This is a genomic window from Bradyrhizobium sp. 195 (assembly GCF_023101665.1).
In the GTDB taxonomy this organism is placed as follows: Bacteria; Pseudomonadota; Alphaproteobacteria; order Rhizobiales; family Xanthobacteraceae; genus Bradyrhizobium.
Genome location: NZ_CP082161.1, coordinates 680594 through 737023, shown reverse-complemented (window position 1 = coordinate 737023; position 56430 = coordinate 680594). Strand labels below are relative to the sequence as shown.

The window sequence follows — 56430 nt, the reverse complement described above, 5'->3', positions numbered from 1 at the left end:
GCGTGTTGCTTTGCACCTCGCGACGCCAATCCGCTGTAGAGCCAAGAAGCGCTTGGCAGCTGCCCTGCGCACTCAACTGGCAAGCCCAATGTCAGCACACTGCGCAAGCCGAAGCCATTTCTCGGAAAGGAGAAGCCATCTCTGCTTTTCGATCGAGCTAATAGCCTTCAGGGCATGCTCGCGGCATTCTTCGGCTTGCTTGCGAAATATAGCTGCGTCCGTCATCAGCAGACCGCCTCACGTTTGGTTCATTTTGGCAGCCACTCAAGCGGCCTCCAGCGGAGGCTTGCCGCGCAGGGGGCAAGCCAGTGAGCACCGCCGGTTCTGAAGACCGCGCAGACCAACGTGCCCAACGCGGGGAGCGCCGTCCTTAACAATTGTTGATGTAATCGAAATTATCAGAGCTCGTGGCCCCGCGGACGACGAGTCGGTCGGAGTCCAAGCGGCCTGAGCCTTAGCGATTCACCACCAGTGCCGGTGCCAACCCTGGTGCCCAGCAGCGCCGGGCGAAGTAAACAGACGGCGGCGGCGGATAGAAGGCGTACGCGCCATAGAAGTTGGGCGCCACCTGCAGCGGCCCCAAGGATTGCAGATCCAGCGCACCCCTTCCACTCCGGCGCCGGATTTTGCGAGCTGCTGCGCATGGGGCAGACCGTTGGGCATGGCGAAGGCCACCGGGGTGAACCCTACGCTTCCCACCAAAGCTACAAGGCGTAGACAAGCGGTCCGGAACTTCATTGGAGTCCCTCCCTCGAATCGTCTGCGCGACGAACGCGAAAGCTCTGCGGAGACTTCAGAATGGCCTTCAGTTTTCATCTGCCTGGTCGCCGCCCCAAACACGGCCAACTAAACCTCGCGACCGGGGAAACTGGTCTCATCCAGCCAATCGTTCGACCCAGCCTTTCAGCAGGTTCGCCTCGGCCACTCCGGCATGGCGGGCAGCCACTTCGCCGCGGTTCAGCGCGAAGAGGGCCGGAATGCCTTGGACACCATAGTCGCGCGCCGCCTGCGGATTGTCGTCTACGTTTATTTTGACGAACCGAGCTCGGGGCTCGAGGCTCCGGGCAGCCTGCGCGAAGATAGGTGCCATGGCTTGGCACGGACCACACCACGGTGCCCAGAAGTCGACGATCACGGGCACATCGGAATTGGCAATGTGCTTTCGCAAGCGCGCGGCATCGAGCTCGACCGGGGCGCCCTCGAAAAGCGGCGCATGGCAGCGGCCACACCTGGCTTTCTCTGCCGGCCGGCTTGTCGGTACGGCGTTGATGCTGTCGCACTTTGGGCAAACGACACGACGTTTTTCCACGGTCATCTCCATCTATCCTGTGTTGCGGGCTGTTGCTTGGGATCTGGTTATGAAGAGCAGCCGTTGCCAGCCTGGACAGGGTGGCGCGATTCACTCGCGCTCCTATATTAATCGCAAGCGGCGGCGCGTCCGCGCTCGCCCGCCTCCTGAACAGACTGAACAGAAAGGAAAGATCTTACGACGGAGCACAGCCATGGATACGCATGCAGGTCCACTGGACGTTCGTTCCAGCCGCTTAGAACAACTGGAGGGGGACTTCGCCGCCCTCGCACCCCAACTTGCGCAGGGGCCCGAGAAGCAGGCTATCTCGACGCTGCACGGAATGGTGCAGGAGTTGTGGCGCGCAGTGGGGGCTTCCGGTCCCGCGCAGGCCAGACCAGGCCCCAACATCGAGGACATCGTTGAATTGCATCAGCACGCCCCGGCTATGGAAGGTGATGCCGTCAGCACGCCCCTCGAGATTGGCCAGGTGGCGCCCGAATTCGCCCTCCCCGACGCAAACGGTCGTACGGTGCGCCTGTCCGATTTCCGTGGCCGGCCGGTTGTCTTGGCGTTTTATCCGCTCGACTGGAGCCCGGGCTGCAGTCGACAGCTCGATCTGTACCAGCAAGAGATCGAGGAGTTTCAGCGCAGGGGTGTCGAACTCGTCGGCATCTCCGTCGACAGTCTCTACAGCCACGGCGCCTGGGCGGCCGTTCGGGGACTGAAGTTCCCCCTGCTTGCCGACTTCAACCCCAAGGGCGAAGTCGCCAAGCGATACAATGTCTGGCGAGACAAAGACGGATTCTCCGAGCGGGCGCTGTACGTCATCGATGACACGGGCGTCATCCGCTATGTCCATGTCTCGCCCAAGCTCCAGCACGTGCCCGACATCTACGAGCTGCTGGAGGTCCTGAACGGGCTGAACACCCGCAAAGCTGCTTAAGGAGGCTAAGTCATGTACACGACGACTTCTTCACGATCCGGATATCGGCCCAACATCGGCGAAATCGTCATCTATGGAAGCCGCTGGTGCGGCATCACCATGATGGTGCGCAGGCATCTCGACAGGGCTGGCGTACCTTACCGTTTCGTGGACTGGGATAGCTATCCGCAGGTCCGCGACCAGCTCGAATGGCTGGCCGGCGGCCGCATCGGCAGCCCGACGATCACGGTCGGCGGCCAGGTGCTCGTTCAGCCCTCCTTGCGCGAACTCGACTGGGCGCTGACCCGCGCCGGATATCGCTGAGCAGCGACAGGGCGATGCGTCGGCGCCGGGCCCCTGCCTTGGCGCAGCGGGGCTCGGCGTGGCGCCCGCTCAGAAAGCCGCATGCAATTAATTATTGATCCAGTTAAACGCGACAGGAGACGTGCGCCGCGGGACCGATCGAACCCGAGGAACATCCGGGTACAGCCCTCGTTATGAGGCAAAATTCGCCGCTAGACAGAGGAGCGACGCGGCTAGGGGTTGAAGACGCAAATCAGGGATATCTACCATGCCAAAGGCAATCGGCATTGATCTTGGTACAACGAATTCCTGTGTAGCCGTGATGGAGGGAAGCAGCGCTAAGGTGATCGAGAACGCCGAGGGCGCGCGCACCACCCCGTCGATGGTTGCGATCACCGACACGGACGAAGTACTCGTCGGGCAGCCGGCGAAACGCCAAAGCATCACCAATCCCGAAAACACGATCTTCGCGATCAAGCGCCTGATCGGCCGGCGCTACGACGATTCCTTCACCCAGAAGGACAAGGACATGGTCCCGTACCGGATCATAGCCGGACCGAACGGTGACGCGTGGGTGGATGTCAGAGGGAAAAAGTACAGTCCCAGCCAGATCAGCGCGTTCGTCTTGACGAAGATGAAGGAAACCGCGGAGGCCCACCTGGGAGAGAAGGTCGAGCAGGCGGTCATAACGGTGCCGGCCTACTTCAACGACGCCCAGCGCCAGGCCACGAAGGACGCAGGCCGCATCGCCGGCTTGGAGGTCATGCGCATCATCAATGAGCCCACTGCGGCGGCACTCGCTTACGGACTGGAGAAGAAGGCCACCGGCAAGATCGCGGTGTACGATCTGGGCGGCGGCACGTTTGACATTTCGATCCTCGAGGTGGGCGACGGCGTCTTCGAGGTCAAGGCGACGAACGGCGACACCTTCCTAGGGGGCGAAGACTTCGACAAGCGCATTATCGACTATCTGGCGGATGAATTCAGGAGAGAAAGCGGGATCGAGCTGCGGAACGACCGCCTGGCGCTACAGCGTCTCAAGGACGCTGCGGAGAAGGCCAAGATCGAGCTGTCCAGCAGCACACAGACCGACGTCAATCTGCCGTTCATCACCGCGGATCAGCACGGACCCAAGCACCTCAACATCCGGTTGACCCGAGCCAAACTGGAAGCGATCGTCGACGACCTCATCCAGAAAACCATCCCACCATGCCAGGCTGCCCTGAAGGACGCCGGTCTGGAGCCTGGTCAGATCGATGAAGTCGTACTGGTCGGCGGCCAGACCCGCATGCCCAAGGTGCAGGAGACCGTCCAGGCCTTGTTCGGGCGCGAGCCCCATAAGGGCGTCAACCCCGATGAGGTCGTGGCCATCGGGGCCGCCATTCAAGCCGGCGTGCTGCAGGGCGACGTGAAGGACGTGCTCCTGCTCGACGTCACTCCCCTGTCCTTGGGAATCGAGACGCTCGGCGGCGTGATGACCAAGCTGATCGACCGTAACACCACCATTCCCGCGAAACGCAGCCAGGTGTTCTCGACTGCAGAGGATAATCAGAGTGCCGTCACTGTGCGTGTGTTCCAGGGCGAACGCGAGCTGGCCGCCGACAACAAGCTGCTCGGCCAATTTGACCTGGTGGGAATTCCACCCGCTCCCCGTGGCATGCCGCAGATCGAGGTCACTTTCGATATCGATGCCAACGGCATCGTGCATGTTTCCGCGAAGGACAAAGCGAGCGGCAAGGAGCAGTCCATCCGCATCCAGGCGTCCGGCGGACTGAGTGAAGCGGACATTCAGCGGATGGTTCGCGAGGCCGAAGCGAACGCCGAGCAGGATCGCCGGCGGAAAGAGCTGGTGGAGACGCGCAACCAGGCCGATGCCGCAGTCTACCGGATCGAGAAGACCATGCAGGAGTTGGGCGAGCGCATACCAGCCGCCCTGAAGGCTGAAGTCGGGCAGCTCATCACCCGGGTCAAGGACGCCTTGCAGGGCGACGATATCGGCCGGGTTCGGGAAGCTGTCGCCCAGCTGGAGAAAGCTGCGCAGCGTCTTGCGGAAATCCAGCAGCACGGTAGCGGAGCAGCCAGCTCGCAATCCTCCGGAACATCCGGCGATCGGGGAGACGCCGACGTGATTGATGCCGAATTCGAGGAGCTGGATGACAAAGATCGCAAGACGGGATGAGGCACTGCGGCTCTCAAAGCTCCTCTAGCCGCTTAACAGATCCGCGATAGGAGGTCCGGATGCAGGGGAACGTCACGGGCGAGCAGGCGCCGCCTGTCTATGAAGCCAAAGAGCGCGATTCTCTTCAGGCGGAAAATGCCGCCCTGCGTGATCGGCTGCTGCGCGCGCTGGCGGATGCCGAGAACACTCGCCACCGCGGCGAGCGCATGGCGAAGGATGCCCGCCAGTACGCCATCGCCGACTTCGCTCGCGAGCTCCTGACGGTGCTCGATAATCTGCATCGTGCCATTGCTGCCGCCGAGCAGCGACGCGCCGATATGACCGATGACTCTTCCCTGCTCGAAGGAATTAAAGCCACCGAGAGGATTCTGACCTCAACGCTTGAGCGGTTTGCTGTCCGCCGGGTCGAGGCGCTCGGAGCAAAGTTCGATCGTGCCCTGCACGAAGCCGTAATGCAGGTGGAGGATGATGAACACAATCCGGGCACCGTCATGCAAGTTCTCGAGGATGGCTATGTCATCCACGAGCGGCTGCTGCGTCCGGCCCGGGTCACCGTTGCGAGGCGACGGCAGGAACGAGCCTCGCATTCCGAAGCTGTCAAACCTCGAGACCACGACGGATTCCACCATTTCGAGACGTGAGAGGAGAAGGCGTTGGCCACCGACCCCTACGAAACACTGGGCCTGAAGAAGGACGCCTCGCAGGAGGAGGTCCAAAAGGCCTATCGCCGGCTGGCCAAAAAGCTGCACCCCGACCTTAATCCAAGCAACAAGCGGGCAGAGGAACAATTCAAGGAGGTTTCGGCCGCCTACGACCTGCTCAGCGATCCCGACAAGCGAGCGCGTTTCGACCGAGGAGAAATCGATGCCTCGGGAGCCGAGCGACCGCGGTACCGTTCCTATCGGGACTTTGCCGAAGGTGCAGGAGCCTCGGCCTATAGCAGCGACGCCGGCTTTTCCGATCTTGACGACGAAGGGGATTTGTTTGGCGAACTGTTCCGCCGGCGCGGACGATCCGGAGCCGCCGGCGCGACTTTCCGGATGAGAGGAGAGGACGTCTACTATCGCATGGAAGTCGACTTCCTTGATGCGGTGAACGGCGCAAAGCGTCAGATCACGCTCCCGGATGGCTCTGCCCTCGAAGTCACCATTCCGCCCGGGAGTCGCGACGGTCAAATACTGAGGCTTCGCGACAAGGGACGCCCGGGTCACGGTGGCGGACCCGCCGGGGATGCCCTGATAGAATTAGAGGTGCACGGACACCCGCTGTTCACGCGCAACGGCGACGACATCCATGTCGAATTGGCGATCCCGCTTAAAACAGCGGTGCTCGGCGGCAAGATCGAGGTGCCGACTCCGACAGGAATGGTCACGATGACGGTGCCGAAATGGTCCAACACCGGAACGGTCCTGCGACTCAAGCAAAAAGGCGTTCGGCGCTCCAACGGCACGCGAGGAGATCAATACGTCACGTTGAAGATCATGTTGCCCGAAAAGCGCGACCTGGAACTTGAAAGGCTGATATCGAGCTGGACCGCGGGGGCAAGTCATGCAGCGTGAACCGATGAGGCCTGGCATGGAGATCAATGAATTTCTCGTTCACGCGCGACTCGACCGCGAGCACCTCCACAGCTGGGTCGAGGCGGGCTGGCTTGCCCCCAGCAGCCAAGGTGAGGAATGGCTGTTTGCCGAGATCGACGTCGCCCGTGCCCAGCTGATCCGAGATCTGAAGAGCGACATGGGCGTCAACGACGAAGGCATTGCGATTATCCTGGACCTATTGGATCAGCTGTATGGCCTGCGCGGAACGTTGCGCGACATCGCGTCGGCCATTGCCGCACAGGATGAGCCGGTACGTCGACGTGTCCTGGCGCAAATCCGGGGTGCGCCGCTCAAGGCGTGGTCCCGGGAAAGCATGGACAGGGAACGCCTCGTTTAGCCGAATTCCCGGGCGGCCTATGCGGCGATAGGCCCGTGCCGTCCGGTCGCAACCGCAACCCGGGCCAGCTCGCCCGCACCTTATCGCCGAGCCTCTAAGAGGCCTTGCGACTGCGGATGTACGGCGTCGCGATAGAGCCTTTTCTGCCGGAACGCCGGCTCACATAGCAACCCTGCACTCGAAGCGACGTTACTGCCCGCAAACCGCCCGACCCCTGAGGCGCCCGGCGCAATCGGAAAGGCGGGCTCGTTTGCCTCGACGGAAAGGACTGTCCTATGGCCGGCAATCTTAAAGCGCGACTGTTCTGCACCTTGTTCGCGAGTACTCTTGGTGTCGCAATCTGCTCGACGACGCTGCCGGCTCACGCACAGCAGGCGCCAGTTCCGACCGACTTCACCGCCGTCGTGAAACAGAAAGCCCCCGCGGTGGTCGCGATTCTCACGAAACAGATGATCGAAGACGAAGCGCGCCAGGTTCCGGACGATCTGCCCCTTGGCGAGCTATTTCGGCGGCGGTTTGGCGAACCTCGCGCACGCGAGCGGACGGCGCTAGGTTCGGGTTTCATCGTCAGCCCCGAGGGGCACATCGTCACGAACAATCACGTCGTGGATAACGCCAGCGAGATCCACGTCCGCTTCGCGGACAAAACCGACGTGGCGGCGAAGCTGGTCGGTCGTGATCCATCGACGGATATCGCGGTGCTCAAGATCGAGCCGCGGCCCAACATGGCTGTAGCGGCGTGGGGTGATTCCGACAAGATGGAGCCGGGGGCGTGGACGATCGCGATCGGCAGCCCCTTCGGACTCGGTGGCACGGTGACCGTCGGGGTCCTCTCGGCGCGGGCACGCGACATTCAAGCTGGGCCCTACGATGATTTCCTGCAGACGGACGCGTCAATCAATCAGGGCAATTCCGGAGGTCCGCTGTTCAACGCGGCAGGCGAGGTCATCGGTGTCAATACGGCGATCCTTTCGCCGCTTGGAGTTAACGTGGGCATCGGATTTGCTGTGCCGTCGCGGACGGCGCAGACCGTCGCGGACCAGATCATCCGCACGGGAAAAGTCGAACGCGGCTACCTCGGCGTCCGACTGCAGGAAGTGACGACCGGAATCGCACAGGCGTTAGGCCGTTCCGATACGAAGGGCGCCCTCGTTGCATCCGTTGAGCCGGGTAGTCCCGCGGAGAAGGCCGGGATCAAAATCAGGGACGTCGTCACCCGCGCTGATGGTCAAACCATCGCCGGACCGCGCGACCTGTCGCGCGCCGTCGCGCGGACCAAACCGGGATCGCCGTTGAATCTAACGGTGGTCCGAAACGGCAACACGGAGGAACTCACGGTCGCGCTCGGCCGGCCTCAAGAGGACCGGCGGAGCGGAATGAGCGATTTGCAGGACTCGGGTAGGACGAGCAAACGACTTGGATTGAGTCTCGTGCCGATCCCGGAGGCGGCGCGGAAGCAGCTGGGCACGGACACGGCGGGTTTGATGGTCGGCGATGTGGAGCCCGGTAGTCCGGCTTTGTTGCCAATGCCTCGGCAGGATTGGCGCGATCACCAGGCAAGAAGCTTGGATCCACGTTGCTTTTAGGAGGATGTGGTTATGAAAACTACGTGTCATCTCGCAAAGGGCGCTTCGTTAGAGCGCATTATGGGCCGCACTCTGCGGCGCTCAGCCCGGCGCATCGCTGCGCAATCCAGGATTCGCAGCGTCGGGCCAATTTCCGCGATGGCTGAATCTGGCGCGCGAGCGTGGCGCCCCTTGGTTTCAGCTTTACTAGCGCTGGCACTGCTGCTGAGCGCAACAGAATTGGCCGGCGCACAACAAAAGCCTTTGAAGCGGCCTGACGGTGCGAACGCAGTCGTTCAGACCTCGTCGCCCGAACGAACGATGCGTGGCCGGACTACCAGAACGAAGCGTAACATCAGTATGGACACGTTCCGGGCGGAGGAAATTGTTCCCGATATCTGTAGGGGCTGCTCCTCGTGAAAATGGGCGATCACGATTAAATTGGGCGACGTGCGTGCGGCGCGATATCCATCGGCCGCGCGCACCCTCGACCAAGCGCCGGCCGCAACTAAAGCAGCCTTACAAGGACGGCAGACGCATCGTCCGGCTGCCGAGTTGTCATCGAACTTGATCTGGCGCGCTTGGGCGCACGCGGCCGGCCCAGACATCTCTCAAGCGACCGCCTTCAAACAGCCTTTCCAGCCCTTGCGAAATCCTGGGCTTCAATCCCATTTTCTTGCTGCAAGCAGCTACCCAGCGCTACCAATCGGAGCAAGCGAGAGCTACCATGACCAATTGGCAAGACGACCTGGTCGATACAGCGCTTCTGGAGTCCTTCCCAGCCAGCGACCCGCCGAGTTTCGTCGCCCGCGGGGTGGCCATTGGCGCGCCTCAACGAGGCGATGCCGCCCCGGATGGAATGCTCGGAGCCAAGCGTCGAGGCATCCCAATGCCGGACAGAACGAAATCAGCGCCCCATACCGACGTCTCAAAGCGGCGCTGGCCAGCTACCAGGCGCATCGGGTCGAAGGCGTTTGGCGGAACGAATGCAGCGCTTTGACCTTCGCAGATCTGCACGTACCGAGCTTGTCAGGACGGCTCAAAGCACTTGTGCATACAGGGAGGATGGAGATGAGGATTGCGCAGATTGCACCACTGTTTGAAAGCGTCCCACCGCGACTTTATGGCGGCACGGAGCGGGTCGTCCATTACCTCACCGAGGAGCTCGTCAAGCAAGGACACCAGGTCACTTTATTTGCGAGCGGAGATTCTATCACGTCCGCCGAGCTGGTCCCGTGCACGCCGAGAGCCTTGCGGCTCGACCCTGATGTCCGGGATTCGGTCCCTCACCAGATGCTGCAGCTCGACAAAGTTCGCGAGCGCGCCGACGATTTCGACGTCCTCCACTTCCATACCGACTATCTGCACTTCCCCTTATTCCGAGCAGAAGCCGGCCGCACGTTGACCACCCTGCACGGCCGCCAGGACCTAGCCGACCACCTGCCGTTCTACGCGCACTTCGCCAAGATGCCGCTCGTCTCCATTTCAGATGCGCAACGCGCGCCACTCCCCCGCGCAAACTTCGTGGCGACGGTCTATCATGGCCTGCCGCTTGACCTTCACACGCCGACTTTCGCTCCCCGAGGTTGCTATCTGGCATTTCTCGGCCGGATTTCTCCGGAGAAAGGACCCGACCGCGCGATCGCCATTGCGCGCGCGGCGGGGATACCGCTGAAGATCGCAGCGAAAGTCGACAAGGCCGACGAAGCCTATTTCCGGGAAGTCGTCGCGCCGATGCTGAATGGACCGGGAGTGGAATTTATCGGTGAGATTAACGAGAGCGAGAAGACTGAATTCCTCGGCCAGGCCGCTGCGCTGCTCTTTCCTATCGACTGGCCTGAGCCGTTCGGGCTGGTCCTGATCGAAGCGATGGCCTGCGGCACACCGGTACTCGCCTTCCGACGCGGCTCGGTTCCGGAGATCGTCGAAGATCGGCATACGGGGCGGGTTGTCTCGACCATGGAGGAGGCTGTGCAGGCGATCCCGGACGTACTGGCCCTGGACCGACGAAGCGTTCGCGCCCGGTTTGAGGAGCGCTTTTCCGCTTCGCGGATGGCCACCGATTATCTGAGGCTCTACCAGAAGATGGCCCGCACGCGTGCAGGCCCGGAAGGCGGGTTCTCGGCGCTCGCCGCGCGCTCGCTCTCGATCGCCGAGCCTGTCGGGCGTGTGACGGCGCCCCGACCGCGGTCCGAGGCGAATTGAGGATCGTCCATTCACCAGGCGCCGCCTGCCCCAGGTCTGCAGTCGCTCATTTTGCCGCGCACATTCCAAGCGCAAGAAGATTAGCCGGTAGATGAAAGACAGCGCACGTCCGTGGCATGCAAACCGGTCAGCCCCGCGCGGCCAAGGTGCGGCGGGCGTCGGCGCTCAGACGCGTGAAGCCAAAGCGCTCGTGACGTCGTCGACCAACTCAGGGCTTTGCCGCAGATTTTTGCTGGGCATCACATGTGATCGATGGCGATGTCTCAGCGCTTCCCAGACCTCGGACAGTAGCCGGCACTTGAAACTCGCAACTACTATCCTAGTTCGTTTGAGGCGAGATGACCAGGCGCTGCTTCCTTCGGTAAGTCCTGTCCGGAAGACGGCGCACAGGCGTGCCGTACGGCTCACAATTCTTCGGGAGGACGATATGAGCGCGAAGGAAGTCCGATTCTCAACCGACGCCCGCGAAAAGATGCTCCGAGGCGTTGATGTTCTTGCCAACGCGGTCAAGGTGACACTGGGACCAAAGGGCCGAAATGTCGTGCTCGAAAAGAGTTTCGGGGCTCCCCGCATCACTAAGGACGGCGTCACGGTGGCAAAGGAAATCGAGCTTGAAGACAAGTTCGAGAACATGGGCGCGCAGATGGTCCGCGAGGTCGCATCGAAGACATCCGACCAAGCCGGCGACGGCACCACGACGGCAACAGTGCTGGCGCAGGCAGTCGTGCGGGAAGGCGCCAAAGCCGTCGCGGCGGGCATGAACCCGATGGATCTCAAGCGTGGGATTGATCTGGCAGTTGATAGGATCGTTGAGGAACTGCAGAAGAATGCGAAGAAGCTGACCTCAAACGATGAAATCGCACAGGTCGCGACGATCTCGGCCAACGGAGACCGGGAGATCGGACAGTTTCTTGCAGATGCCATGAAAAAGGTGGGCAACGACGGTGTCATCACGGTGGAGGAGGCCAAATCGCTCGAGACCGAGCTTGAGGTCGTCGAAGGCATGCAGTTCGACCGCGGCTATATCTCCCCTTATTTCGTGACCAATACGGAGAAGATGCGGGTCGAGTTGGACGATCCCTATATCCTTGTCCACGAGAAGAAGCTCTCAAGCCTACAACCCATGCTGCCACTGCTCGAGGCGGTCGTCCAAAGCGGAAAGCCGCTGCTGATCATAGCGGAAGACGTGGAGGGCGAAGCTCTTGCTACCCTTGTTGTGAACAAGCTGCGCGCCGGACTAAAGATCGTAGCTGTCAAAGCACCAGGCTTTGGCGATCGCCGCAAGGCCATGTTGCAGGACATTGCCATCCTGACCGGGGGCAATTTCATCAGCGAGGATCTTGGCACCAAGCTCGAAAAAGTCCAACTCAACATGCTCGGGCGCGCCAAGAAGGTCGCGATCGACAAGGACAATACCACGATCGTCAGCGGCTCGGGTAAGAAGTCGGAAATCGAGGCGCGCGTCAGACAGATCAGGACGGAGATCGAGGACACTACCTCAGACTATGATCGCGAAAAGCTACAGGAGCGGTTGGCCAAGCTTGCCGGCGGAGTAGCCGTGATACGTGTTGGAGGCGCGACCGAAGTCGAGGTGAAGGAACGCAAGGACCGCGTTGACGACGCCATGCATGCAACGCGTGCCGCGGTCGAGGAAGGGATCCTTCCAGGCGGCGGAGTGGCGCTGCTCCGCGCCGCAGCCGCGCTGGAGAAGCTCAAGGCGGCAAATGACGATCAGCGGCATGGGATCGAGATCGTCAAACGAGCAGTCGCTTGGCCGGCGCGACAAATTGCAGAAAATGCGGGCGAAGAGGCTTCACTCATCATCGGACAGGTCCTCGAGAACAAGGATTATGCTTGGGGCTTCGACGCCCAGACAGGGGAATACGGCAATCTGTTTGCGAAAGGCATCATCGATCCGACCAAGGTCGTTCGATCAGCACTGCAGGATGCAGCTTCGATCGCCGCCCTGTTGATCACGACGGAAGCCATGGTGGCGGAGGCGCCGAAGAAGACAGACGGTGCTGGCCAGAGCGCTCCTACTGGCGCAGCAGACATGGCTCCTTGAGCCGAAAACGAGCCGCCCAGTGCAGGGCTGTTGCAGCTTTCGCGCCCACGTCACGGTCACGAGCATGGTTACGGAAACAATATTGGGAGTTGTCCTTGCCAACCTTCTCGGCACGGCCGCGTCGCTGCCGTTCTTGGCCGGATATGACCTATTCTTGCAATCGTACCGAACGGGGCCTTCCCGCAGACCCGGTGTCTTTTGCAGCACGCAGTAGCTCGGCGTCAGCGGCCCATGCCGTGAAGTATGCGCAGGTGGTCGGCTGCAGAGCCTGCTCGCGCGTACACCAGTCCATAGGTTCTTGCATTCGCAACCCAGATTCATGATGCGCGCTCTACCCAGTCGCGGCTGACTTAGGCCGCTCCGAAGGCGCCAAGGCCGAAAAGGCCGTGCCGTTCCTGATCACCTGCCGTGGAATGGGTCCGTTCTGAAGGACGTCTTAGGAACGGATAGCTGGCCGCCCGATTGTTCCGTGGCTGCGATTACCGAGATGGTGCCGCCAACACCCAGAATTCGCATGCGGCCGGATCAGGCATTACGTCATGAATGACGACCTCGACAAGCCAGTTCAGAAACTGCCAATGACAAGGCATGGCTACGGTCCTTCGACAAGAACTGGGGCACCTTGTTCAGGTGGAGCGTCCCCGCATTGCCGAACGCATCCGGGAGGCGATCGCGGACGATGCGAATCTGGCTGAGAATGCAGAGTATCAGGCCGCTAAATCAGAGCAGGACGTCAACGAGGCCCGTATTGCGGAAGTACAGAACAAGCTCGCTCGGGCTGAAGTGATCGACATTTCGGAACTCTCGGGCGATATGGTCAGGTTTGGTGCCACCGTGACGGTCGTGGACGAGGACACCGGGGATGAACGGCGGTGGCAGATCGTTGGTGAACCCGAGGCCGACGCCGCACGGGGTAAGATCTCCATTTTTTCGCCGCTTGCTCGCGCGCTCATCGGAAAGACGAAAGATACAACCGTGGAGGTTCTGACGCCTGGCGCGGCGAAGGCCTACAGGATCACCAGCGTGGAATGGCGCTGAGCTGAGTGCCGAGGCTCGTTCGCCCGGGCGCTGATGCCCCAAGGCGAGGCTTTGTCGCTGGAGGGCAACCTGGTCCCGCGGTCGCCGCCGATCGCGGTCACCACTTCAGCAAACCGCCTCAGGATCGCATCGTGCTGGTGGAAGGCCATGGCGTCGAAGGCGACGCCCACGCCGGCGCGCACGTCCTGCAGCGCTATCTCGCTCGTCGCCAACCGCGCTTACCCAAGCTCCGGCAGGTTCACCTGATCCCATCCGAGCTCTTCGCGTCCGTCCTCGAAGCTCGCTTCGAGGTCGCAGCGGGGGACCTGGGCGAGAACATCACCACCGCAGGCTGGACCTCGAGCGAACGCCGCTCGGGGCCGTTATCGAGCTCGGACCCACAGCGATGATCGAGCTGACCGGCCTCCGAACGCCGTGTCCTGATCGACCGCTTCCGAGCAGGTCGAAACGGCAGGTGCTCTCGTCGGCGGAAATCGGCGCTCCATTCTAATGTGGGGTGCTGGGACCGGTGGGGCCGGCGGTGCGGTCGCGGCCGGCGACATTGCGCAAATCCGGCTCCCGTCGTCTTCATTTCGCGCGTTGCCACCTCTGTAGGACACCTCAAGACGCGTTGGCCCTCGCGCGTTCGCGCGCCTCGCGACGACGTTCGCGGCGTTCGCGCCGCCGCTTGGCGCGGTCGGCGGGCTGCCGCAGGGGAGGAACCTGCGTCGGAGCGACTGTCGCAGTAGCATCCTCGACCAACGGCGCCCGGATCGGCTCGGGCGCAGCGGTTCGGGCCTCCATGAACTCGATCACTGCCCGTCCCTTGGACGTGATCCTCCAGCCACCGCTAATGCGTTCGACCAGCGCTTGGGAAAAGATGTTGAGATCCGGACTCGGGCGGCGAGGCGGCTGGTCCGGTCGGCCCATTCGCGACCACTGGTCGCCAAGATGGCCATGTCGCGCTTGAGGTCCTCCATGACCGCAAAGCCATCTGGATAGCTCACCAGGATCTTGAGGACCGTCACTTGGAAGTTCATGCCCGCCTCCGCGCGATCAGCGCCACATCGTGGGCGCGTCGGAGAGAGCTTCGCGTCCGATTTGCTTGAGTTGGTCCCGAGATGTGTCTCCCCTGGTCACGGTTTCCAGAATTTTCGAGGCCACATGGGTACGGGTGCCGGTCCCGGCCCGGGAAACGCTTTCGCAGACCTCGTCCAGCACCGCGCGCAAAAGCGCGAACATAGCAGGATCGAACATGGGAGAACCCACAAGAATCAACGCATGACGTGGAAATCAAGAGTGCTGCAAAATCTAGCGAATTCTACCTCCTCGCGAAGGCTTGGCAATGGGGAGAGTGCCTCTGGCAGCACTCTCATGCTGATTGACGCTCAGGCATCCGCCCAAATTGCCGCGCGGCAGCGCCCCCCTTTTCGACCACTACGACGAGAGCGGTGAGCGCGCCTCGCCCTTGTGCTATGGCGAACCCGTCGGCCAGCTGAGTCGACGGCTCGCGCCGCACTCATCCTCAGGATTGCATCACTGGAACCAGCCCGTAGCGCAGCATCGTTTCCTTCATTTTGGCCGGATCAGGCGTGCCGGCCGATAGCAGGGCCGCCATGTCCTTGAAGTATTGTGGGCCGAGTACGCCGGGGCTGAGGATGCACAGGCAGGTCGCCGGTCGAGGCGAACGGTTGATAAAGCCGTGCACCACGCCCCGCTTGATGAAGAGGCTTTCGCCCGGCGCCACGTCGATGTCCTTTGCGTCGATCCGCCAGGTCGAGATGCCGCTGAGTCCATAGATCGTCTCGTCCCAGCGATCGTGATAGTGGGGAATTGGCATGCGAGCGTTCGGCTGTAGCGTCATCTCAAACAGATCGAGGCTGCCGGCGCTGTCATCCTTGCTCTGTAGGAACATCAGCTGCAGCGCGCCAAGGTTAATGATCTCAGGCATGGCGAACTCATCCAGTCGTGTGGAGCGCAATATTAGCGCACGATGAAAGGAAGCCAAGACGGAAGAATCCAAACTGCCGAACATGGAGCAGGCGCCCATTGAGCGGCATCAGGCTACTGCTTCAGCCGCCGGCGGTTCGGCGTTGCCTTACAAGCAATAGCCGGATCGCGCGCCGATCTGCGGAACGGCAGCTGCCGGCGCTCCAGCGGGTGGGCCGTTCGACCTTGTTCGTAGTAGCTCGAGACGAGCATCTGTTGATCTTCACCCGCGCGACGCACCACGACGGCGCTGGCGCAGCGCGCGGTCGACAGCGATGACGATATCTCGGCCGCGCTGCAGGAGTTCATCGCCGCCCTGTAGCGGCCTTGCGAGCTTTACATCAAAGCGCTTGGTGACCTTTGGCGCCGCGTGACATTCCGAGGGGGCAAGCCGCGACCCTAACGGGGCGAAGCCACTCGCAAAACTGTTGATCTTTGGGACGCCGCACATGCTCCTCAGGGTGTCGGGTTCGCACCGAACAACTATTCCCAGCGATCACTCGGTTTCGTTCGCGCTGCAATCGCCGTTTCGATTTCCTGAACCATCTCTCGCACCCGTTCGGCGAGCCTTTCGAACAGGGCTCGCGTCTGCCTATCGGGGGCAGTTCTCGCCAACCGAGCACAATAGCCTGCCTCCTCTCGAAACTTCTCAAGTTGAGCATTGAGTTCTTCCATTGGCGCCGTTCTACTCCCCGCACCTTCCAAGAGCTGTTTAACGGCGACTTACCGGCCGGACACCTGGGAAATTTCCCAAGGTCTCAGCGCCTACAAATGGCGGTTGCGCTCCCGGGGGAGAAAGGGGGTTCAGCGAGGCGGGAGCTTAGAGCTTCTCAGCGCGAGCTTCGCAAATGAGGGCTGGAGCCTTGCGCGCCCCCAGAGCGGCTTTGTCAGCCGTGATTTGCCTGATCAAGTCCGCAATCCCGTCCAACATAAGCTGGTCGGTGATGTTAAAGCCGCGACTGACGCCCTCGCGATTCGCGGCGAGGACCTGCGCCAGCTGCCTATGACCATGCGCAAGACCAAGCTGGCCGAACTGCTGCGCGCCCCGGCGGATGGCATGTTTATCGCTCCGTTCGAGGCCGACGCGGTCGGACCGGAGTTCCGCCGCCTGCCGCGTTGGGCTTCAGGCTCTGGTCTCGAAGTCGCGCGGCCGCCGCTATAGTGCCTGCAACATCGAAGGACTGGATCAAGGTGAAGAAACCGGACGCATCCGAGGGTGATGGACGCCGGGCTGTATAGTAAGGTTCTCCAGCGTAAACCGGTTGGGCTAGATCACCCGACCCTTAGATTTTCAGCCGATGTTTTGCCTTTGTTGCTCATTTCTTCGTAACTGACCTTAGCACCCTCATTGAGGCTGCTCAGGCCTGCCTTCTCGACGGCTGAGATATGGACAAATACGTCCTTGCCGCCATTGTCAGGTTGGATGAATCCATAGCCTTTTGTCGGGTTAAACCACTTCACAATACCGGTCGCCACGTCCGCCTCCTGCTTGAACAATGAACCGAGCTTAAATCGAGCACGCACGTCACGGCAAGAAAAACCGTCAGCTAGAACCGGCGGGGTTGCCGCTCCGTCAAGATGCTAGCCCTGATGAACCTGATTTGGCGACAGCTTGCCTACACAATGCTGATCGGTATTTACTCTAGGCTCGTCCGCCATTGAGGTTAAAGGCGGCTTTCGGGAGGCCACTGCGCAAAGAGATCGCGATAGCGCTCTGGTCCTGGCAGCTGCTGCCTGCGTAGTCGCATTCAGCAAGGCAGCTTGGTTGCGCGTCAGTAGAGGAGAGGAAGACCCGCGAGCGTGAACCTCGCCAGAAAGGTCGCCGTCCCGGGCCGCTTACTGTCATCTCGCTTCGGCTTGTCCCACAACAGTTTGCTGCAGCCGGAGCACCGAAAGTTAGCAATCGCTCCGTCCGTCCAACCAACTTGCGTCCATAAAGACCATAGCCTTGTTGCACGCTGCACGGATCGGCAGCTGCTTGGTTTCTTGTTTCGCCATTCGCTCAGCGCCAGAGTTCTATCGCTCTGGAAGCTCAGGGTGCCCAGATATTCGGACCTTTTGCAGAAGAAGTGCCTTCGCCGATCTGCTCCGGAGAACGGCGGAGCATCTCTGGTTTCATTTGGCTTGCGTCGTTAACATGGCCTGTGCACTGCTATTGCGCGTGCACTGAAAGACTGTTGCGATTTAGGGAGCCGTTGTGGGTTGGATCACGAATTTGCTCCGCCGGCCGGATGTCGGCCTGCGGCCTCGGAACGGCGCACAGGTAGACTTAGAACCGCTATCCGAGCGCGGCGGCCGATGGCTGAAGCACAACCTGTTTCGCTTCCCGGGCGCGGTGTGGTCTCGCAAGCGCGCTTGCGTGGAGCTGGCAGAGGGCGACGTGATCGCACTGCATCTCGTGGTCGAGCGGTTGAAAGAGGCCGGGGTTCGGGTGCGGTTCTACGGGCGGCTTCGGCGCTGGGACGGCACGTCGCCGGTCTGGACGTTGCTGGCACGCGGGAAGCAATGATCCGGCGGCTGTCGAAACCACGCCGGCACTGCGCGACGTTGCAGCGGCTCTTTGACATTTTCTACCTAATCAATAAGGCAGGTTTTAGCTCGTCCTGCTCTGCCCAATGCTGCTGTTAGAATGCCCTCAAACGTTTCGCAGTGTCACTTCATCTAGCTTGTTGTCGCGTTCATGAGGCGCGAGGGCCAGTCTCGCCTGCGTCCGCGCGCTACGCCCTCGCTTCGGCGGCGAGCTTCATCGCCACCACTTGACCGGAAGAAGCGCGTTAATCGTGGGTCCGGCCCTGGCGGCGGATAATGGTGCGCGCTTCCAATCCGATATCCAGGAATCCGAGCGCATCAACAGTTTCCGCACCGCCCCAATGTTGCGCTAGCGCGGCCCACAGGTCGCCGAACGCGCGCCCACTTTCCTTGGCGCGAATATCCAGCAGCGTTGCAAGTTCGCCTATCGGATCATTTTCAAGATGCAAGAGCGCGGCATTTTGGACCATTCCACTCAAGTGAACGCGACGGATCTCGGGTACGATGGATCGCAGTCGGCTGACCGCTTCCGACACGCTCCATCCGCTCGGCAGCGCCATTCGACCGTCTTCAACATTGTCCGGCGATAGCAAGGTACGCCAATAGGAGATTGCTACTTCGGTCCAATCCAGCCTTAGCGCCCGACGAACATCATCGACCGTGGCGGCCTGCGCAGCAAGAACGGTGGCGCATGCCTCGTTTAGTCTTCGCGGCAAGCCAGACGCCGAACCAATGATGAGATCGATCACCCGCTCGTCCGCCCTCGCTCCATTCACCCCGAAGAATCGCTTCGCAAGCTGGCGCGCATCACAGACGTCCAAGGGCGCGAGGCGATAGACGTCGGACCGCGACTGCCCCGTAACGCTCATCTGCTCCGGGCTTGTGACGGTGAAGATGAAGCGTGTGATTTCGGAACGCGTCTCCAGTGTCTTCAAACACATGTCGACCACGCGGGGAGCCTTGTCAGGGTTCGCGATCAAGATCGGTCTATGGCGCGCGAACGAAGCATGTCGGATGTCTCTCAGAAGCCGTCCCTGCACGTAATCGGCGGCATGAGCCCCGCCAGCATCGAACTCGATGAAGTCCAACGTGCCGCTACCCTCGAATTCCGTGCACGATGAGCAGCTTCCACAAGGCAGCTCATTGCCGAGGTCCTCGCACATAAGGCCTTTGGCGTAGAGACGACCGAGCGTCCTCTTCCCGACGCCCTCTGGACCGCACAAAATGATTGGGGTGCCGTTTTCGACTTGACGGAGACGTCGGCGCAAGCCATCGACCGCCACTTTGTGACCGATCACCCCCGCGAAACAAGTCGGCCGCTTCTCAGGTGCTGGTTGCTCTGGATCCGTTCGTTCACTGCGCTTCCTGTGCTCGGCCGCATCGACTTCAGGCTCGTCGGCCAGGAGCAATCGCAAACGCGAGATCCATCGCGGCTCGCCTGGCGTCGTATCCGCTAGCACTCGCGCGAGCACACTTACCAAGACGCCCTGCACGGTCTGTGGCTCCTCGCCCTCCAATCGAACGATCTTGATGACTTGCTCGAGCGGCGACCATAACCCGGACACCGGATCGGCCGCATTGGCTCGTGTGAATCGTCGGATGAAGTCTCGACACAATTGGTCGACCTCGACAAAGCTCGCGTCTGCAACGGGCTTTTTAGCCGTTGCCGATCCAACCTCCGATAGGCGGGGCGTCCAAGCTAGAAGAATAGCCGCCCATAACACCACACCGGTCGCCACCTGATCGCGGTACCCTGAACCATTTTGTGGGGGGCCTTCCGTGCCGCGGGCACGCCCAGGAAATGCACTGCCCGCCATCGCGAATAGATTTTGCGTGAGCCTTCCCAGCTCATCAGCCAACTCATGGCCGCTTCGACCGCTCGGAAACCGAGCGGCCAGCCCATGGAGCAAGTCTGATAACGCGCCCGGATCATTCTGCCGGACAAAACTACGTAGTGGCCGCAGCAGCTCGTTGCGGGCTCCGCGCGGATCGGCCACGGTACCTTCGTTCGAGTAGGCGCCGGTGGTCGGGTCGACATGCAACAAGACCACTCTGTCCAACTCTTGCCTGAAGCTGGGAAGGTCTGGGCAATTCCCATCGGCGACGAGTCGCTCGAAGTAGTCGCGGAAGGGCCTTTGACCCAGCAGGCCTTCAGCGAAGACGGGCGCGTCGTGACGCACGAGATAGCTTAGGATGGAGTCCAAGCTGGCGCTTGAGACAATAGGCTCTTCCACGACGAGACACGCGCGGCTTGCGGACGGCCATGATGCCCGTTTGAACAAGCCGTGGCTTTCCGGGATGAGCACGGCCAGAGCACGATCTTGGTCTGCCAAGGCCGCCAAGGCGTCGTCGAGCTCCGAAGGTTTTGCTCGCCCGGCTGGCCAGTCGCATTGGACAAAGCTTGGGAACAATCCACCGCCTACGCTCAGGTAGGGCAATTCGGCCGGCGTGCACGGGACCAACTCGCCAGTACGCTCCGCAATCGCCCGCAGTGCCTTTTTGAACCTGCCGCGCAGCAGGCCGCTTCGGTAGCGATAGACGAGCGGCCGCGAAAGATTGATGGGAGGATTCAACAAGAACTCGACGTCGAGCACGGGGCCGCCTCTCACCGTGTCCACCAGCCGCGCCATCGTCGCGGCCGGCCCTCCGGTCCGTGGCTCCAGCTCGCCTCGAGGTTTGCGATCTCATTCCGGCGCCTGTCCACATCCACCCACAATCGCTCAATGTCAGACAGTTTACGTCGGCGCTCCGCGATCTCTCGTTGCCGATCAAGATGTTCGTTTCGCTCCCACCCCTTACGGATCCAAGGCCATGCCCGTGCGTCGAACGCAGACAGAAACTCCATGCCGTTTGCCCGGGCGTTCTCGATCGACAGCGAGCTCAAGGCGCCGGAGAATTCCAATATTGGGTGTCGTATCGGCCCGGTTTGCCGCCGGATGTGCGTTGGAACCCGAAGATCATCGAGGAGTCGTCTGGCATCGCCGAACGCTCCTTCTCCATCTTGGGCCGCCGCGCAAAGCATCAGCACGCAATTCCAATGGAATCTCATGGCGCGCGCGTCGGGCGCACCCTGGCGCGCCTCGAGGCGCACCAGGGCGTTCTCTCCGCTATTTGACTGAAGGTCGTCGCACCAGCCAATCAGCGCCTCCTTGGCCGCCAGCGCATCGACGAGCGCCGGAACGTGCGCAACGACGCGCCCAAGCACGCCGCCGGCGTCGCGCTCATGGGTCGCGATGCTCGCAATCGGAGCGCCCGCCAATCCCCAGGTCGCGCTCAGTTGCTCGCGAAACTGCTCGATCGCCGCGACGGCGCCGGCCTCCGACGAGCGCGCTCGCCACGATGGGTAGATCGTGAATGCCGCGTTCAAGGTCTGACCGTCGTGCTGAATGAAGAATGACGCCCTGTTGACGATCTCCCGAACGTGTTCTGGTCCAAGATATTGATCACCAGAGCAGGCAAGCTCGATCTCGGCTGCCGGTGCAGGGATGACGGTCTGAACAGGCGCCCTCGTGGAGACGCGCCGTGATCGGGCGCCTGGCGCGATGACGGGCTCCACTGCTTCCTGCTGCAGCCGCCGATTTACGAGGTCCTCGAAAAGACAGAGTTGGAGGCGCGCGGCTTCGTCATCTGTGGCACGCGATCGAGACCAGAAGTCCAGCATCATGTTCCAATACGGGATCAACTCGCTTGGTCTATCGACGTCGAGCCGCGAGCAGAATGCTGTAATGATCGTGGCTCGGTCGTTGGTGAGCGTGTCGAGCAACGCATCGATGACGATCTTCCGACCAAGCAATTCATTGTAGTAGATCGAGGTCAGGAGCGTCTGCACCCCCTGAATCTTCGAGCTCAGCCGCTCTCGCCAGTGTCCCATCGCGGCGATTTGACCGATCGCATCTCCTCGACCAAGGGCCAGGAAATAATCTATCAACGACTCGGCGTCGTGGATCGCGAACAGCGACTTCACGGCTTCGACCGTTACACCCCGGCCGAGGCCTGCTACCTGACCCAAGCCATTGAGCAAGTCACGGGGATGGCCTTGCTTCACGCAAGCAAGGAGCAGCAATGCATCTCGGTCGTAGGAAATGCCCTCGCGTTCTGCTATCGATTCCAGGAAGTCAACCCCATCTGGAACGCTCAGAGGACGCACCTCCAACGGCAGCGTTCGCGACCTCAAAGTCGGCTTGAGTTCCCAGGGCTCGGTGGTCGCGAAGGCAAACAGGACGCCAGCTCGCGGCTCCTCGACATCCTTGAGCAGGCTATCGACGGCGGTGGGTTTCAGGGCATGAGCTTCGTCGAGAAACAGGATCTTCCACTTGGCGCCGGTCGGCTCGCGATTATGTAGATCGACCCAGGCGCGTATCGCATCCTTGTCGCCGCCGCTGCCGGGCACGTCGTACTCGACGAGGCAATCTCCGCTCGCACCGCGGCAAGATGGGCATCGCTCGCAAGGCGATCCATCCTCGGTCAATTGCTCGCAGTTCAGCGCCCGGGCAAAGATTCTGATCAGGGTCGTCTTCCCCGACCCGTAGGATCCTGTCAGCATCAAATGACTGCCGCGCCGGGCTTTGGCGAGGGCCGAGAGCTGCTTGACCACCGCGTCCTGGCCCCAAACGTCCTCGAACCGGCAAGGCCGATACTTGTCCGCAAGCATCACGGTTGAGGCTCCAGCCGGGCGTCCTCCCCGGCGGATGCGGCCGGCGGGACTGACGAAGCTGACGAACATGATGAAGCTGGCACAGCTGACGGAGCTGACTCGGTTAATGCCGGTGGGCCCCGTCGGGCAGGCCCGCTCTGGGCGGCAGCACCAGATGATGGCCGAGACTTCAATCGGTATACCGCGCCGGTCTCGATCTTGATTTTGTCGCTGAACGGCATCTCGGGCCGCATGCAGCAGCGCTCCATGTCCTTGGCAAATTTCTGAGCCGAGATCTCGATGCCTGTCTGCGCCATGAACAGGTCGCGCAAGCCCTGCGCCCGGACACCGTGACGGGTCGTGATATTCCTGACCGCCTCGGAGTCGAGATCGAGGTCGGTGACCCAACCGATCACTCCGGTCGGCTTGGCCTCGGCATGCTCGTGGCGAAGTAGTTCCTCGCGGAACGGCAGCAGCGGACTCGACGCGAATGCATCGACCGACCGCCAGAGCAGCTGGTAATCGACGGCATTGACGGTGTCCCACACAGAGGCGTCCCCGCCCTTGAACGTGGCTCCGTTACGAAATGGGAGCATGGCAAAGCGGCGATGGCCGGTCTCATCCTCGACCAGTTCCTGGACCATCTGATTTGATGTTCCTATGGGGACGCAGGCTTGTCGGATGGGATCCGACGCGGACGTGCCGAGCCGGCGTCGGCGAAGCCGGTCAGAGGTCAGCACAGCCTTCAACGCCGGCACCATGGAGGCGGGAATCCGCTCCATGTCATCTAAGAAGATGACCGGAAATCTGAAGATATCGCCGCTTCGGCGGTCTGCCAGATCGGTGAAGAGCGCCGAGTCGGTGGCGAGCTCGCGGAGCGGTGCGAGAAATTTCTTAACGAACACGGTTTTGCCGGTGCCTTGCGTGGTGCTGAAGATGATCGGCATGCAATGATGCACGACAGGGCGGCGGAGCTGCTTCTGTTTCACGCTCCAACAGAAGTGCTGGAGAATGGCGATCGCCAAGTCGGGGTTCATGCCGAACAGGCTGGCCAAGCGACGCCATTGCGCGCGAGCTTGCTCGGCTTCGCTTGACGAGCAGGTGTCAAACAAAGGCCGAAGCACGGACTGGTAACGCTGATGTTTCTCCGAGCGCAGGACCTGTCGCATCGCCGCGCCGAGATCTCCTCGCTTGAGCGGGCTGCCGACATGACGGGCATGCAGGGCAATCTCGTCCAGCAGGTCGGACACGGTGGGCGGGTCGACGGCGAGAACGGCGTCAATGGCGTCGGGCGTGATCGCCTGGAGGGGACGGCCCCGCAGAAAGAGAGTACCGTCGAACAGGACCTCGATATCGCGCGCGTTCATGTAGTCACGAACAAAGTCCGAGGCGTCGCTGTGGAGGAGATCGTCAAGCGGCGCGCGCAAAGGCAGCCCGCCTGATCGAGCCGGGTGAGTTGCGCCAGGGCCAAGTTCCGCCGCCGGCCCTATCGACGAGGCCGAGATCGGCGTGCTCGCCGGAGCATTTTCTGGATTGGGATGCATGTGAGGAGGGTTGCCGCCGCAATCGTTGCGGCGGCGCTTCTGGTGCGTGGGAATCGTTAAATCATGCCGGAGGCGCGAAGCAGCTGAGCATTTGGCCCTTTGCCAGACGCCGCGCGGCGAAAAAGAGCTCGAGCGCGAGCGCTTGGACACAGCCACGAGCGCCGCAAAATCTCGGCAAGCACTTCGGTGTCGTCGATTTCCTCGTACTGAGACAGCTCCGAGTCCTCCTCGAAATCTGCCTGATCATCAGAGCCACCGAGATCTACGTCGGCATCATCATCATCGGCGGCGGCCACCCAGAAGGTCGACGTCAAGTGGCCGGGCAGAATCTCGACCTCGCCACTATCGGACATAATGACGTCGACAGCTCCGACGCCGGCCACCGGATCGGCAAGGGATTGCGCGCCACCATGGAGCTGTGAAGGCGAGCCCAATTTAGCCACAACTCGCGTACCGGTTGCGCTGCCTCCATGAATGGAACTTGGAGCCGTGTTCGTGCCGCCGACTGCCCTCTCTTGGAGAGCTTGTCCGGGCGTGGCCTCCAGGCGATCTCGATCAGTTAGATCGGATTCCTGCAAGGCGTTGATAGTATTAAAGAATGAGTCGAAGTCGGCCATAACGGCTCCTGTGATAGGGGCCTTGGCGCGCTCCTGCGCTGTTCGCCCTTACAATATAGGGGATTCCGACCCCCAAAATTGGAATCTCGCGGTTCCATCACGAGATTGTGATTGTCGGCATGAGGTGAGGGGGCCCAGCCGAGTGGAAGCTCGCTGGCTCAAATTGGCTTCAATCAACTCACGATTGCGCTCTTGAGCACAGCTTGCAGGTACTATGCGGGGCGACTTGGCCTCAAGATCGTGGGCTATCCTGCACAGTGGCGGAGCCGCAAACGGCCACAACACAACACCTCAAATTTCGTCCAGCTGCGACCTCGCCGGCTTTCTGCCCATCCGACAAATCGCGCAGCGACCAATGAAATGATCTGCGGTGTTCATTTATATCGCCCATCGCCCATCCTGCCTGCCCTGCACCTGCCTTCCTTCCCCTTCCCCTTCCCCTTCCCCTTCCCTTCCCCCTCCCCCTTCCCCTTCCCCTTCCCCTTCCTGGGACATGAGAAGGACCGAGGAAGATGATGGAGGACGGTTGCGTCGCCGACGTTACATTAGATTGTTCGGTAGCTCGGCGCCGGCCTGAATCGGCACTGCCACTGCTCAGGGAAGTCACTTGCAAAAAGTGCAGTCGACTCCTGCTGCTTCTTGTGAATTGGCGAATACACTTCGTTCCAGCTGCCGATTATCGCCACTCTCCTGGTTAACTTCGCTCACTGAGCCGCGAATCTCTCTTGCGCAAATCGTGCGCCCAAAAAGAGAGAGACGACCTTGAACACATCCAATTCGGTTCAAACAGGGCCGGAGCAATCAGCCCGCACGTTTACTCAAATTTCCCGAACGCCGTTCATCAGTGATGCCGTCGCCAAGCATTACGACTCGCACTGCTCGATAGATTCGCGATTCCGCCGGGCAGCAAGAATCTTGCAGATCCTGTGGATGCGCGACCAGGGCATTCCGAACGCTGCTGTCGAAGAGCGCGGCGCCCACCTCGGCTCCTATCTCCGAGCTGACGCGGCCGAATCCGGGCGGAACTTCATCTCTCCCCAAATTCATCTCCTAGCGCTGCGCGAGTTTCTTCTGCTTCGCGAGGACGATGCCGCGGTCGACGAGGATCGCCTGATGACCAACACTTTGACTTCAATGTGCCTCGTGGCGAATGCGTTCGGTCCATTAGCACTGGACACGAAGCTGGCGACGGCCGTCTTCCGCCAGATGTTGCCCGAATTCGTCCATTCCGTCGAACGGATTGCCTTCGAACACTCCCCCGGCCGGCGCGATGACCGCTTTCTTGCGGACCGTTCCGCGTTCGACGTCGCCGTTCATATTACAACGCCTGACGGCGAAGCAGGCATCGTTTACGTGGAGGTCAAATATTCCGAGGAGATGGCCGGACCGGTGGCAAGATGGCGCGACCGCTATGACCAAGCGCTAAAGGAGGTCCGTCTCTACAAGACCCCCGAAAGCGTCATCCTCCGGTCGCCCCCGATCGAACAATTGATGCGCGAACACATGCTCGCCCAGCTTTCTGTCGACCACGGCATCACGCCACGAGCAATGTTCATCGGCATTGCGCCGCGTCTCAATCGGCGCGCTGACGCCGCCTTCCGCGTCTACGCAAACGAACTCGCCCCCATCGACCATGACGATTCAACACGGGTTCGTTTCCAGCACTTCACCCTAGAGAAGTTGATCGACGCCATCGACGTGGCGGGCGACCGCGAAACGGCGGACCAGCTTTGGAAACGCTACTGCGACTTCCAGCGCGTCTATGAAGCCGCACTCGCGGTCATTGCACCAAAGGCGCAGTGCAGCGAGCCACCGTGTTCTTTAACGAATACGCGCGCTGCCGATGCCAACAGCAAGACGAGGACTCGCAAACCGAGCCCCCGCACCCGACGCACTCAACCCAACGGCCAGGCCGCTGTCTCCGACCCTGCGGAGACCTCAGATGGTTGAGATAGATCTGCTCACCCTCGAAGATCGGGTTCGACTCTTGGTCAACGCCTTGGCCGGCGAACGGGATCATTTTCCGGTCGTCAAGCTGTTCACGCCAGATGCGGGCGCGACTTGGCTAATCACGGAGTGTGACCTGGACGAACCGGATCGCCTGTTTGGCCTCTGCGATCTTGGTCTCAATTGTCCCGAACTCGGATTCGTCCACCTATCGGAAATCAAGGAAGTAAGGGGTGGCCTTGGTCTTCCCGTAGAACGCGACTTTCATTTCAATGCGGAGAAGCCCATTTCGGCTTACGCCGCTGAAACCCGAGCTAAAGGCCGCATCGTTGCCTGAGTAACGGAAGCAGTGCAGTCATCAGTGGGGCCACGAGCCCCACTGTCAGCCCGCCTTCATCAATTTCTACGAATGTGCCAGTTGCGGGACAGCGTGGGAAGACGCCTGGTCATGCCGTTGCGACGACGAGTGTCCGGACTGCCGCGCCGATACGTCGCCAATCGGCTCTCAAGAGGTCGCAGCTTGCGCATGTGATTACCTCGGGCACTAAGACGGAGTTCGACTTCGGCAAAGGTGTCCTCGCTAGCTCCCCAGTCGCATTCGAACTCCTTTTGCGCGGCAAACGAACAGAGGCGATCAATCGCTCCGCCAATGGCGCAAAAAAATGGCGCAGCGGTCTCGTGACAAGCGACTATATTTTTTGCCCCCACCCACTCACCTCCGCCCTCCCTGCCCTGCCCTGCCCTGCCCTGCCCTGCCCTGCCCTGCCCTGCCCTTCCCCTACCCTTCCCTCTGCCTAGGTTGGAAGGTTAAGCAAGCCTCCGCTTCTGAGCGTCGCATACGGCGGCATCCGAACAAGAAGAGATCGGCCGCGGTAACTCGCCGCTGTCTCATTGAACGGCCGCCTCATGGCAACATCTCGATGCCTTCCTCGAATCCCGGCGAGAACAAGCTAGCTGCCACGGGACCCATGACGGACCGAAAGATCAACAATCCACGTTCATGGAATGGGAAGGCACTGGCCGGCGACTGGCTGGTGACGCTCAAGGTCGACGGGGTCCGGGCGATCTGGCACGACGAGCATGGCTGGATGAGCAGAGCCAATAAGCCCCTGCACAACATCCCCCCGTGGCGAGATGGCCAATCTCGCGACTGCGAGGTCTTCGTCAACAACTTCCGCGACACGATCAGAGCGACCCGCACCAGGTGCCTCAACCAAGACACGCCGTCGATTACCTGGGAGAACCTTTACGGCCTCGATCTCCCCGACCCACGCCTGCGTTGGGGCAGCCTGACCAATCCCACTCCCGCCGACATCATCGCCCAGCTTCACCGCGCCAACAAACTCGACCACGAGGGCTTGGTCCTTCGTCGGGGCGACCAGTGGATCAAAGTGAAGCCGGAGGAGACGCACGACATTTCCATCACCGGATACGCAGAAGGGAGGGGCAAGCATCACGGCCGCTTGGGCTTCGTCACAACGACCAGGGGTGCCGTTGGCGCCGGTTTCACAGATGCCGAGCGCGAAATCCTTTGGGCAGAAGCCAACGCTGGAAGATTGGTCGGCCAAGTGATCGAGGTGAGCTGCATGCAATTCACACCGAACGGTCAGTTCCGCCATCCAGTCTTCGTCCGCATGCGTCCTGACAAACCTTTTGTTTAAGAGATTGATCGACCGAACTGCTCAACTCCAACACGGCTATGAAGCAGGCAATGCCGGACGCCCCCGCTCGCTCATCCCATGCGATCGAAGACGCTCCGGTCTTGAGGATCTCCGCCAGGCGTTATCCGATGATCACGCAGGGCGCCTGGGTGTTGCCGGTCGTGATCGTCGCCAGCGAGGCATCGGCGACGCGCTGGCTTTTCACGCCATAGACCCGCAGCTGCACGTCCACGATCTAACATTTTCTCGATGACCTTTTCGACCCAGATCTTTCTCAGCACCCCTGTCGACGCGCGAGACGGGGGCTCGGCCATGGGGGCTGGGGTAATATGTGAAACCATAGAAAGAAGCCTTGCCCAACGCTCCATGACATGCGGCCGATCGGGGTCGCATCAGCCATATCAGCGAGGCGAGCTATGAAACGTGATCTCTATGCGGAGATATCAACGCGCATTGTCGCAGAGTTAGAAGCCGGCGCCGCCCCTTGGATTAAGCCGTGGTCGGCGACGCCCGGCGCGAACACGCCCTGCAACGCCGTAACCAACCGGCCTTATTCAGGATGCAATGTCGTTCTGCTGTGGATGGCACAAGCGGCCGGCTATCGCACGCCGCGCTTTCTGACATTCAACCAGACGATGGAGCTAGGCGGCAACGTGCGTAGGGGCGCGCATGGCACGAAGGTCTATTTCGTGAAGCAACTCCAAGTTCACGACAAGGGATCGGACCACAACTCTGCAAAGCGCTTGGTCCCGATGATGCGTGAATATACGGTTTTCAATGTCGACCAATGCGAAAACCTTCCCGATAGCATCAATACAGGAAAGCCGATGCGGACTCGCAATCCTGACGCCCGCGACGAGCTCGCCGACGCATTCTTGCACTCAATTGGCGCCGACATCCGCGAAGGACACGGTGAAGCTTTCTATGTGCCGAGCCGCGATTTTATCTCGATGCCCGCATTCGAGGCTTTCAAGGGCGCCGATCACTTTTACAACGTGGCATTCCACGAATTGACGCATTGGACGGCACACAAGTCGCGTCTCGATCGAGATTTGAAGAACCGCTTCGGCTCACGCAATTACGCGGCCGAGGAACTGATCGCCGAGTTGTGCTCGGCGTTCCTGTGTGCGGAATTTGGCTTTGACGGGGACCTACGGAGCGCGGGGTACATCGGCTCTTGGATTGAGATTTTGAAGGCTGACAAACGCGCGTTCTTCACAGCCTGCAGCCAAGCATCCAAGGCTGCGGACTACCTTCGCGGCCTGGCCCTTGCCGAGCCTTCGGAAAGGGCGGGGTGATGGTACCCTCTGCCCCTACATCCCAGCCCAGCGCACGCGCTTGGCGATCTTCAGGCTGCTCATCAAGCACGAGCCGGTCCGCATCACCGCCGGCGTGATCGCCGATACCATCGGTGCGCCGCACAAAACGCCCTCCACCATCTGGCCCATCTTGGTCCGGGCGGGCCTGCTACGTAGCGTCCGCAAGGGCGCACCATCATCTACCGCTCGAACGTTGACACGCCCACCACCGTTCAGACTTTTGTGCGAATCTTTCCCAGAGGGCGACGAGGGTACCGGCACGTGAAGGACTCGAAAGCGTGACGTCTCCCGACTCGCAAGGTGCGAAGATCAAAGAGCCCCGGGCTCTTGGGTTTGACTGGACGAGAAGCAGGCCGCCGTTAACGCTTCGAAAGTTTCCGCACCACCTCGGCGGGATCGAAACCAATGATGCGCCCCAGTTCGATTAGCTCCACCACGTCGATGCGACGCTGACCAGACTCAAAATGCGTCACCCAGGATTGGTAAACTCCCAGTTTTTTCGCCAGGTCAACCTGGCGTAGCCCAGCCCCTTTCCTCAGCTCGACCAGCATGGCCGCGAGCTTCTTCTGAATCGGCGACGTGACCGTCTTAGGCATCCAGCCTCCCGGAGGGGACTAGAGACATAAACCGACTTTTCAGATACCTATAAAATCGGTATTGAAAGACGCAACTGACCGAAGCCTTGGCTGAATCCCAGCCGTCCAAGCTTACATCTTGAGGAACCGAATGAACAATCTAATGGGAGATTGGTGGCCCTGGTGCCTACTGGTCGGAGGCGGCGTATTGCTCTGGGTGCTTGACTACGGCGCGCAAGACCGGACCCCGATCATCCTCCTGGCCGCGCTCGTCACCGCGGCGGGCGGCTGTCTCGTCTTGGCCGAGCGACAGAAGCGCAAATAAAGCCAACAATCGCCTGCATCACAAATCAGAGCCGCCAGCATGACTATTTCCGTCGCACTTCCCATCCAAGACCCGACGCCAACCAACGAGCGAGGCTACGCTTTGGCTGTTTATGGTTTCTACGCGCTAGGCTTCTTCACCGTCATCACAACTGTCATCGGCCTGATCATCGCCCACGTAAAATCGACCACCGCAAGCGAGCTGTGGCGCAGCCATTTCCAGTTCCAGATCCGCACATTCTGGATTGGACTGCTGTACTTCATCGTCGGCTTCGCCCTCCTCTATTTCTTTATCGGCGCCTTCATCATATTGTGGTGGACGATCTGGACTCTCATCCGCATCATCAAGGGCGCAATCCTGCTCCACGATCAGCGCCCGATTGCCACGCCAACGTCATGGCTATTCGGATAGTTGTGATGGCGGTCTAGCAGCATTAGACGCCTTGCCTAACACATCGACACTTCATGCCGTCAGGTTCGGATTTGAGCAAGACTTACGCGATCGGCGACGTTCACGGCTGCCTGGACCAACTGCAGCGCCTAGTTGAGCTCTGCGAGCAGGACGCGGGCGAAGGACAGTCTAAGCTCGTCTTCCTGGGCGACTATATCGATCGAGGGCCCGATAGCCGCGGCGTCATTGAGTTTCTGATGGATCTTCAGAAATGGTCGCCGGACGAAATCATATGCCTGCGCGGCAATCACGAGGATTTGCTGCTCGCGGCGCTAGAGGGCCAAGATGCGGAACAAAGTTGGCTATTGAACGGAGGATATGCAACGCTTCGCAGTTATGGAGCTGCCTGCGCAACCGACATTCCGATGCCACACATTGCCTGGTTACGTTCGCTGCCGTTGTTTCATGATGACCGCAAACGGTTCTTCGTTCATGCCGGCGTGCATCCTGACCGTCCGCTAGACCAGCAACGAACGCGCGATCTCCTGTGGATTAAAGAACCATTCCTCTCGAGCGAGAAAGTTCTGGGCCGCTTCATTGTGCACGGGCACACTCCGCTGAAAAGCGGCAGGCCCGAAGTTCGAATTAACCGGGTCAATATTGATACGGGCGCAGTTTTTGGGCGCACCTTGACTTCAGCTGTGTTCGACAGCCGAGGCGCGCCACCAAGCCGCTTTCTCTCCGTAGACCCAAATGCAACTTAGCTCCGTGTCCAGGGACCTGGCCGATTTAGCCAGTGGCGACTGTTCTTCGACGCCGCGGCGCTCCGTCGAAACAGCCTCCGACGGACAGTGCGCCTACCGACAAACGAACCAAAAATGTGACACCCGCATATCTCACTAAGGGATAAACCCGACGCGGTCATCAGGCCCAGCCTCCTGCCCTCCGAACCACTCATATTTCAATCCAGATGCGAGCTCAGGCGGCGGCTCCTTGTTGTCAACGACCACAACCTGAAGACCCGGGGGCAGCGAGGCAAGGCTAGCCCAGAACGCCGTTTCTATGCCGGGATCGATACCGGGCTCCTTGGGCTGGCCCTTCTTGTAAGTGGTCAGGGGGGAGTCGAGGACGACAAAGCCGGGATGGGGCTTGTGGTTCTTGCGGCAATAGCGCAGCAGTCCGATGACGAAGGCTGCATAGAGGATCGCCCGAACGCCTTTGCCATGGGATTGTCGGGGCTGGCCGTCGACCTCGATGTCATAGGCCTTCTCGTCGAAGACAACCCTGCCTGTGTCCTTCCACGACCATTCCCTTAGGACGGCCTCGATCTCATCGCACAAGGCTCTGAGGGGTGCCGCGCCCAGCCCGGCCCACTTCTTCGAGGAGGTGCCCGCAGAAGCAGCCGAATTCTCCAGCTCCAGGCGCAGGGCGCGCAACTCTTTCGCTTTCTCGCGATCGAGCTTGGCGCCCTCCAGCTCGAGGCGACGCTGGATCATGGTTTCCAGCCGGGACTTGCTTTCCCTCAGCGTCGGTAGCAGATGCTCGGTGAGCCGCGTCTCGATCTGTTCGAGCCGGGCCTGCGCCTTTTCTCTGTCCTCGCTGCGGTCAGAGCGTCGCTGTTGAAGATCTTTGACGGCCTCTCCAAGGTCGGCGCGGTGGCCAATGATCTTCGCCGCTTCCGCCCGTGCGGAACTGTAGACCGGCTGCGCCGCCACACTGTCGCTCTGCCAATGCTGGTGTGGCCCATCCATAGCCTGATCGCAAAGCGGGCAGCGCACTTCCTGAAGGCTGCCGAAATAATGGGCCCCTTCGGAAATGAAATCGAGCCGGTCGAGGTCCGATCCGTAGCGGTCGTCGAGGAGTCGATACCGAACCGACAGTTCGTTGATGGCCACAAGCTGGCTCTCGGCACGATGCAAATTATCAACAACTTCCCGCCGCTCATTCATCAGCTGGGCTCGCTCTGTGCTATTTTCATCAATCACCGCTGAGATCTGCTCTATGGCAGCGTCCGTGAGCTCTATCGATCCCTCCTCGTCCTGACCGTCCGAAAACCGGCTGAGCCGCGCATCGATGGGCGCAAGAAGATCATCGAGCAGGGAAATCTTGGCCGCGGACCGGGCGGATGCGATTTCTTTTTTCTCGTCGGCGATGACGGCCTCATCGTCCTTTCCGGTGAGCAGGTAGGAGAGCATCCTCTTTCGTGCCGTCGTGTCGAATCCCACCGTGCCTATAACCGGCGACCGCTCGGCGATGATCGTTATTTCATCGACTAGAAATACTGGGACCAGCGTTCGGATCGTGAGCCGCTGCTTCTTGCCCTGCTTGTTCTTCCGGAGCTGGGCCTCCTGGATCCCGGCGAAAGGCAGCAGCACGGAGGTGACGTCCAGAAGCTTGCTTGTGCCTTTCCGCATCCATTTGATGACTATCCCGTCGTCGCTGATCTTTTCAATGGGGGCGTGATGCACCTCTATGTCCCCGCCGGCGAGCGCGCGTACGAGCGTCAGAAACTCTCCCTGGTCGTTTTCCAGTTCGACGAGAACGCGCTCATAGGGACCTGCTTCCTTGATGACTTTCGTCATCACCTCGGCGCCGAAGACGTAGTCGATGCAACGAAGCATATAGCTCTTGCCGGTGTCGGAATCTCCAGCGACCACGTTGCCCGCCGCAGCGAAAGTCATGATCGCGTCAGCCGCGCCGCGACCGGTCAGACGAAGTTGACGGAGCTGCATCATGTCAGAGGTCCAATCCGCGCAGCGAAGTGAGGCGATCAAATTCTGCGCCCCAACGCCCGATGTTGCGCGACATGAACCTGCTCAGGTCGTCGTCGTTCATCGCGCCGAAGCTGGAAGCGACCCACTCGGCGCGGGCCCTCAGCGCGGCCGCGTACCTGCTGGATAGTAGCTGTACGAAAGCCTTGGTGAGAGCGGTACCCGCATAGACAATGCCGGACGGGCTATGGTGCTTGTCCAGAAGCTCCCGTGAGAACATGAAGTCGAGGCCGGCCCTGACGAGATCACGTCTGACGAGGAACTCCGTTCCGCGGAACGGCACCGCGGGATGCAGACTCGGAGGACCACCATCCACATCCCCGGAGTGAACGATCAGATAGTCGTAGCTGATCAGACGCTGAAGGTCCGACTCGGCCTTTCCAGCGTCGAGAACGAACAGCAACCTGAATCCGCATTCCAGCGGCGTATTGAACAGACGCGCAGAACTCGTGGTGTCCCCTAGATTCATTTTTCACACCATGTAACGCGCTGGTCGTTCGCAAGCTGGTGGCAGATGCCTTCGCGGTCATTGGTGGTGGCATGGTCACCGAGGACGTGCCCTCCCAGCTGGAGCGACTGGGCTGCCTTCACGGTTTCCTGGAGTCGCTTCAAGCCCGCGAGCCCTTCGGAGGAATAGGCATGATAGAGCCCGTTGCAGAACTCGTCCAACAGCGTGTCAAAGAAGGTTTGATCGGCCATCTGGTCGCGTGCCAGCTCCTTCAGACCTTCGGCGCTGTAGAACGTGAGCCGTGACCGCTCGAAGAGAGCGCGCATCTTCGGCTGTTCGGCGAAGTCAGTTACGGCCGCGACCGGAATGCCCAGATGCTCCGCGATCACGGCGAACAGCTGCTCGATGTATCCGCTTTCCTGCGCATGCATTTCCGAGGGCGGTTTTGGTGGCAACGGGCGATCGATCAGCGGCGCGCCAAACACCACAAGATGAAACGACGTCTGCTTGTGTTCCAAGATAAGTTCGAGCGGCTGCTTGGCCCGAAATATGGCGAAATCAAAGGCTCCGATATGCGCTTTCAGTTCGGGAGAGAGGTCAATGACGCGCTTGGCTGTGATCTTCTTTGCGCAGTGCTTGTTCCAGCCTGCAATGACCTCCGCCTTTAGCTTTGCGGGATCATCAAGCAAATCTTGCAAGGTGCCCGCAACTCCCTGATGGGTGACGAACCAATATTCCTCAGGCGAGGTAAAATCACCCTTGAAGCTGAAGTACAAGACCTTGCCGATCTCTTCGATTGCAACGGCTTTCGAGAGAGCATCCGCATAGTGCTTGCACTGGTACAGCCGCCAACGCCGTGGCTTCACATTCGGGGGATCGCGCCAGACAATGATGTCGCGGCCTTTGTCTCCCGCTCCGCCGCGCTGCTGGACCTGGTAAACGTGCGGAACGTGCTTTGCGAGGTAACCCGTGGCCCATTCCAGCGTGAAGCGTTCGAACTGTTTATCATTGAAATTCTTGAGGCGGTCGATCGGATCGACGGGAAGTCCTGCGCCAACCCCGAGCAGGCGCGCGTTCGCATTCGGCCAAGGCGTCGGTGCCGCAAGCTCCTCGACTTCCAAACCATCCGTATGTAGCTGACCGTCCCCCAAAGTCGCCTCATTACTCACCACCTATGGCTGTGGTGCTTATGTAACCCTATCACGGCCTTCTCTGGCGCATCCAGCGGAATGCGGCGCCATACCCAGCTGCAGAAATTCCGACAAGAGGCAGCTCTCAGCAAGGACGCCAGCAGTTGTCGATGCAGCTTGCAAGCGGACGCCCCACGAGTCTGCTGAGGGTGAACAGCGGACCCGAGTGCCGACTCTTGTTCTGGAATGGTGGTGAAATGGCGCGCCCGGAACCATTCAAACGTCCGACCATCACATTCGTAGTCGGGTGCTGCTAGTCTAGAGCCTATAAGGCACATACCACTACGTGGCTTCTTTGCCGCTCGCGACTCCCGCCAATTCGAGTGCTGGGATCTTACAAAGCTCTCTAAAAAGCGCCTCGATTGGAAATTCGCCATACGAGTCAGCCACCGACTTCGATCCATGACCTGTGATCGCATTCAGAATATCTTGGGCAAGCCCATGCTTTCGTCCAAGCGTCTTGATACGGTGACGCCAGGAGTGACTTGGCGATAGCCGCGGGTCTTTCAGCCCAAGTTGACGCACAAAACGCCCGATCATCTTGGTGCCATTACCGCCGCGCTTACCGAACTTGTCCGGCGAAAGCTCGGCGAACAGAGGACCGGACTTCACCCCAGCTACGAAATTGAGAAAACCATTCTCAATCAGCGCAGGGTGAACGGGGACTACTCGCTCCGAGCCAGAAGTCTTGAGCGAACCGGCTTCCGGGACGAATTTCATGCACCAAATGTCCTCGACCTTCAGGATATCCTCGCGCCTCAACTGGCAAATCTCGGAAAGTCGCGCTCCCGTGTAGGCACCAACCCACGGCACCCACCGCTTGACCCGATCGTTCTGCGAGCGCGCGGCGCGAAGGATGGTTTTGGCCTCCTCATCGGTGAAGCTTCGTTTGCGCTCGCCTTGTTTGGCTTTGACATCCAGCGAAACGCCTTCGGCGGCATTCGAGCTGATGAGCTTATTCTGGACACCCCATTGCAGGATTGCCCGCACTGGCGAGAGCTTCGAACCTTGGATGGTTTTCGCCCGCAGTCCGGCGTCCACCATAGCTCGCTTCCAGTCGACGAGGTTCTCCGCCGTCAGACGATGGGCATCGGTATGTCCAACATATCTCTCTAGCTCCCTGATGACACGCGACCATTCGTAAACAGTCTTGGCTACCGGCCGTCGCTCGGCCGCCCAGCCATCCAGAAGATCCTGGAATGCGACGGCTCGCGCGGGCGAGCGAGCGACAGACCCGCCCGGGGATACAGACAAATTCGGGAAGGGGAACTCTGGAACAGTTTCGCCTTTTGCCAACTTGGCTAACACTAGACTGGCGCGCTGTATGGCAGTTCCAATAGCACGAGCCATGGTTCGTCGATTCTGCCAATCCTCGGAAAACCCTTGAGCGCTCAGGTAGCCGTTCGCGGCCTCGAAACAGGCCTGCTCCATTCGAGTGATCTTGTGCAACTCCGGCTCAGGAGAAAAGAAATCGACCGACTGCGCACGAGCCGCGTCTTTTTCTTCCCTGGCCGGCGGAGGGCCAAAAAGCCGATCCCCAACTTCGGTGTCCCAGCTGGTCTGTTGACTGGGATTGTCCCTGTACTGCTCCAGCCACCTCTCATACGAAACCACGGCCAGCTGATGCGCCTCACGCTCGGTCAGAAGTTTCGGCCCGGCGCGCAGATTGGCCCATCGAGCCTCCAGCTCGGCGAGCGCTTTCGAATGCCGGACTTTCGCCTCTGCGGGATCGCGGGTCTGAAGGCTAACCTTCTCCTCGCGCTTGCCGACGAGCTTGCGCAGGTCGTCCGGGACGACTTTTCGGAGCTGATAGATTCCGGTTTTCGGATGCTTCCAAGGACGTGACATAGCAAGGGGCATTGTACCACCGGGTTGTACCAAAACCGTAGCGGTAAGCCATTGAATTTGCTGTTTAGCTTTGAATATCAGGCTCTTAGAAGAGCCGTGGTGCCCAGGGGCGGAATCGAACCACCGACACTGCGATTTTCAGTCGCATGCTCTACCAACTGAGCTACCTGGGCGTGCTGAGCGAAGGACCCAAGGCCCATCGAGCGGGCGGTTTATAGTGGGCTCGGGGCGGCCTGTCCACCCGGCTTCGTCAAGTAGCTTGGCCGGGCGCGGCCCGGCTGTGCACAAGGTGGGACGGGCTTGCCGCGGCGCGCTGGCAATCCAAGCAAGATATTGATATAATTTATCTATTCGACGTCATCCACATCGTCGTCGCGGCCGGGGATGACGTAGGAGCCTTTCAGCCAGCGGTTCAGATCGACGTCGCGGCAGCGCGAGGAGCAGAACGGACGGGTGGCCTCCGACTGCGGCTTGCCGCAGATCGGGCAGGTTTTGAGCGGGCTGGCGGGATTTTTGACCTGGTCGTCCATGATGTCGGCGGCTTGCACGGGGTGAAACGGTTCAAGAGCCTGTCGGCAAACAGGTTCCCTGGGCGGCTGCGCGTGCGCCCCATCCGGCCATTCTACTTTGCATGGGGTTGTTTTCGCGATTTTTGTGGGGCCGCGGCTTGCCGGCTCACACCGCGGTGGTGGCGTTGAGCCAGCCGAAGCGGATCGGGAAGCCTTCGCCGCCGAGCAGCGTGGTGGTCTCATAGAGCGGCAGGCCGACCACGTTGGTGTAGGACCCCACCATCTTCACCACGAAGGAGCCGGCGATGCCCTGCACGGCGTAGCCGCCGGCTTTGCCGCGCCATTCGCCGGAGCCGATATAGGCCTGGATGTCGTCTTCCGAGAGGCGCTTGAAGCGGACGCGGGTCTCGACCAGGCGCTGGCGGAAGGCCTCGCGCGGCGTGACCAGGCAGATCGCGGTGTAGACGCGGTGGTTGCGGCCCGACAGCAGCCGCAGGCACTGCGCGGCCTCGTCCACCAGATTGGCCTTGGGCAGGATGCGGCGGCCGACCGCCACCACGGTGTCGGCGGAGAGGATGAAGGCGCCGCGCAGCTCGTCGTCGAGCTGCACCGATTTCAGCGCCGCATCGGCCTTGGCCCGGGCGAGGCGATTGGCGCAGGCGCGCGGCAGCTCGCCCCGCCTCGGCGTCTCGTCGACGTCGGCCGGCCGGAGCGCGTCCGGCTCGATGCCGGCCTGGTTGAGCAGCGACAGCCGACGCGGCGAACCGGAGGCAAGTACGAATTTGGGGCGGCCAAGCATCAGGTGATTTGGGGGATGAAGCGGGGTGAATTGCGCGCGGAACCTATCGGAAGGGGGCTGGTTTCACAACCCGGGAACCCCAGGTTTGGTGATTCGAGGTTTCCGACATGGCTGTGCCCACAGTCTGTGACGCGGGTGTTACGGGAGGTCTTGCGACGAGCTCGCTGTCACCTCTCCCGCTTGCGGGAGAGGTCGGCGCATAGCGCCGGGTGAGGGTTCTCTCCTCTGGGGGATTGTCCCGCTGTGGCGACACCCTCCTCCCGCAGGCGGGAGAGGGAGCGCACCACGGTCGCGTGATAACTTCGGACATCATCAACCTGATGCCGCGCCGACCTTCGCAAAACGCCGGCGGATGCGCAGCAGCAGCTGATCGCAGACCTCACGATAGGCCGCGAGCTTCTGGTCGCGGCTGCCCTCGATGGTGGTGGGATCCTGCGTCGGCCAGTATTCGACGTCGGCCGCGAGTGTCCGCGTCAGCTCCAGCGCCTTGTGGTGCGCCTCGGGCGAGAGCGTGATGATGAGGTCGAAATTCAGCCCCTCCCAGTCCTCCAGCTCCTCGAAGGTCTGCGGCTTGTGCGCAGAGATGTCCTGCCCGAGCTCGGCCATCACGGACACCGCAAACGGATCGAGCTCGCCGCGCCTCGCCCCGGCCGACTTCACGTAGAGACCCTGCGGAAACATGTGCTGCAACAGGCTCTCGGCCATCGGCGAGCGCACGCTGTTCATCGCACAGGCGAACAGCACCGATTGCGGATCGCGTGCGCGGGGGGGCGCAGCCATCGCTTACGCTCTTTTATTTTGGCGCATGATCCGATCCGAAAACCGGTTCCCACTTTTCGGGATCATGCGCGCTTACCCCTTCCAGTGAAGGACAGTAATGAGCGTGAACAGCCGGCGCGAGGTCTCGAAATCGACCCGCACCTTGCCCTTCAGCCGCTCCTGCAACGTGCGCGATCCCTCGTCATGGATGCCGCGACGGCCCATGTCGATGGCCTCGATCTTGTCGGGGGTCGCGGTGCGGATCGCCTGGTAGTAGCTGTCGCAGATCATGAAATAATCCTTCACGATCCGCCGGAACGGCGTCAGCGACAACAGATGCGCAACGACGGGCGTGCCGTCCTCGCGGCGGATGTCGAACATCAGACGGTTGCCGGTGATGCCGATATGCAGCGTGAACGGGCCCTGCGCGTCGGCGCCGTCGGGCGCGAACAGGTTCTGCTCGATCAGGTCGTAGATCGCGATCGCGCGCTCGTGCTCGATATCAGGCCCGGAACGGCCGATCGATTCTTCGTCCAGCGTGACGCCGACGATGCGATTGGTCGAGTCGTCCTGTTCGGGCGGCTTTGTCATGACAGATTGAGGCGCAATCCAATCGAACGCGAATGGGCATCGAGCCCCTCCGCCTTGCCGAGCGTCATCGCGGCCGGACCCAGCGCACGCAGCTGATCCGGGCCGCATTTCAGGATGGAGGTGCGCTTCATGAAGTCGTGCACCGAAAGCCCTGAGGAGAATCGCGCCGAGCGCGCGGTCGGCAGCACGTGGTTGGAGCCGCCGACATAATCGCCGATCGCCTCCGGCGTATGCGGCCCGAGGAACACAGCGCCGGCATTGCGGATTTTCGCGGCCAGCGCGTCGGGATCAACGGTCATGATCTCGAGATGCTCGGCGGCGATGGCGTCCGCGAGCGGGATGGCGTCGGCGAGGTTCTTCACCATGATGACGGCGCCGAAATCGGCCCAGGATGCGCGGGCGATTGCGGCGCGCGGCAGCGTCTTCAACTGCGCTTCCACCGCCTTTTCGACGTCGGCGGCAAGGCCTGCCGAGTCCGTGATCAGAATCGACTGCGCGCTGGCATCGTGCTCGGCCTGCGCGAGGAGATCAGCGGCGATCCAGTCGGCATTGCCGGTGTCGTCGGCGATCACGAGCACCTCGGACGGACCGGCGATCATGTCGATGCCGACCTTGCCGAACACCAACCGCTTGGCGGCGGCGACATAGGCATTGCCGGGGCCGACGATCTTTGCCACCGGCGCGATGGTCGCGGTGCCGTGCGCAAGCGCGGCCACGGCCTGCGCGCCGCCGACGCGGTAGATCTCGCTGACGCCGCCGAGATGCGCGGCCGCCAGCACCAGCGGATTGAGCTTGCCGTCGGGCGAGGGCACCACCATCACGAGGCGCGAGACGCCGGCGACCTTTGCGGGCACGGCGTTCATCAGCACCGAGGATGGATAGGCCGCCGTGCCGCCGGGCACGTAGAGGCCGGCAGATTCGATCGCGGTGTAGCGCCAGCCGAGCTCGACGCCGAGCGGGTCGGTGAAGCGTTCGTCCGTCGGCAGCTGGCGGCGGTGATAGATCTCGATGCGGTCGCGCGCGAGCTTGAGCGCATCCAGGGTCGCGGCATCGCAGGCCTTTGTCGCGGCTTCGATCTCGGCGGCGGTGACGCGAAGGTTGCATGCATCCAGCGTCAGCCGGTCGAACTTTGCCGTGGCCTCGAGCAGGGCCGCATCGCCCCGCCTGGCGACGTCGTCGACGATCGCGCGCGCGGCGGCCTCGACGTCGGCCGAGACCTCGCGCTTGGCGGCGAGGAAGGCCGCGAATCGCTGGTCAAAATCGGCGCTGCTGCGGTCGAGGCGAACGGGCATGTCTGGCTTGGCTTCTGGCTGGTCTTTGGGGCGGGTTGGCGCACCAGGTCCCCTGCTCAATGGCGCGGCGGGGAAGCGGCGTCAACCCTCGCAAGGTGCCGTTCTGGCGCGGGCACGGGGGCGGTACGGCTGGTATACGGGCAACCTCACACCTCCCCCTCGATCTCCACCCCCGTTCCCAGTGCATCCGCCCCGAGGTCGGTCAGCTCGCATTCCAGGCATTCGACGTCGAGCCGGATGACACCACCTTCCGCGAACAAAAGCAGGGCGCTGCCGGCGGGCTCCTCGTCGCGCCCGTCCCTCGGGTGAAATTCGATGCCGACGAGGTCCAGGACCTTGTCGGGAGCAGCGAGGTCGATGTTGCGCGACTTGCAGGCGAGCACGCGGTCGAAGCGGAGCGCGGCGACCAGCCGACGCGGCTCGGCCTCGCCCTCCAGCGTCTGCTCCCAGTCCAGCCGGCTCATCCCGACCACAAGCCGCTTCTCACCTTGTCGCCAGAGGATGTCGGAGGCCTGGACACGCGCGTCCTGGACATGGGTCGAGATCACGGCGAGATCATCGGCGTCGAGTGCGATCAATTTGAGCTGGGGCGGCATCGCCGACGCTTCTCCTTCGGAGTGGGCCGGGCTCAACGCGCACAGGCCCCGAAATTTCCGTTCAAATTAACGGGTCGGCCGGTTAGAGGCTATTGATATCCTCCATCTCCAGCACCTTCCGCGGATACCCCTCCCGGGCGACGTGGATCATGGCGCGGCCGATCTGCTCCGTCGAGGTGACGAGCCGCGGCGAGAGCCGACGCAGCACCGACCAGAGCGGCCAGGTTGCGGTATAGACCGCCTGCACCCAAGGTGTCTTGGAACGGGCGCCGTGCAGCGGCTGGATCGCGCCGGGCCGGAACATATAGGCGGCCCTGAATGGCAGCTTGAGCAGATCGTTCTCGGTCTTGCCCTTGATCCGCGCCCACATCCGCGAACCCCGCTCGGTGGAATCAGTGCCGGCCCCGGTGACGTAGGTGAAGACCATCTGTGGGTTGAGCCGTGCCAGCGTCGTGGCTGCCGCGAGCGTGAGGTCATGGGTGAGATGCCGGTAGCGCTCCTCGCTCATGCCGATCGAGGAGACGCCGAGGCAGAAAAAGCAGGCATCGAAGCCGGTCAGCTGCGTTTCGATCGCCGAATAGTCGAGAAAATTGTCGTGGATGATCTCGACGAGCTTGGCGCTGCGCACGCCGGTCGGACAGCGGCCGACCACGAGCACACGGCCAATGCCGGGATCGATCAGGCATTCGCGCAGAACGCCCTGCCCGACCATGCCGGTCGCGCCGAAGATGATGACTTGCATCGGGAGGTCCCCAAACGGCTCATGCGGCGGCCGCGATCTCGTCGAAGGATACACCAGTCAATGTCGCCGAGGCATCCCACAGCATGGCCGCCGCAGCGAGATCCTTCGCGTGCGGCATGATCTTCGCCAGCGCGGGCGCCCCCTTCATTTCGTAGAATCCGTTCGGACCGTAATACCCGCCGGGCTCCGCTGTGGGCGAAGTCGCGGCGAACAGCGTTGGCAGTGCGCCCTCGGCAGCGGACTGACTGAACAGCGGCTGGAGTAGCCGGCCGACCCGCCACTGGAGCGAGTTGGCGCCCAGGCCGTTCGCGACGAGATCGGTGCGCGCAAAGCCAGGATGCGCCGCAAGGCTCATCAGGCCCCAGCCGGCCGCGTCGCTACGGCGCTGCAATTCGAGGGAAAACATCAGCATCGCCAGCTTGGACTGGCAGTAGGCGCGCCACGCGCGATAGGCGTGCTTGCCTTGCAGATCGTCGAAATTGATCGCGCCGGAGCGGTGCGCAAGGCTCGAGAGATTGACGACACGAGGCGCCTTCGCGGGGCGAAGCTGCGGCAACAGGTGCGCCGTCAGGGCGTAGTGGCCGAGATAGTTGGTGCCGAGCTGCATCTCGAAACCATCTTCGGTCTGCTGTCGCTTCGGCAGCGCCATCACGCCGGCATTGTTGACGAGGAAGTCGAGCTGCTCGTTGCCGGCGGCAAAGCGCTTGGCGAAATCGGCGACGGAAGCGAGGCTGGCGAGATCGAGATGCTCGTAGGCGATCAGCGCGTTGGGAAACCGCTCGCAAATGCCTTCGATCGCCCGCAGGCCCTTTGCGTCGCTGCGTCCGGTGAGTATGACAATGGCACCGGCGCCCGCCAGCGCCATGGCCGTCTCGTAACCGAGGCCGCCCGTCGCTCCCGTGACCACGGCCGTCTGGCCGGCGAGAGAGGGGATGTCTGCCGTGGTCCAGTCGGTCATGCCATGTCTCCGTTCGGGGCTGGAACGAGGCCCGCGACCGGTCTAAATGTGCACTGAGTGCAAGTTTGCAAGAGGCGAGCCGATTTGAAGCCTTCGAAGGTCGTCCGGAAACGCGTCAAGTCATTGCCCCCAGGCGGAAATTCCCCTGATGGCACCGGACTGCGCCAGCGCAAGCAGCAGGAGACCCGCGCGCGGCTGACCCGGGCGGCGATGACGCTGTTCCTGGAGCGCGGCTTCGAAGCCACGACCATCGACGACATCGCAGCAGCGGCGGACGTGTCGCGCCGGAGTTTCTTCCATTATTTCGCGTCCAAGGAGGACGTGGTCGCCGCTTGGCAGGAAGGCGCGGCAAGCGCCTTGGTCGCCGAGATCGTTGCCCGGCCTGCGGATGAACCCATGCTGACGGCCGCGGAAAATGCGATCGCAGCGGCGGTCAAGCGGATCGATCCCGCGGAAGCCGCGGCGATGTCGCGGCTCAAGCGCGACAATCCCGCGCTTCGGGCCCGCGATCAGCTCAAATACGAGAAGCTCGAACGCGCGCTGGCCGACGGCCTCGCCCGGCGCGCCAGAACCAAATCGGACCAGCTGAAGGCGCGCCTCGTCGCCATGATCGCCACCGGCGCAATGCGCGTCGGCGGCGAGAGCTGGATCGGCGAAGGTGTACGGGAGAAGCCGGAGATTTTCGTCAAGCGCACCTTCGATGCGATCAGGGCGATCTTGAAGTGAGCTGGTGCGTTCACCCTCCAATATCGCAGGGTGGGCAAAGCGAAGCGTGCCCACGTCTTCTCAGTAATTAATGGCAGGTGGTGGGCACGGCGCGAGAGCGCCTTTGCCCACCCTACGATTCCGGACTCGCGGAGCGCCTTCACTCCTTGAAAAACGCCAGGAGATCCGCGTTGATGGTCTCGGCGTGGGTGGTCGGCATGCCGTGCGGGAAGCCCTTGTAGGTCTTCAGCGTGCCCTTCTTCAGCAGCTTGGCCGAGAGCGGGGCGGAATCGGCGTAAGGCACGATCTGGTCGTCGTCGCCGTGCATCACCAGCACCGGCACGTTGATCTTCTTGAGGTCTTCGGTGAAGTCAGTCTGCGAGAACGCGACGATACCGTCGTAATGCGCCTTGGCGCCGCCCATCATGCCCTGGCGCCACCAGTTCTGGATCACCGCTTCCGACGGTTTTGCGCCGGGGCGATTGTAGCCGTAGAACGGGCCGGCCGGCAGGTCGCGATAGAATTGGGTGCGACTGGCGGCAAGTTGCTTCTGGAGATCGTCGAACACGCTCTTCGGCAGGCCGCCGGGATTGGCGGGGGTCTGCACCATCAGCGGCGGCACCGCGGAGAGGATCGCGGCTTTCGCCACCCGGCTGTCGCCGTGGCGCGCGATGTAATGCACGACTTCGCCGCCGCCGGTGGAATGGCCGACATGAATGGCGTTCTTGAGGTCGAGATGCGCGGTGACGGCCGCGAGGTCGTCGGCATAATGATCCATGTCGTGACCGTCGGCGACCTGCGACGAGCGGCCATGGCCGCGGCGGTCATGGGCGATGACGCGGTAGCCGTTGTTGACGAAGAAAATCATCTGCGCGTCCCAGTCGTCGGACGACAGCGGCCAGCCATGGCTGAACACGATCGGCTGACCACTTCCCCAATCCTTGTAGAAGATCTCGACGCCGTCTTTGGTGGTGATGGTGGGCATGGACTGCTCTCTTTCAGTGAAGATCCATTGCGCTACGCGTGATCAAGCACGCGCCGATGATGCGCAGATAGGTGCGCAAGGTCCCGAATGCGATGTCTCGCATCACCTGGGAACGTTGAGAATCGTGTGATCAGGCAAATGCCATCGGCCTGAAGCGGCGCCAGGCGCCGATGGTGATCACGACGAAGAACACCAGCACGATGCCCTGCACCACCGCGAACACGGGACCAGATGGTGGCGCCGGCGCCACGGCCGGCGCGAGCGCGGCCAGCGCCGGCACCTTGAGGAACGACTGGATCACCAGCACGAAGACGTTGAAATAGAGCGAGATCATCGCGGTCACGATGTAGACCGGACGCCAGACGCCGGAGAGCTTCATGCCGTACAGCGCAACGCAGGCGAGCGCGAGCAGCACCAGCGAGATGATGCCGATGATGTGCGAGGGCAGCAGCTTCTCAAACGGAAACAGGAAGCCGGTGACGCTGGTCAGGATCGTGAAAGCCAAGAAGATCGCGGTGAGGCCCGGCATCGACTTCGAGCCGAGCAGACCGAACATCACGACGAGGCCGGCGGCGATGGCGATCAGGCTGATGATGACGTGGACCAAAGTGAAGGCAGGCAGGCTCAAGCCAAGGACCATGACATCTCTCCTACTCTCCGCGTTGAGATGAGGAGAGTAGTATTACGGTGCTCATGGAATTGCCACATGCGTTGTCGCCGCATGCAGGTGCGCAGCCATGCGTCATCGTGCGAATCGACAAACGCATGGCTGAACTTTTTGCATCACTGTCGCAATCGCGAGCAGATGTAATTTGTAGCCCGGATGGAGCGCAGCGAAATCCGAGAAGCTTGCCACAAGTGATAGGGCCCCGGATTGCGCTTCGCTCCATCCGGGCTACGAGGCGACGAGGCCTCTACGAAAGTTGAATCGATCCTTCACACTTCCTTGGTGTCGAAGATCAGGAGGTCGGCGCCGCCGCTGGCGAATTTCGGCACGTCGGCGCCGGTCGCCTTGCCTTCCTCGCTGCCGAATGCCGCCTGAATATCGGCTACGCTGTCGAAGGTGAGAATGGCGACGAGATGGATTCCGGAGGGCCCGGCGGGAGATGCGACCGGCCCTTTGCTGATGGCGTATTTCTTCAGGCCGGGAAGCTTCTTGGCGAGCGGAATATGCGTCTCGGCATAGTACTTGTCGAAGGCGGCAGCATCCTTGGGTGTCTTGTAGAGCACGACGATTTCAGCCATTTAGTCCTCCCGTTAGATATTTTGTTTGTAGATCCTCATGGTGAGGAGGCGCGTGAGCGCCCCTGCGGACGATGCTTGCGCATCGCCGCGCGAACCATGCAGGCCCGGATGTATCCGGGCCTTCATCCTTCGAGACGCGCGCGCTGCGCGCTCCTCAGGATGAGGGGATAGTCTGTGGGACGCGGCGCGATGGCAAGCCGGATTCGTCTTGCCACCCGCTTGTCTTCTGCTTGACTTATCGCTGAGCGCGATCTTGCGGAAAACCGCTTCACACTTTTCCGGATCGTGCTCTAAAGCGCCGGTTTTGCGGCGTCGCCGAGATAGCCGTGCAGGGAGGCCACGACCTGGGCGCCCTCGCCGATGGCACCGCCGACGCGCTTGACCGAACCGGAGCGGACGTCGCCGACGGCGTAGACGCCGGGCACGGAGGTCTCCAGCGGCGCCACCAGCCGGCCCTGGTTCTGCTCGGACTGCGCGCCTGTCACGACGAAGCCGCCGCGATCGAGCGTCACGCCGCAGCCGTCGAGCCAGGAGGTGGCGGGATCGGCGCCCACGAACAAAAACAGGTTGCGGATGTTGGCTTCATCCTCATCGCTCGACAACCGGCTCTTCCAGCGAATGCGCCGCAGCAGCGAGGCCTCGTCGCCCTCGAGCGCCGTGATCTCGGTGTTGAACATCAATTCGATGTTCGGCGTCGCTTCGATGCGCTCGATGAGATAGCGCGACATGCTGGCGCCCAGACCGCCGCCGCGGATGATCATCAGCACCTTCTTGGCGTGACCCGAGAGGAACACGGCGGCCTGGCCTGCCGAATTGCCGGCACCGACGAGGGCCACCTCCTCGCCGGCGCAGAGCCGCGCCTCGACCGGCGAGGCCCAGTACCAGACGCCGCGTCCCTCGAACTTGTCGAGGCTTGCGATCTCCGGCCGGCGATAGCGCGCACCGCTCGCGACCACGACCGCCCGCGAGCGCAAGGGATCGCAGCCGTCGAGCGCCACCGAGAACGCGCCGTCCTTGCGCGTGCAATCGAGCGACTTCACCGTGACGGGGATCATGATGTCGGCACCAAATTTTTGCGCTTGGGTGAAGGCGCGCGCGGTCAGGGCCTGGCCGGAAATGCCGGTCGGAAAGCCCAGATAGTTCTCGATGCGCGCGCTGGCGCCGGCCTGGCCGCCGAAGGCGCGGATGTCGAGCACGGCAACGGACAGTCCTTCGGAGGCGGCATACACGGCGGTGGCAAGACCGGCCGGTCCGCAGCCGACGACAGCGACGTCATAGATGCGGTCGTCCTTTGCCCCGCCGATCATGCCGATGGCGCGCGCAAGCTCGGTCTCGTTTGGGTTGCGCAGCACCGCGCCGCTTGCGGCGACGACCAGCGGCCAGTCCTGAGGCTTGGGCGAATAGCGCGCGATCAATTCAGCGGCGTCGCGGTCGTGCGCGGGATCGAGCAGATGATGCGGCTGGCCGTTGCGGGTGAGAAAACCCTGCAGCCGGACGACGCCGGCCGAGTGCGACGGACCAATCAGCACGGGACCGCCGACGCCGGCCTGGATCAGATTGACCCGGCGCAGGATCAGCGCCCGCATGATGCGCTCGCCAAGGTCAGCCTCGGCGACCAGCAGCGCGCGCAGCCGGTCCGGCGGCAACAGCAGCGTCTCGACATCGCCCTCGGCGCGGCCGTCGACCAGCGCCGGCTGGCCCGAGAGCTGGCCGAGTTCGGCCAGAAATTGACCCGGCCCCTGCTCGATCACCGGCGTGACGTGACCAAGCCCGTCGCGCTGGGTGATGGCGACATGGCCTTTCAGCACCACGAACATGCCGGGCCCCGGCTTGCCGGTCTCGAACAGGAATTCGCCGTCGGCGTAGTTACGGACTTCACCGAAATGCCTGACACGCTCGATTTCAGCCGGGGTCAGCGCGGGAAAGGTCTGCTCGGGGCGCGTGAAGCGCGACATCAGCGCGTCATCGTCATTTCGTTGCTGTTCGTCCTGCGCCATCGTCATTCCCACTCATTCCAAAATTCTCAAGTACCGGCTTTCCCGGCGGTCCCATTACTTGGGGAACCATCATCGTTTTGCGAGGGCTCAGAGCTTGCGGCGCGTTCGCGCGCCTGCAGCTTCCGCCGCTTCAGGTTTTCGCGCAGTGCCGATTTCAGCCGGTCGTCCCGGGACGACTTCGCCTGTCTCGTGCTCTTGTCGGTTTCGTCGGCCATTGCGGGTCCACTCAGGTGTCACCGGCAATACCATGCCCAAGGAATACGGCAGCTCAAGAGGCCCGGGTGATCCGATCGTGCGAAACGCGAAATGAATCCAGCGCGAGCTTTCAGGCAACTGGCCAGTTGGGTGGGAATATCGGAACCCGAATCGACGCAAAGCCGGTGGTTTCGAGCCCAAATGGGCACTTTGGCCCCGATATCGGCCCGATTTTCTCGTTTTGACAGGCCGAGCAAGCTTGCACAGGAGGGGGGCTTGTGGCAGATATCGGCCCGCTTGGTAGGCCCCTCGGGCGCCCGATTCTTCACCAGCACATGCTGCCGTAGCTCAGTGGTAGAGCACTCCATTGGTAATGGAGAGGTCGACAGTTCAATCCTGTCTGGCAGCACCAGCTTCCCCTCCTGAAGCGAGCCTTTTTGAAACAAGCCTTGCGCCCTGGCCAGCGGGTCCGCAACATCCACGGATGCCATCGTGATCAAACGTTCCCTGCCGTATGAAGGACTGCTCCACGAGATCGTCGAGCATAACGGCGTGCTCTATCTCGGCGGCATCGTTCCTGAAGATGCGGGGCTCGACATGACGGGCCAGGCCGACGATGTGCTTCGACAGTTGAAGACCTTGCTCGATGGGGCCGGCTCCGATCTCTCCTGCGTTCTCCAGGTGACCATCTTCATGGCTGATCTCGCCGACAAGGCGGCGTTCAACCAGGTGTGGAAGCGCTATTTCACCGCGGACCAGCTGCCGGCGCGCGCCGCCATCGGCGTTGCGGATCTCGGACCTAGCGTCAGGCTGGAGCTGACGGCGATCGCCGCCCGTCGCTGATACAGGCGACACCGGCGAAGCGCGAACGTTCGGTCATTCCTGTGTCCACACATGAAGCCGCGTTCTCGCGGCTTGAAACGCCCGAGTTTTGCTCGTTTCCTTGACCCTCTTCTTTGAAGAGGGCGCAGGGAAGACCGGGTGCCGGCTGGCACCCATGACCCGCTGCGCGAAAGATTTGCACACGCAAATGCGCAGGCGGACAACAGGTGGGCCGGAAAACACCCGGCCTTCCCTGCGCGATGGGGTTGACGGCCTATGCCTGCTCTCCCCGGAGCCGAGTTCCTTCTGGCCTCCGTCACCTCGCGAAAACTGATGCACCGCGTCCGGTTGGCCGATGCATCTTCGCGAAAGCTTGGCTGTAGCAACGACAGCCAGGACGACATGGTTTAGCCGTACGCAGCAACATCGTTCGTCACACGGAGCAAGACCTCACGAGGTTCACCCGCCCTGGTCCCGCCTTGCCGTGCCCGACGCAGCCGCGTCCACCGCACCCCAGCCCACGTTCGTTGCGACGTACGATCGCCCCTCTCCTTGGGTCGGGATGGCGCGAATATGCCGCAATTCCGAATTTCGGTAAAGTGGAATATTTTCGCGGCGGGGGCTTGACGGGTTGTGGGTGTTTTGCCCGACGTTTCACAATCGGTGCACGATGTCGGCTTTTATGGCGCCTTCGAAAAGATGCGTCACAACGTCCTTTTGACCACTAGATTCATGGTGATAGTGTCATAGCTCGCGGTCTGTCCGGGAGGACACGATGGAATGGCTTGACCGGCTGTTTGGAAGGACGTCGGCGCCTCCGACCCGACTCTTTGCGAGATTTCGGCGGAGGGGACCGACTGATCCCGACCTTCTGAAAATTGCCAAAGACCGAAAAGGTCATCTTTCACGAAGAGCCGTAAGAGATGAATATAACCGGCTGGTCTTGGAAAAATACGCGCACGATAAGTCGTGATTTCCAAGATCCGTCGAGGCCTTGCTCAGTGGCGAGACATGAGGGTTTCGCGACCGGTCTGCCCGCCTGCGCACCATCAATCGTCATCACCCAGCTGCTGCCTCGTGAACCGATTGTCTGCCCGGCGCAAGCGCCGGCACAGTTCGCGGTTGATGTTCTGCAGGACGACCACATAGGCGTGGATGTCGGCCTTGTAGCAGGCGTAGAGATTTTGGGCCGTCAGCTCGTACAGCACCGTCGGCACCTCTGCGACCACCGTCGCAGAGCGGTTTTGCATTTCGATCAGCGTCATCTCGCCGAAGAAATCACCACGCTCCAGCCGGGAAATGGGGATGGCGCTTCCCGCATTCGCCCGCTTGCTCACCGCGAGGCGGCCGGATTTGACGATGAACATCGAGCGTCCCGGCTCGCCCTCCGCCACGACGGTCGCGTTGGCATCGAAGCAGCGCTCGACCAGCATCGACATCAGCAGATCGAGGCCTCCGTCCGAAAGGCCGCCGAAGAACGGCGTCGCGAGCAGGAACGCTCTCAGATCGGGGGCAGCCACAATCATCGGGCGAGGTTACGCCTCGGCGCTATTTGCGGCAAGCGGAACGGCGTGCGCCGTCATTGCGAGCGGAAGCGAAGCAATCCAGAATCGTTCCGCTGCGGCAGTCTGGATTGCTTCGTCGCAAGAGCGCCTCGCAATGACGTGGTGAGAGATTTTCGCCTCTTGAGGCGTAGCCCGGATGGCGTGCAAGCGTAGTCCGGGGCTGTCAGCCACGGATGCAGCTACCCCGGATTTCGCTTCGCTCCATCCGGGCTACGGGCTTTCCCCGCGCAGCGTCCTTCGCTTTCGCCAGACCTGCAGATCAACCATGACCTTGATGGTCGCCGCGAGGACGGCTGCGCACAGCACGGCCTTCGAGACCGTCTCCATTGTTCCCTCGATCAGGAGGCAATGGGCGACGGTGCCTGCGACGATGACGATTGCGAGGGGAATATGGACGATGCGCCAGGTTCGCAGCCGCAGTCCCAATCGCCGGCGCAACGCGGCCAGAATCGCAACAATGAAGATGGCCCACATGGCGGTCACGCCGAAGGGTGAGAACGGCGTCGGCGATGCATAGGTCAGCGCGTCGATCATATCAGGGGGACTGGTGATCCAGAGGCCGGCGACGTGGACCACGACCGCAAGCGCAAGCGCGCCGCCGATCCAATGATGGGCGCGCCGACCGCGATAGGCCGACAGTCCCGGCAGATAACCGCCGACCAGCAGAGGCTGAATCAGCACGAGGCCGAGGGCGATGATCCCGGCAAATCCGGCAAGGATGTAGACCGGACCGCGCCATGCGAGCTGCTCGCTTGTTGCAGCTAGCGCGATCGGCACGCCAATGGCCACGGCAAGGGCGACCCAGATCAGGATCACCCGCGCCAACCTCCACCCCTTCATCCGTAAGCCCGGTCAGGCCGGCTGCAGGACGAAGTGCGCCTCGAGGCTGGTTTCCTTGGCGCTCCGCATCACCGGCCGCAGGAAGACGGTTTTGAACTCACCGCTGTCATAGGCGAGGTGACCATGCGGCTGGCCGAAGATCGGAATGATCTGCGGCATCTCCAGCCGGAACTTGCCGTCCTTGTCGGTGAGCGTGGCGCCATGGCTCTGCGGCTCGTGCTCCTGCCCTTCGACCGTGTGCGCCCAGATCTGAATGCGCTGCCCGGCAAGCGGAGCCCCGTCGCCGGCGCGGCGGACGGTGCCGCTCATCCAGAAGCCGCCCTTGCCGATCCGGTCCACGGTCGCCGCGCCCTTGCGGTAATTATTCGCTCCGCCCGACATCGTTTCGGTCGGCGCGAGGCCTGCCGCACGGGCGGGCAGCAGCAATCCGGAAACGCCTGATACCAAGACGCCGGTTGCGAGGACGGAGCCGCCCGTGAGCAGGCTTCGGCGGTTGAATAGGACCGTGGTCATGTCGGTTCCTCCTGGCAACCCTGCGGCTGCTCCCGCAAGCTACAACAACAGGCGCAAAACGCCCAGTTGCGACGAAGGGCGCCTAAGGTCGCAATAACAGTGTTGTGAACGGAAGCGCGAGCCACTCGAACAGCCGCGTCCGCCGTAGCTCGGAGAGCGAAGGCGGAAGCGAAACCAATCAAAGCCTTGCTTGATGACGAAGCATGATGGGTTTCGCAAATGCTCTACCCATCCTACGCACTGACACTACATGTGACTGCGCAGCCACCCACGCCGGTAACCCCCATGATCCCCTTCTCCGTGCTCGACCTCGCGCCGATCTGCCAAGGCGGCGACGCCGCGCAAGCGTTTCGCAATTCGCTCGATCTGGCGCAGCATGCGGAAGGCTGGGGGTACAAGCGGTTTTGGCTGGCCGAGCATCACAACATGACGGGGATCGCCAGCGCTGCGACGTCGGTGGTGATCGGGCACATCGCGGGCGGGACCAGGACGATCCGCGTCGGCTCGGGTGGGATCATGCTGCCGAACCATTCGCCGCTGGTCATCGCCGAACAGTTCGGCACGCTGGAATCGCTCTATCCCGGGCGAATCGATCTCGGGCTCGGGCGGGCGCCGGGCACCGATCAGTTCACAGCAAGGGCGCTGCGGCGCGACCTCGCGACCACGTCCGAGAATTTTCCGCATGACGTGCTGGAGTTGCAGGCGCTGCTCGGCGATATCAAGCCGAACCAGGCGATCCGCGCCGTGCCCGGCATGGGGACGAAGGTGCCGCTCTGGATCCTGGGGTCGAGCACCTTTGGCGCGCAGCTGGCGGCGATGCTCGGGCTGCCGTTCGCGTTCGCCTCGCATTTCGCGCCGCAGATGATGATGCCGGCGCTGCGCGAATATCGCGCGCGCTTCGAGCCGTCAGTGCAGCTCGACAAGCCCTATGCGATGATCGGCGTCAACGTGTTTGCCGCCGATAGCGAGGCAGAGGCGCAGCGGATGTTCTCCTCGCTGCAGCAGCAGTTCATCAATCTACGCCGCGGCACGCCAGGCCCGCTGCCGCCGCCGGTGGACGACATGGACGCGCTATGGTCGCCGGCGGAAAAGGCCATGGTCGGCCAGTCGCTGTCGTGCTCTGCGGTCGGCTCGCCCGAAATGGTGGAAGAGAAGCTGAAGGCGCTGATTGCCGAGACCGGTGCGGACGAGCTGATGACCACCGGGCAAATCTACGACCATTCCGCGCGGCTGCGCTCGTTCGAAATCGCGCCGGAGGTGCGGGAGAGGGTGGCGAAGCAGCCGGTGGGGTGAGCGTTCGCACCGACGGCGGTGCGCTGCCTCCCCCGCTTGCGGGGGAGGGCTGGGGAGAGGGTGCCTCCGCAATGGGGCAATCCCCTAGAGGAAAGAGCCCTCACCCCCACCCTCTCCCGCAAGCGGGAGAGGGAGCGCACTGCGCGCGTGGCGTGCGCCCAGACTCTAATCCGCAAACCCGAACAGCTTGGCCGGATTGTGCACCAGAATCTTCTCCAGCTCCGTCTGGTCCGGCGCGTAGCGGTACATCAGCTCCAACAGGTCGGCATCGTTCGGCGGCTGCTTCACCGACACCGGATGCGGCCAGTCGCTGGCCCAGACGCAGCGGTCGACGGCCGCCTCGATATAGGCGCGCGCGATCGGGATGACGTCGTCGTAGGGCGCGCCGGCCTTCGAGGTCTTCTCGCCGAGCGACAGCATCACCCAGAAATTGCCCTTGGCGAACAGCTCCAGCATCTTGCGTAAATTCGGATCGTCCTTGCCGGCCTCGGGGTCGGGCCGCGCCATGTGGTCGATCAGCACGGGCACGTCGAGATTTTCGTATTTCGCAACACTCGACATGATGCCGTCCTTCTCGGGCTGGATCTTGACGTACCAGCCGAGCTCGCGGATGCGGGCGATGGCGCGGGCGAAATCGGCGTCGGACAGCACGGCGCCGAGCTCCTGGCGGAAGCTGAAGCGCGCGCCGCGCACTCCGGCCTCATGCAGCTTGGAGAGATAGGAGTCGCTCGCTTCCGCGAACACCAGCGCGTTGGCGCAGCCGCGATAGTTCGGGCCCATCGCAGCTAAGCCGTCGAGCACGACGGCATGGTCGGCGCCGTAGGTCGTGGTCTGCACGATGATGCCGCGCTCGATGCCGAGCTGCTTGTGCATGCGCAACGCAGCTTCCCAGGTTGCACTCGGCATCCGATAGGCCGCGCCGGGACGCTCCGGATATTTGTCGATCGGACCCAGCACGTGAAACTGGCTGTCGACGGTCTTCGGCGGCGGCGCCTTGATCGGACGGCGCGGATTGGGATCGAACGGCAGATAGGTCGGCATGCGCAAAACTCCTTCAGTCGATCACGGCGGTGAAGTCGCACTGCACCAGCGCGCCGCCGTCCATGTTGTCCATCGGCAGCGCGTGGCGCGCCGGGCGCGAATGCTCGTCCGGAAACATCTTCAGCCACTCGACATTGACGGGCCCGCGCTGCGTGCGGTCCTTCAGCCACACCGTCATCTTGATGATGTCGTCCGTGCTGCCGCCGGCGGCCTCCACCGTCGCCTTCATGTGCGCGAACATGTTGGCGCATTGGGCGTCGAGACTCTCCGGCATCGCATTGGTCGAGGGATCGCGGCCGAGGATGACACCCGACATCACGAGATTGCCGATGCGGCAGGCGTTCGGAATCGGATTGACGTGCTTGAAGCCGCCGATATGGATGCTCTTGCGCCGTGTTTGACCCGTCATACTGCGCTCCCTGTTTGTTATTGGTTCAGACAAACTGGCACGACACCGACCCGAACGCGCCGTAATCGGCGTGGAACGTGTCGCCGCGGCGGATGTCGACCGGACGTGTGAACGATCCCGCCAGCACGACCTCGCCCGCCCTAAGATGCTCGTCATGCGGCGCGAGGCGGTTGGCGAGCCAGGCGATGCCGTTGGCGGGGTGATTGAGCACGCCGGCTGCAAGGCCGGTTTCCTCGACCTCGCCGTTGCGGAACAGCAGCGCGCCGATCCAGCGCAGATCCGCGTCCATCGGGCGGATCGGACGGCCGCCGAGCACCAGCGCGGCATTGGCGGCGTTATCCGAGATCGTGTCCATCACCTTGCGGGTCTTGCCGGTTTCCGGATCGACGCGATGCATGCGCGTCTCCAGGATCTCGAGCGCCGGCGTCACGTAGTCGGTGGCATTGAGCACGTCGAAGATGGTGCAATCGGGACCGCGCAGCGGCGCCTTCAGCACGAAGGCGAGCTCGACCTCGATGCGCGGCGCGTGGAAGCGGTCGAACGGAATCGGCGTCGCGTCGGCATAGAACATGTCGGCGAACAGCACGCCGTAATCCGGCTCGGAGATGCCGACCGCGTTCTGCATCGCCTTCGAAGTCAGGCCGATCTTGTGGCCCTTGATGATGCGGCCGCGGCCGAGCTGAAGTTTGGTCCAGGCGCGCTGGATCGCGTAGGCGTCTTCGATGCTGAAATCCGGATATTCTTTCGTGAACATCGGGATCAGCGATTTCGTGCGCTCGGCCTCGTCGAGGCGCGCGGCAAGGCGTTCGATCGTGGCGCTATCCAGCATGGTCTATTGCTCCGCCGCGACGGTGTTGCGCAACACGCCGATGCGGCTCGACTCGACCTCGACGACGTCGCCGACTTTCAGCCACCGCGGTGGATTGAAGCGGGCGCCCGCGCCCGTCGGCGTGCCCGTCACGATCATGTCGCCGGGCTTCAGCGTTGCGAAGGTGGAGAGATAGGAGATGATGAAATCGAACGGGAACATCAGCCGCTCGGTCGTGTCCTGCTGCCGCACCTCGCCGTTAACGCGCGTGGTGATGTCGTGCGGCCCGCGCGGGTCGAGCTCGTCCGCGGTGACGATCCACGGGCCGATGCTGCCGGAGCGATCGAAATTCTTGCCTTGGGTCACGTTGAACTTGCCGTGACGCAGCCAGTCGCGGATCGTGCCCTCGTTGCACAGCGTCATGCCGAAGATGTGGCCCCAGGCCTTGTCGCGCGGGATGTGACGGCCGCCCTGCCCGATCACGATGACGAGCTC

56 protein-coding genes, 2 tRNA genes and 3 pseudogenes (1 of these 61 running past the window's edge) are annotated in these 56430 nt (G+C 61.9%); 24 read left to right on the top strand and 37 right to left on the bottom strand.

What is annotated here, in order from left to right:
• Window positions 1-874 precede the first annotated feature (874 nt).
• A complete protein-coding gene (trxA, locus tag IVB26_RS03445) occupies window positions 875-1315 on the bottom strand; it encodes a thioredoxin (protein ID WP_157643146.1) in 441 nt (146 codons plus the stop codon).
• 187 nt (window positions 1316-1502) lie between these two features.
• On the opposite strand from trxA, the gene IVB26_RS03440 reads away from it, so the two are divergent.
• The 11 genes and pseudogenes from IVB26_RS03440 to IVB26_RS03390 all read left to right on the top strand — a co-directional run bounded on the left by IVB26_RS03440 (window position 1503) and on the right by IVB26_RS03390 (window position 13895).
• The gene (locus tag IVB26_RS03440) at window positions 1503-2234 is read left to right on the top strand and encodes a peroxiredoxin (protein ID WP_247453511.1); all 732 of its coding nucleotides are present in this window, start codon (window positions 1503-1505) and stop codon (window positions 2232-2234) included.
• A gap of 12 nt (window positions 2235-2246) precedes the next feature.
• Window positions 2247-2537: a glutaredoxin family protein gene (locus tag IVB26_RS03435; protein ID WP_247452540.1), complete on the top strand. Its 291-nt coding sequence runs from the start codon at window positions 2247-2249 to the stop codon at window positions 2535-2537.
• A 247-nt stretch (window positions 2538-2784) separates the two neighbouring features.
• Window positions 2785-4695, top strand: coding sequence for a molecular chaperone DnaK (gene dnaK, locus IVB26_RS03430; RefSeq protein WP_247565314.1), 1911 nt, complete (start codon window positions 2785-2787; stop codon window positions 4693-4695).
• 59 nt (window positions 4696-4754) lie between these two features.
• Window positions 4755-5336, top strand: coding sequence for a nucleotide exchange factor GrpE (locus IVB26_RS03425; protein ID WP_247970607.1), 582 nt, complete (start codon window positions 4755-4757; stop codon window positions 5334-5336).
• Window positions 5337-5348: 12 nt separating this feature from the next.
• On the top strand, window positions 5349-6254 hold the full coding sequence (locus IVB26_RS03420; RefSeq protein ID WP_247453509.1) for a DnaJ C-terminal domain-containing protein: 906 nt from the start codon (window positions 5349-5351) through the stop codon (window positions 6252-6254).
• Between the two features lie 16 nt (window positions 6255-6270).
• Window positions 6271-6633 carry a chaperone modulator CbpM gene (locus IVB26_RS03415; protein ID WP_247453508.1) on the top strand — a complete coding sequence of 121 codons (363 nt, stop codon included), beginning with the start codon at window positions 6271-6273 and terminating at the stop codon, window positions 6631-6633.
• 275 nt (window positions 6634-6908) lie between these two features.
• Window positions 6909-8219, top strand: a complete 1311-nt coding sequence (locus IVB26_RS03410; protein ID WP_247970606.1) for a Do family serine endopeptidase — start codon at window positions 6909-6911, stop codon at window positions 8217-8219.
• Window positions 8220-9269: 1050 nt separating this feature from the next.
• Window positions 9270-10403, top strand: a complete 1134-nt coding sequence (locus IVB26_RS03405) for a glycosyltransferase family 4 protein (RefSeq protein WP_247565320.1) — start codon at window positions 9270-9272, stop codon at window positions 10401-10403.
• A 427-nt stretch (window positions 10404-10830) separates the two neighbouring features.
• Complete coding sequence (gene groL, locus IVB26_RS03400) at window positions 10831-12468, top strand: chaperonin GroEL (RefSeq protein ID WP_247565323.1); 1638 nt, start codon at window positions 10831-10833, stop codon at window positions 12466-12468.
• Between the two features lie 539 nt (window positions 12469-13007).
• A pseudogene (gene greA, locus IVB26_RS03395) lies at window positions 13008-13506 on the top strand (transcription elongation factor GreA).
• 131 nt (window positions 13507-13637) lie between these two features.
• Window positions 13638-13895: a hypothetical protein gene (locus tag IVB26_RS03390; protein WP_247565327.1), complete on the top strand. Its 258-nt coding sequence runs from the start codon at window positions 13638-13640 to the stop codon at window positions 13893-13895.
• Between the two features lie 211 nt (window positions 13896-14106).
• On the opposite strand, the pseudogene IVB26_RS03385 reads toward IVB26_RS03390, so the two are convergent.
• The 3 genes and pseudogenes from IVB26_RS03385 to IVB26_RS03375 form a co-directional block, all read right to left on the bottom strand.
• Window positions 14107-14525 (bottom strand): annotated as a pseudogene (locus IVB26_RS03385) (hypothetical protein).
• A gap of 16 nt (window positions 14526-14541) precedes the next feature.
• On the bottom strand, window positions 14542-14742 hold the full coding sequence (locus IVB26_RS03380) for a hypothetical protein (protein WP_247565330.1): 201 nt from the start codon (window positions 14740-14742) through the stop codon (window positions 14542-14544).
• 268 nt (window positions 14743-15010) lie between these two features.
• Window positions 15011-15436 (bottom strand): cupin domain-containing protein, encoded by a 426-nt coding sequence (locus IVB26_RS03375; RefSeq protein WP_247565333.1) that lies wholly within the window; start codon window positions 15434-15436, stop codon window positions 15011-15013.
• A gap of 936 nt (window positions 15437-16372) precedes the next feature.
• Here IVB26_RS03375 and IVB26_RS03370 point away from each other — a divergent pair.
• The gene (locus IVB26_RS03370) at window positions 16373-16636 is read left to right on the top strand and encodes a hypothetical protein (RefSeq protein ID WP_247970605.1); all 264 of its coding nucleotides are present in this window, start codon (window positions 16373-16375) and stop codon (window positions 16634-16636) included.
• 110 nt (window positions 16637-16746) lie between these two features.
• Here IVB26_RS03370 and IVB26_RS03365 read toward each other — a convergent pair whose 3' ends face one another.
• A complete protein-coding gene (locus IVB26_RS03365; protein ID WP_247453493.1) occupies window positions 16747-16950 on the bottom strand; it encodes a cold-shock protein in 204 nt (67 codons plus the stop codon).
• 721 nt (window positions 16951-17671) lie between these two features.
• Between IVB26_RS03365 and IVB26_RS03360 the strand changes: the two genes are divergently transcribed.
• Complete coding sequence (locus tag IVB26_RS03360; RefSeq protein WP_247565335.1) at window positions 17672-17983, top strand: hypothetical protein; 312 nt, start codon at window positions 17672-17674, stop codon at window positions 17981-17983.
• A gap of 265 nt (window positions 17984-18248) precedes the next feature.
• On the opposite strand, the gene IVB26_RS03355 is transcribed toward IVB26_RS03360, so the two are convergent.
• The 4 genes from IVB26_RS03355 to IVB26_RS03340 form a co-directional block, all read right to left on the bottom strand.
• The gene (locus tag IVB26_RS03355) at window positions 18249-20633 is read right to left on the bottom strand and encodes a hypothetical protein (RefSeq protein WP_247970604.1); all 2385 of its coding nucleotides are present in this window, start codon (window positions 20631-20633) and stop codon (window positions 18249-18251) included.
• Entirely contained in the window at window positions 20609-22654 is a 2046-nt protein-coding gene (locus IVB26_RS03350) for a DNA polymerase III subunit (protein ID WP_247973049.1), read from the bottom strand. Before IVB26_RS03350 ends, IVB26_RS03355 begins: the two co-directional genes overlap by 25 nt.
• Window positions 22654-24063, bottom strand: a complete 1410-nt coding sequence (locus IVB26_RS03345; protein WP_247565341.1) for a virulence-associated E family protein — start codon at window positions 24061-24063, stop codon at window positions 22654-22656. The genes IVB26_RS03350 and IVB26_RS03345 overlap by 1 nt, the downstream gene beginning before the upstream one ends.
• 173 nt (window positions 24064-24236) lie before the next feature.
• Entirely contained in the window at window positions 24237-24797 is a 561-nt protein-coding gene (locus IVB26_RS03340) for a hypothetical protein (protein WP_247565343.1), read from the bottom strand.
• A 762-nt stretch (window positions 24798-25559) separates the two neighbouring features.
• On the opposite strand from IVB26_RS03340, the gene IVB26_RS03335 reads away from it, so the two are divergent.
• From IVB26_RS03335 to IVB26_RS03325, 3 genes are all read left to right on the top strand, one after another.
• On the top strand, window positions 25560-26747 hold the full coding sequence (locus IVB26_RS03335; RefSeq protein ID WP_247970603.1) for a PGN_0703 family putative restriction endonuclease: 1188 nt from the start codon (window positions 25560-25562) through the stop codon (window positions 26745-26747).
• Window positions 26740-27081 (top strand): DUF2958 domain-containing protein, encoded by a 342-nt coding sequence (locus IVB26_RS03330; protein ID WP_247970602.1) that lies wholly within the window; start codon window positions 26740-26742, stop codon window positions 27079-27081. Before IVB26_RS03335 ends, IVB26_RS03330 begins: the two co-directional genes overlap by 8 nt.
• Before the next feature lie 631 nt (window positions 27082-27712).
• Window positions 27713-28405 carry a hypothetical protein gene (locus IVB26_RS03325; RefSeq protein WP_247567519.1) on the top strand — a complete coding sequence of 231 codons (693 nt, stop codon included), beginning with the start codon at window positions 27713-27715 and terminating at the stop codon, window positions 28403-28405.
• A gap of 121 nt (window positions 28406-28526) precedes the next feature.
• Here IVB26_RS03325 and IVB26_RS03320 read toward each other — a convergent pair.
• Window positions 28527-28640 (bottom strand): annotated as a pseudogene (locus IVB26_RS03320) (GMC oxidoreductase); the annotation flags it as partial.
• A gap of 181 nt (window positions 28641-28821) precedes the next feature.
• On the opposite strand from IVB26_RS03320, the gene IVB26_RS03315 reads away from it, so the two are divergent.
• On the top strand, window positions 28822-29703 hold the full coding sequence (locus IVB26_RS03315; RefSeq protein WP_247567524.1) for an ArdC family protein: 882 nt from the start codon (window positions 28822-28824) through the stop codon (window positions 29701-29703).
• Window positions 29704-29718: 15 nt separating this feature from the next.
• Here IVB26_RS03315 and IVB26_RS42980 read toward each other — a convergent pair whose 3' ends face one another.
• A complete protein-coding gene (locus IVB26_RS42980) occupies window positions 29719-29844 on the bottom strand; it encodes a hypothetical protein (RefSeq protein WP_256468916.1) in 126 nt (41 codons plus the stop codon).
• Window positions 29845-30083: 239 nt separating this feature from the next.
• Window positions 30084-30320 carry a helix-turn-helix domain-containing protein gene (locus IVB26_RS03310; protein WP_247567528.1) on the bottom strand — a complete coding sequence of 79 codons (237 nt, stop codon included), beginning with the start codon at window positions 30318-30320 and terminating at the stop codon, window positions 30084-30086.
• Between the two features lie 130 nt (window positions 30321-30450).
• On the opposite strand from IVB26_RS03310, the gene IVB26_RS03305 reads away from it, so the two are divergent.
• Genes IVB26_RS03305 through IVB26_RS03295 form a run of 3 tightly spaced genes read left to right on the top strand, consistent with a single transcriptional unit; the run spans window position 30451 to window position 31778 of the window.
• Window positions 30451-30624 (top strand): hypothetical protein, encoded by a 174-nt coding sequence (locus IVB26_RS03305; protein ID WP_247567532.1) that lies wholly within the window; start codon window positions 30451-30453, stop codon window positions 30622-30624.
• Between the two features lie 39 nt (window positions 30625-30663).
• Window positions 30664-31035 carry a DUF4870 family protein gene (locus tag IVB26_RS03300; RefSeq protein WP_247567535.1) on the top strand — a complete coding sequence of 124 codons (372 nt, stop codon included), beginning with the start codon at window positions 30664-30666 and terminating at the stop codon, window positions 31033-31035.
• A 53-nt stretch (window positions 31036-31088) separates the two neighbouring features.
• Window positions 31089-31778: a metallophosphoesterase family protein gene (locus tag IVB26_RS03295; protein ID WP_247970601.1), complete on the top strand. Its 690-nt coding sequence runs from the start codon at window positions 31089-31091 to the stop codon at window positions 31776-31778.
• Window positions 31779-31913: 135 nt separating this feature from the next.
• Here the strand turns inward: IVB26_RS03295 and IVB26_RS03290 are convergent, their stop codons facing one another.
• The 13 genes from IVB26_RS03290 to IVB26_RS03230 form a co-directional block, all read right to left on the bottom strand.
• Window positions 31914-33749: a hypothetical protein gene (locus tag IVB26_RS03290; RefSeq protein WP_247970600.1), complete on the bottom strand. Its 1836-nt coding sequence runs from the start codon at window positions 33747-33749 to the stop codon at window positions 31914-31916.
• A gap of 1 nt (window position 33750) precedes the next feature.
• The gene (locus IVB26_RS03285; protein WP_247567542.1) at window positions 33751-34188 is read right to left on the bottom strand and encodes an ABC-three component system middle component 2; all 438 of its coding nucleotides are present in this window, start codon (window positions 34186-34188) and stop codon (window positions 33751-33753) included.
• A 62-nt stretch (window positions 34189-34250) separates the two neighbouring features.
• Complete coding sequence (locus IVB26_RS03280) at window positions 34251-35384, bottom strand: ABC-three component system protein (protein ID WP_247567546.1); 1134 nt, start codon at window positions 35382-35384, stop codon at window positions 34251-34253.
• 321 nt (window positions 35385-35705) lie between these two features.
• On the bottom strand, window positions 35706-37283 hold the full coding sequence (locus IVB26_RS03275; protein ID WP_247970599.1) for a site-specific integrase: 1578 nt from the start codon (window positions 37281-37283) through the stop codon (window positions 35706-35708).
• Between the two features lie 85 nt (window positions 37284-37368).
• A tRNA-Phe gene (locus IVB26_RS03270) sits at window positions 37369-37444 on the bottom strand.
• Window positions 37445-37618: 174 nt separating this feature from the next.
• On the bottom strand, window positions 37619-37801 hold the full coding sequence (gene yacG, locus IVB26_RS03265; RefSeq protein ID WP_246927981.1) for a DNA gyrase inhibitor YacG: 183 nt from the start codon (window positions 37799-37801) through the stop codon (window positions 37619-37621).
• Between the two features lie 145 nt (window positions 37802-37946).
• Complete coding sequence (locus IVB26_RS03260) at window positions 37947-38579, bottom strand: Maf-like protein (RefSeq protein WP_008543015.1); 633 nt, start codon at window positions 38577-38579, stop codon at window positions 37947-37949.
• 312 nt (window positions 38580-38891) lie between these two features.
• Window positions 38892-39359 carry an arsenate-mycothiol transferase ArsC gene (locus IVB26_RS03255; RefSeq protein WP_246932327.1) on the bottom strand — a complete coding sequence of 156 codons (468 nt, stop codon included), beginning with the start codon at window positions 39357-39359 and terminating at the stop codon, window positions 38892-38894.
• A gap of 72 nt (window positions 39360-39431) precedes the next feature.
• A complete protein-coding gene (locus IVB26_RS03250; protein WP_247970598.1) occupies window positions 39432-39929 on the bottom strand; it encodes a UPF0262 family protein in 498 nt (165 codons plus the stop codon).
• Window positions 39926-41221 (bottom strand): histidinol dehydrogenase, encoded by a 1296-nt coding sequence (hisD, locus tag IVB26_RS03245; protein ID WP_247970597.1) that lies wholly within the window; start codon window positions 41219-41221, stop codon window positions 39926-39928. The genes IVB26_RS03250 and hisD overlap by 4 nt, the downstream gene beginning before the upstream one ends.
• 146 nt (window positions 41222-41367) lie before the next feature.
• Window positions 41368-41817, bottom strand: a complete 450-nt coding sequence (locus IVB26_RS03240; RefSeq protein WP_247970596.1) for a DUF2948 family protein — start codon at window positions 41815-41817, stop codon at window positions 41368-41370.
• Window positions 41818-41899: 82 nt separating this feature from the next.
• On the bottom strand, window positions 41900-42559 hold the full coding sequence (locus IVB26_RS03235) for a Rossmann-fold NAD(P)-binding domain-containing protein (protein ID WP_247970595.1): 660 nt from the start codon (window positions 42557-42559) through the stop codon (window positions 41900-41902).
• A gap of 19 nt (window positions 42560-42578) precedes the next feature.
• Entirely contained in the window at window positions 42579-43517 is a 939-nt protein-coding gene (locus IVB26_RS03230) for an SDR family oxidoreductase (RefSeq protein WP_247970594.1), read from the bottom strand.
• Window positions 43518-43601: 84 nt separating this feature from the next.
• Here IVB26_RS03230 and IVB26_RS03225 point away from each other — a divergent pair, with 84 nt between their 5' ends.
• Window positions 43602-44243 carry a TetR/AcrR family transcriptional regulator gene (locus IVB26_RS03225; protein ID WP_458309310.1) on the top strand — a complete coding sequence of 214 codons (642 nt, stop codon included), beginning with the start codon at window positions 43602-43604 and terminating at the stop codon, window positions 44241-44243.
• 139 nt (window positions 44244-44382) lie between these two features.
• On the opposite strand, the gene IVB26_RS03220 is transcribed toward IVB26_RS03225, so the two are convergent.
• The 5 genes from IVB26_RS03220 to IVB26_RS03200 all read right to left on the bottom strand — a co-directional run bounded on the left by IVB26_RS03220 (window position 44383) and on the right by IVB26_RS03200 (window position 48664).
• On the bottom strand, window positions 44383-45207 hold the full coding sequence (locus tag IVB26_RS03220; protein ID WP_247970593.1) for an alpha/beta fold hydrolase: 825 nt from the start codon (window positions 45205-45207) through the stop codon (window positions 44383-44385).
• Between the two features lie 130 nt (window positions 45208-45337).
• The gene (locus tag IVB26_RS03215) at window positions 45338-45847 is read right to left on the bottom strand and encodes a hypothetical protein (RefSeq protein ID WP_247970592.1); all 510 of its coding nucleotides are present in this window, start codon (window positions 45845-45847) and stop codon (window positions 45338-45340) included.
• 296 nt (window positions 45848-46143) lie between these two features.
• Window positions 46144-46452: an EthD family reductase gene (locus IVB26_RS03210; protein WP_212087400.1), complete on the bottom strand. Its 309-nt coding sequence runs from the start codon at window positions 46450-46452 to the stop codon at window positions 46144-46146.
• A gap of 290 nt (window positions 46453-46742) precedes the next feature.
• Window positions 46743-48449: an FAD-dependent oxidoreductase gene (locus IVB26_RS03205; RefSeq protein ID WP_247973047.1), complete on the bottom strand. Its 1707-nt coding sequence runs from the start codon at window positions 48447-48449 to the stop codon at window positions 46743-46745.
• 26 nt (window positions 48450-48475) lie between these two features.
• On the bottom strand, window positions 48476-48664 hold the full coding sequence (locus IVB26_RS03200; protein WP_247970591.1) for a hypothetical protein: 189 nt from the start codon (window positions 48662-48664) through the stop codon (window positions 48476-48478).
• A 317-nt stretch (window positions 48665-48981) separates the two neighbouring features.
• Here IVB26_RS03200 and IVB26_RS03195 point away from each other — a divergent pair.
• Both IVB26_RS03195 and IVB26_RS03190 read left to right on the top strand, forming a co-directional pair.
• Window positions 48982-49056: transfer RNA gene (locus IVB26_RS03195), tRNA-Thr, on the top strand.
• Window positions 49057-49136: 80 nt separating this feature from the next.
• Window positions 49137-49487: a RidA family protein gene (locus tag IVB26_RS03190; RefSeq protein ID WP_247970590.1), complete on the top strand. Its 351-nt coding sequence runs from the start codon at window positions 49137-49139 to the stop codon at window positions 49485-49487.
• A 1028-nt stretch (window positions 49488-50515) separates the two neighbouring features.
• Here IVB26_RS03190 and IVB26_RS03185 read toward each other — a convergent pair.
• The 3 genes from IVB26_RS03185 to IVB26_RS03175 all read right to left on the bottom strand — a co-directional run bounded on the left by IVB26_RS03185 (window position 50516) and on the right by IVB26_RS03175 (window position 52384).
• Window positions 50516-50992 (bottom strand): cyclic nucleotide-binding domain-containing protein, encoded by a 477-nt coding sequence (locus IVB26_RS03185; protein ID WP_247970589.1) that lies wholly within the window; start codon window positions 50990-50992, stop codon window positions 50516-50518.
• Between the two features lie 249 nt (window positions 50993-51241).
• A complete protein-coding gene (locus IVB26_RS03180; protein WP_247970588.1) occupies window positions 51242-51871 on the bottom strand; it encodes a ferric reductase-like transmembrane domain-containing protein in 630 nt (209 codons plus the stop codon).
• A 12-nt stretch (window positions 51872-51883) separates the two neighbouring features.
• A complete protein-coding gene (locus tag IVB26_RS03175; protein ID WP_247970587.1) occupies window positions 51884-52384 on the bottom strand; it encodes a peptidase associated/transthyretin-like domain-containing protein in 501 nt (166 codons plus the stop codon).
• Between the two features lie 285 nt (window positions 52385-52669).
• Here IVB26_RS03175 and IVB26_RS03170 point away from each other — a divergent pair, with 285 nt between their 5' ends.
• Window positions 52670-53677 (top strand): LLM class flavin-dependent oxidoreductase, encoded by a 1008-nt coding sequence (locus IVB26_RS03170; protein ID WP_247970586.1) that lies wholly within the window; start codon window positions 52670-52672, stop codon window positions 53675-53677.
• Window positions 53678-53842: 165 nt separating this feature from the next.
• Here the strand turns inward: IVB26_RS03170 and IVB26_RS03165 are convergent, their stop codons facing one another.
• The 4 genes in view from IVB26_RS03165 to IVB26_RS03150 are tightly spaced (at most 25 nt apart) and all read right to left on the bottom strand, a layout consistent with a single transcriptional unit that may run on beyond the window.
• Window positions 53843-54718, bottom strand: coding sequence for an amidohydrolase family protein (locus IVB26_RS03165; RefSeq protein ID WP_247970585.1), 876 nt, complete (start codon window positions 54716-54718; stop codon window positions 53843-53845).
• Window positions 54719-54731: 13 nt separating this feature from the next.
• Window positions 54732-55127, bottom strand: a complete 396-nt coding sequence (locus IVB26_RS03160) for a RidA family protein (protein ID WP_247970584.1) — start codon at window positions 55125-55127, stop codon at window positions 54732-54734.
• 25 nt (window positions 55128-55152) lie between these two features.
• Entirely contained in the window at window positions 55153-55956 is an 804-nt protein-coding gene (gene hpaH / locus IVB26_RS03155) for a 2-oxo-hept-4-ene-1,7-dioate hydratase (protein WP_247970583.1), read from the bottom strand.
• A gap of 3 nt (window positions 55957-55959) precedes the next feature.
• A protein-coding gene (locus IVB26_RS03150) for a fumarylacetoacetate hydrolase family protein (RefSeq protein ID WP_247970582.1) crosses the window boundary here: on the bottom strand, window positions 55960-56430 show its 3' portion. Its footprint extends 390 nt past the window's final position; only the last 471 of its 861 coding nucleotides appear in the window; its start codon lies off the right edge, out of view; its stop codon occupies window positions 55960-55962.

Coding starts and splice junctions, on each gene's coding strand:
- IVB26_RS03260 (WP_008543015.1), bottom strand. CDS start 38,579: ATGCTTGGCCGCCCCAAATTCGTACTTGCCTCCGGTTCGCCGCGTCGG.
- IVB26_RS03185 (WP_247970589.1), bottom strand. CDS start 50,992: ATGATTGTGGCTGCCCCCGATCTGAGAGCGTTCCTGCTCGCGACGCCG.
- IVB26_RS03375 (WP_247565333.1), bottom strand. CDS start 15,436: ATGCCTGAGATCATTAACCTTGGCGCGCTGCAGCTGATGTTCCTACAG.
- hpaH (WP_247970583.1), bottom strand. CDS start 55,956: ATGCTGGATAGCGCCACGATCGAACGCCTTGCCGCGCGCCTCGACGAG.
- IVB26_RS03220 (WP_247970593.1), bottom strand. CDS start 45,207: ATGCCCACCATCACCACCAAAGACGGCGTCGAGATCTTCTACAAGGAT.
- IVB26_RS03310 (WP_247567528.1), bottom strand. CDS start 30,320: ATGCCTAAGACGGTCACGTCGCCGATTCAGAAGAAGCTCGCGGCCATG.
- IVB26_RS03215 (WP_247970592.1), bottom strand. CDS start 45,847: ATGGTCCTTGGCTTGAGCCTGCCTGCCTTCACTTTGGTCCACGTCATC.
- IVB26_RS03435 (WP_247452540.1), top strand. CDS start 2,247: ATGTACACGACGACTTCTTCACGATCCGGATATCGGCCCAACATCGGC.
- IVB26_RS42980 (WP_256468916.1), bottom strand. CDS start 29,844: ATGGTGGAGGGCGTTTTGTGCGGCGCACCGATGGTATCGGCGATCACG.
- IVB26_RS03340 (WP_247565343.1), bottom strand. CDS start 24,797: ATGGCCGACTTCGACTCATTCTTTAATACTATCAACGCCTTGCAGGAA.
- IVB26_RS03355 (WP_247970604.1), bottom strand. CDS start 20,633: ATGGCGCGGCTGGTGGACACGGTGAGAGGCGGCCCCGTGCTCGACGTC.
- IVB26_RS03175 (WP_247970587.1), bottom strand. CDS start 52,384: ATGACCACGGTCCTATTCAACCGCCGAAGCCTGCTCACGGGCGGCTCC.
- IVB26_RS03250 (WP_247970598.1), bottom strand. CDS start 39,929: ATGACAAAGCCGCCCGAACAGGACGACTCGACCAATCGCATCGTCGGC.
- IVB26_RS03380 (WP_247565330.1), bottom strand. CDS start 14,742: ATGTTCGATCCTGCTATGTTCGCGCTTTTGCGCGCGGTGCTGGACGAG.
- IVB26_RS03315 (WP_247567524.1), top strand. CDS start 28,822: ATGAAACGTGATCTCTATGCGGAGATATCAACGCGCATTGTCGCAGAG.
- IVB26_RS03300 (WP_247567535.1), top strand. CDS start 30,664: ATGACTATTTCCGTCGCACTTCCCATCCAAGACCCGACGCCAACCAAC.
- IVB26_RS03160 (WP_247970584.1), bottom strand. CDS start 55,127: ATGACGGGTCAAACACGGCGCAAGAGCATCCATATCGGCGGCTTCAAG.
- IVB26_RS03275 (WP_247970599.1), bottom strand. CDS start 37,283: ATGCCCCTTGCTATGTCACGTCCTTGGAAGCATCCGAAAACCGGAATC.
- IVB26_RS03425 (WP_247970607.1), top strand. CDS start 4,755: ATGCAGGGGAACGTCACGGGCGAGCAGGCGCCGCCTGTCTATGAAGCC.
- IVB26_RS03230 (WP_247970594.1), bottom strand. CDS start 43,517: ATGACCGACTGGACCACGGCAGACATCCCCTCTCTCGCCGGCCAGACG.
- IVB26_RS03330 (WP_247970602.1), top strand. CDS start 26,740: ATGGTTGAGATAGATCTGCTCACCCTCGAAGATCGGGTTCGACTCTTG.
- IVB26_RS03440 (WP_247453511.1), top strand. CDS start 1,503: ATGGATACGCATGCAGGTCCACTGGACGTTCGTTCCAGCCGCTTAGAA.
- IVB26_RS03305 (WP_247567532.1), top strand. CDS start 30,451: ATGAACAATCTAATGGGAGATTGGTGGCCCTGGTGCCTACTGGTCGGA.
- IVB26_RS03200 (WP_247970591.1), bottom strand. CDS start 48,664: ATGGCCGACGAAACCGACAAGAGCACGAGACAGGCGAAGTCGTCCCGG.
- IVB26_RS03235 (WP_247970595.1), bottom strand. CDS start 42,559: ATGCAAGTCATCATCTTCGGCGCGACCGGCATGGTCGGGCAGGGCGTT.
- IVB26_RS03405 (WP_247565320.1), top strand. CDS start 9,270: ATGAGGATTGCGCAGATTGCACCACTGTTTGAAAGCGTCCCACCGCGA.
- IVB26_RS03165 (WP_247970585.1), bottom strand. CDS start 54,718: ATGCCGACCTATCTGCCGTTCGATCCCAATCCGCGCCGTCCGATCAAG.
- IVB26_RS03205 (WP_247973047.1), bottom strand. CDS start 48,449: ATGGCGCAGGACGAACAGCAACGAAATGACGATGACGCGCTGATGTCG.
- IVB26_RS03170 (WP_247970586.1), top strand. CDS start 52,670: ATGATCCCCTTCTCCGTGCTCGACCTCGCGCCGATCTGCCAAGGCGGC.
- IVB26_RS03350 (WP_247973049.1), bottom strand. CDS start 22,654: ATGCTTGCGGACAAGTATCGGCCTTGCCGGTTCGAGGACGTTTGGGGC.
- IVB26_RS03290 (WP_247970600.1), bottom strand. CDS start 33,749: ATGATGCAGCTCCGTCAACTTCGTCTGACCGGTCGCGGCGCGGCTGAC.
- IVB26_RS03180 (WP_247970588.1), bottom strand. CDS start 51,871: ATGAAGGGGTGGAGGTTGGCGCGGGTGATCCTGATCTGGGTCGCCCTT.
- IVB26_RS03255 (WP_246932327.1), bottom strand. CDS start 39,359: ATGGCTGCGCCCCCCCGCGCACGCGATCCGCAATCGGTGCTGTTCGCC.
- hisD (WP_247970597.1), bottom strand. CDS start 41,221: ATGCCCGTTCGCCTCGACCGCAGCAGCGCCGATTTTGACCAGCGATTC.
- yacG (WP_246927981.1), bottom strand. CDS start 37,801: ATGGACGACCAGGTCAAAAATCCCGCCAGCCCGCTCAAAACCTGCCCG.
- IVB26_RS03295 (WP_247970601.1), top strand. CDS start 31,089: ATGCCGTCAGGTTCGGATTTGAGCAAGACTTACGCGATCGGCGACGTT.
- IVB26_RS03240 (WP_247970596.1), bottom strand. CDS start 41,817: ATGCCGCCCCAGCTCAAATTGATCGCACTCGACGCCGATGATCTCGCC.
- IVB26_RS03325 (WP_247567519.1), top strand. CDS start 27,713: ATGACGGACCGAAAGATCAACAATCCACGTTCATGGAATGGGAAGGCA.
- trxA (WP_157643146.1), bottom strand. CDS start 1,315: ATGACCGTGGAAAAACGTCGTGTCGTTTGCCCAAAGTGCGACAGCATC.
- dnaK (WP_247565314.1), top strand. CDS start 2,785: ATGCCAAAGGCAATCGGCATTGATCTTGGTACAACGAATTCCTGTGTA.
- IVB26_RS03415 (WP_247453508.1), top strand. CDS start 6,271: ATGGAGATCAATGAATTTCTCGTTCACGCGCGACTCGACCGCGAGCAC.
- IVB26_RS03410 (WP_247970606.1), top strand. CDS start 6,909: ATGGCCGGCAATCTTAAAGCGCGACTGTTCTGCACCTTGTTCGCGAGT.
- IVB26_RS03210 (WP_212087400.1), bottom strand. CDS start 46,452: ATGGCTGAAATCGTCGTGCTCTACAAGACACCCAAGGATGCTGCCGCC.
- groL (WP_247565323.1), top strand. CDS start 10,831: ATGAGCGCGAAGGAAGTCCGATTCTCAACCGACGCCCGCGAAAAGATG.